At 48.5% G+C, this 57,671-nt stretch carries 48 protein-coding genes, 2 tRNA genes, 1 other RNA gene and 4 pseudogenes (1 of these 55 cut by a window edge); 6 read left to right on the top strand and 49 right to left on the bottom strand.

All coding sequences use genetic code 11. The annotated features are described in order from the left end of the window. The 4 genes and pseudogenes from IE082_RS02770 to IE082_RS02740 form a co-directional block, all read right to left on the bottom strand. On the bottom strand, positions 1–1,298 hold the 5' portion of the coding sequence (locus tag IE082_RS02770) for an acetolactate synthase 3 catalytic subunit (RefSeq protein ID WP_189491180.1). 448 nt of this gene lie to the left of the window's left edge; only the first 1,298 of its 1,746 coding nucleotides appear in the window; its start codon is at positions 1,296–1,298; its stop codon lies beyond the left edge, outside the window. 328 nt (positions 1,299–1,626) lie between these two features. Beyond that, a complete protein-coding gene (locus IE082_RS11420) occupies positions 1,627–1,782 on the bottom strand; it encodes a DUF2827 family protein (protein WP_189491178.1) in 156 nt (51 codons plus the stop codon). Further along, positions 1,731–2,610: pseudogene (locus IE082_RS11190) on the bottom strand (DUF2827 family protein). Before IE082_RS11190 ends, IE082_RS11420 begins: the two are co-directional and overlap by 52 nt. 24 nt (positions 2,611–2,634) lie before the next feature. Next, complete coding sequence (locus tag IE082_RS02740; RefSeq protein ID WP_229809679.1) at positions 2,635–4,248, bottom strand: peptide chain release factor 3; 1,614 nt, start codon at positions 4,246–4,248, stop codon at positions 2,635–2,637. Between the two features lie 286 nt (positions 4,249–4,534). Here IE082_RS02740 and IE082_RS02735 point away from each other — a divergent pair, with 286 nt between their 5' ends. Next, on the top strand, positions 4,535–5,287 hold the full coding sequence (locus IE082_RS02735) for a M48 family metallopeptidase (protein ID WP_189491163.1): 753 nt from the start codon (positions 4,535–4,537) through the stop codon (positions 5,285–5,287). Between the two features lie 126 nt (positions 5,288–5,413). Here IE082_RS02735 and IE082_RS02730 read toward each other — a convergent pair whose 3' ends face one another. The 11 genes and pseudogenes from IE082_RS02730 to IE082_RS02680 all read right to left on the bottom strand — a co-directional run. Continuing rightward, the gene (locus tag IE082_RS02730; protein ID WP_189491160.1) at positions 5,414–6,604 is read right to left on the bottom strand and encodes an acyl-CoA dehydrogenase; all 1,191 of its coding nucleotides are present in this window, start codon (positions 6,602–6,604) and stop codon (positions 5,414–5,416) included. 240 nt (positions 6,605–6,844) lie between these two features. After that, positions 6,845–8,155: a citrate synthase gene (gene gltA / locus IE082_RS02725; RefSeq protein WP_189491157.1), complete on the bottom strand. Its 1,311-nt coding sequence runs from the start codon at positions 8,153–8,155 to the stop codon at positions 6,845–6,847. Between the two features lie 69 nt (positions 8,156–8,224). Next, a complete protein-coding gene (locus IE082_RS02720; protein ID WP_189491154.1) occupies positions 8,225–8,527 on the bottom strand; it encodes an FAD assembly factor SdhE in 303 nt (100 codons plus the stop codon). 423 nt (positions 8,528–8,950) lie between these two features. Next, positions 8,951–9,424 (bottom strand): hypothetical protein, encoded by a 474-nt coding sequence (locus IE082_RS02715; RefSeq protein WP_189491152.1) that lies wholly within the window; start codon positions 9,422–9,424, stop codon positions 8,951–8,953. A gap of 114 nt (positions 9,425–9,538) precedes the next feature. Then, entirely contained in the window at positions 9,539–10,384 is an 846-nt protein-coding gene (locus tag IE082_RS02710) for a hypothetical protein (protein WP_189491149.1), read from the bottom strand. A gap of 171 nt (positions 10,385–10,555) precedes the next feature. Further along, positions 10,556–11,260, bottom strand: a complete 705-nt coding sequence (locus IE082_RS02705; protein ID WP_189491146.1) for a succinate dehydrogenase iron-sulfur subunit — start codon at positions 11,258–11,260, stop codon at positions 10,556–10,558. A 67-nt stretch (positions 11,261–11,327) separates the two neighbouring features. After that, complete coding sequence (gene sdhA / locus IE082_RS02700; RefSeq protein ID WP_189491143.1) at positions 11,328–13,136, bottom strand: succinate dehydrogenase flavoprotein subunit; 1,809 nt, start codon at positions 13,134–13,136, stop codon at positions 11,328–11,330. Beyond that, positions 13,137–13,499 (bottom strand): succinate dehydrogenase, hydrophobic membrane anchor protein, encoded by a 363-nt coding sequence (sdhD, locus tag IE082_RS02695; RefSeq protein ID WP_189491246.1) that lies wholly within the window; start codon positions 13,497–13,499, stop codon positions 13,137–13,139. Between the two features lie 9 nt (positions 13,500–13,508). After that, positions 13,509–13,922 carry a succinate dehydrogenase, cytochrome b556 subunit gene (sdhC, locus tag IE082_RS02690; RefSeq protein ID WP_189491141.1) on the bottom strand — a complete coding sequence of 138 codons (414 nt, stop codon included), beginning with the start codon at positions 13,920–13,922 and terminating at the stop codon, positions 13,509–13,511. 55 nt (positions 13,923–13,977) lie between these two features. Beyond that, on the bottom strand, positions 13,978–14,382 hold the full coding sequence (locus IE082_RS02685) for a VOC family protein (protein WP_229809678.1): 405 nt from the start codon (positions 14,380–14,382) through the stop codon (positions 13,978–13,980). A 96-nt stretch (positions 14,383–14,478) separates the two neighbouring features. Next, a pseudogene (locus IE082_RS02680) lies at positions 14,479–15,195 on the bottom strand (GntR family transcriptional regulator); the annotation flags it as partial. 318 nt (positions 15,196–15,513) lie between these two features. Between IE082_RS02680 and IE082_RS02675 the strand changes: the two are divergent. After that, positions 15,514–16,497, top strand: a complete 984-nt coding sequence (locus tag IE082_RS02675) for a malate dehydrogenase (RefSeq protein WP_189491133.1) — start codon at positions 15,514–15,516, stop codon at positions 16,495–16,497. Between the two features lie 220 nt (positions 16,498–16,717). On the opposite strand, the gene IE082_RS02670 is transcribed toward IE082_RS02675, so the two are convergent. Together IE082_RS02670 and IE082_RS02665 are read right to left on the bottom strand one after the other, a co-directional pair. Then, positions 16,718–17,050 (bottom strand): YegP family protein, encoded by a 333-nt coding sequence (locus tag IE082_RS02670; RefSeq protein ID WP_189491128.1) that lies wholly within the window; start codon positions 17,048–17,050, stop codon positions 16,718–16,720. 307 nt (positions 17,051–17,357) lie between these two features. Beyond that, positions 17,358–17,604 (bottom strand): annotated as a pseudogene (locus IE082_RS02665) (metal-dependent hydrolase); the annotation flags it as partial. Between the two features lie 240 nt (positions 17,605–17,844). On the opposite strand from IE082_RS02665, the gene IE082_RS02660 reads away from it, so the two are divergent. After that, positions 17,845–18,819, top strand: coding sequence for an HpcH/HpaI aldolase/citrate lyase family protein (locus IE082_RS02660; RefSeq protein ID WP_189491122.1), 975 nt, complete (start codon positions 17,845–17,847; stop codon positions 18,817–18,819). A gap of 56 nt (positions 18,820–18,875) precedes the next feature. On the opposite strand, the gene recR is transcribed toward IE082_RS02660, so the two are convergent. The 9 genes and pseudogenes from recR to IE082_RS02615 all read right to left on the bottom strand — a co-directional run bounded on the left by recR (position 18,876) and on the right by IE082_RS02615 (position 26,114). Further along, positions 18,876–19,469 (bottom strand): recombination mediator RecR, encoded by a 594-nt coding sequence (recR, locus tag IE082_RS02655; RefSeq protein ID WP_189491119.1) that lies wholly within the window; start codon positions 19,467–19,469, stop codon positions 18,876–18,878. A 92-nt stretch (positions 19,470–19,561) separates the two neighbouring features. Then, a complete protein-coding gene (locus IE082_RS02650) occupies positions 19,562–19,888 on the bottom strand; it encodes a YbaB/EbfC family nucleoid-associated protein (protein ID WP_189491116.1) in 327 nt (108 codons plus the stop codon). 54 nt (positions 19,889–19,942) lie between these two features. Next, positions 19,943–20,614, bottom strand: coding sequence for a DNA polymerase III subunit gamma/tau C-terminal domain-containing protein (locus tag IE082_RS11395; protein WP_189491113.1), 672 nt, complete (start codon positions 20,612–20,614; stop codon positions 19,943–19,945). Between the two features lie 86 nt (positions 20,615–20,700). Next, positions 20,701–21,846 (bottom strand): annotated as a pseudogene (gene dnaX / locus IE082_RS11390) (DNA polymerase III subunit gamma/tau); the annotation flags it as partial. A 224-nt stretch (positions 21,847–22,070) separates the two neighbouring features. Continuing rightward, positions 22,071–22,168, bottom strand: an RNA gene (gene ffs, locus IE082_RS02635) — signal recognition particle sRNA small type. 51 nt (positions 22,169–22,219) lie between these two features. Continuing rightward, positions 22,220–23,020 carry a BUD32 family EKC/KEOPS complex subunit gene (locus IE082_RS02630; protein ID WP_189491107.1) on the bottom strand — a complete coding sequence of 267 codons (801 nt, stop codon included), beginning with the start codon at positions 23,018–23,020 and terminating at the stop codon, positions 22,220–22,222. Then, positions 23,013–23,768, bottom strand: coding sequence for a phosphatase PAP2 family protein (locus IE082_RS02625; protein WP_189491105.1), 756 nt, complete (start codon positions 23,766–23,768; stop codon positions 23,013–23,015). Before IE082_RS02625 ends, IE082_RS02630 begins: the two co-directional genes overlap by 8 nt. After that, positions 23,768–25,249, bottom strand: coding sequence for a metalloprotease TldD (gene tldD / locus IE082_RS02620; RefSeq protein WP_189491102.1), 1,482 nt, complete (start codon positions 25,247–25,249; stop codon positions 23,768–23,770). Before tldD ends, IE082_RS02625 begins: the two co-directional genes overlap by 1 nt. Position 25,250: 1 nt before the next feature. Beyond that, positions 25,251–26,114 (bottom strand): carbon-nitrogen hydrolase family protein, encoded by an 864-nt coding sequence (locus IE082_RS02615; protein WP_189491099.1) that lies wholly within the window; start codon positions 26,112–26,114, stop codon positions 25,251–25,253. Positions 26,115–26,219: 105 nt separating this feature from the next. Between IE082_RS02615 and glnE the strand changes: the two genes are divergently transcribed. Continuing rightward, positions 26,220–28,886 carry a bifunctional [glutamate--ammonia ligase]-adenylyl-L-tyrosine phosphorylase/[glutamate--ammonia-ligase] adenylyltransferase gene (gene glnE, locus IE082_RS02610; RefSeq protein WP_189491097.1) on the top strand — a complete coding sequence of 889 codons (2,667 nt, stop codon included), beginning with the start codon at positions 26,220–26,222 and terminating at the stop codon, positions 28,884–28,886. Between the two features lie 43 nt (positions 28,887–28,929). On the opposite strand, the gene IE082_RS02605 is transcribed toward glnE, so the two are convergent. The 22 genes from IE082_RS02605 to IE082_RS02500 all read right to left on the bottom strand — a co-directional run bounded on the left by IE082_RS02605 (position 28,930) and on the right by IE082_RS02500 (position 53,591). Next, positions 28,930–30,168, bottom strand: a complete 1,239-nt coding sequence (locus IE082_RS02605; protein ID WP_189491094.1) for a cystathionine gamma-synthase family protein — start codon at positions 30,166–30,168, stop codon at positions 28,930–28,932. Positions 30,169–30,218: 50 nt separating this feature from the next. After that, entirely contained in the window at positions 30,219–31,742 is a 1,524-nt protein-coding gene (gene purF, locus IE082_RS02600) for an amidophosphoribosyltransferase (protein ID WP_189491091.1), read from the bottom strand. A gap of 117 nt (positions 31,743–31,859) precedes the next feature. Continuing rightward, a complete protein-coding gene (locus IE082_RS02595) occupies positions 31,860–32,615 on the bottom strand; it encodes an SPOR domain-containing protein (RefSeq protein WP_189491089.1) in 756 nt (251 codons plus the stop codon). Between the two features lie 24 nt (positions 32,616–32,639). Then, positions 32,640–33,950 carry a bifunctional folylpolyglutamate synthase/dihydrofolate synthase gene (locus IE082_RS02590; RefSeq protein ID WP_189491086.1) on the bottom strand — a complete coding sequence of 437 codons (1,311 nt, stop codon included), beginning with the start codon at positions 33,948–33,950 and terminating at the stop codon, positions 32,640–32,642. A gap of 220 nt (positions 33,951–34,170) precedes the next feature. Beyond that, on the bottom strand, positions 34,171–34,551 hold the full coding sequence (locus IE082_RS02585; RefSeq protein WP_189491083.1) for a hypothetical protein: 381 nt from the start codon (positions 34,549–34,551) through the stop codon (positions 34,171–34,173). A gap of 61 nt (positions 34,552–34,612) precedes the next feature. Continuing rightward, positions 34,613–35,479: an acetyl-CoA carboxylase, carboxyltransferase subunit beta gene (accD, locus tag IE082_RS02580; RefSeq protein ID WP_189491080.1), complete on the bottom strand. Its 867-nt coding sequence runs from the start codon at positions 35,477–35,479 to the stop codon at positions 34,613–34,615. A gap of 213 nt (positions 35,480–35,692) precedes the next feature. Then, a complete protein-coding gene (trpA, locus tag IE082_RS02575; RefSeq protein ID WP_189491077.1) occupies positions 35,693–36,499 on the bottom strand; it encodes a tryptophan synthase subunit alpha in 807 nt (268 codons plus the stop codon). A gap of 45 nt (positions 36,500–36,544) precedes the next feature. Further along, positions 36,545–36,823, bottom strand: coding sequence for a GNAT family N-acetyltransferase (locus IE082_RS02570; RefSeq protein WP_189491074.1), 279 nt, complete (start codon positions 36,821–36,823; stop codon positions 36,545–36,547). Between the two features lie 203 nt (positions 36,824–37,026). Next, positions 37,027–38,853, bottom strand: a complete 1,827-nt coding sequence (typA, locus tag IE082_RS02565; RefSeq protein ID WP_189491071.1) for a translational GTPase TypA — start codon at positions 38,851–38,853, stop codon at positions 37,027–37,029. 98 nt (positions 38,854–38,951) lie between these two features. Further along, positions 38,952–39,857: a tRNA pseudouridine(55) synthase TruB gene (truB, locus tag IE082_RS02560; RefSeq protein ID WP_229809676.1), complete on the bottom strand. Its 906-nt coding sequence runs from the start codon at positions 39,855–39,857 to the stop codon at positions 38,952–38,954. Positions 39,858–39,866: 9 nt separating this feature from the next. Next, on the bottom strand, positions 39,867–40,268 hold the full coding sequence (gene rbfA / locus IE082_RS02555; RefSeq protein ID WP_189491066.1) for a 30S ribosome-binding factor RbfA: 402 nt from the start codon (positions 40,266–40,268) through the stop codon (positions 39,867–39,869). A 51-nt stretch (positions 40,269–40,319) separates the two neighbouring features. Next, a complete protein-coding gene (gene infB, locus IE082_RS02550) occupies positions 40,320–43,202 on the bottom strand; it encodes a translation initiation factor IF-2 (RefSeq protein ID WP_189491064.1) in 2,883 nt (960 codons plus the stop codon). 30 nt (positions 43,203–43,232) lie between these two features. Then, complete coding sequence (gene nusA, locus IE082_RS02545; RefSeq protein WP_189491062.1) at positions 43,233–44,714, bottom strand: transcription termination factor NusA; 1,482 nt, start codon at positions 44,712–44,714, stop codon at positions 43,233–43,235. Positions 44,715–44,717: 3 nt separating this feature from the next. Beyond that, positions 44,718–45,206, bottom strand: coding sequence for a ribosome maturation factor RimP (rimP, locus tag IE082_RS02540; protein WP_189491060.1), 489 nt, complete (start codon positions 45,204–45,206; stop codon positions 44,718–44,720). Positions 45,207–45,464: 258 nt separating this feature from the next. Next, a complete protein-coding gene (locus tag IE082_RS02535; protein WP_229809675.1) occupies positions 45,465–46,967 on the bottom strand; it encodes a pseudouridine synthase in 1,503 nt (500 codons plus the stop codon). Beyond that, positions 46,954–47,781: an SMC-Scp complex subunit ScpB gene (gene scpB, locus IE082_RS02530; protein ID WP_189491054.1), complete on the bottom strand. Its 828-nt coding sequence runs from the start codon at positions 47,779–47,781 to the stop codon at positions 46,954–46,956. The genes IE082_RS02535 and scpB overlap by 14 nt, the downstream gene beginning before the upstream one ends. 185 nt (positions 47,782–47,966) lie before the next feature. Continuing rightward, positions 47,967–48,043, bottom strand: a tRNA-Met gene (locus IE082_RS02525). 35 nt (positions 48,044–48,078) lie between these two features. Next, positions 48,079–48,168 (bottom strand) — tRNA-Ser (locus tag IE082_RS02520). Between the two features lie 53 nt (positions 48,169–48,221). Further along, entirely contained in the window at positions 48,222–50,744 is a 2,523-nt protein-coding gene (locus IE082_RS02515) for a DNA internalization-related competence protein ComEC/Rec2 (protein WP_189491051.1), read from the bottom strand. Positions 50,745–50,754: 10 nt separating this feature from the next. Next, positions 50,755–51,549 carry a TatD family hydrolase gene (locus tag IE082_RS02510; protein WP_189491243.1) on the bottom strand — a complete coding sequence of 265 codons (795 nt, stop codon included), beginning with the start codon at positions 51,547–51,549 and terminating at the stop codon, positions 50,755–50,757. 45 nt (positions 51,550–51,594) lie between these two features. Then, complete coding sequence (locus IE082_RS02505; RefSeq protein WP_189491048.1) at positions 51,595–52,311, bottom strand: ABC transporter ATP-binding protein; 717 nt, start codon at positions 52,309–52,311, stop codon at positions 51,595–51,597. 11 nt (positions 52,312–52,322) lie between these two features. Continuing rightward, on the bottom strand, positions 52,323–53,591 hold the full coding sequence (locus tag IE082_RS02500; protein WP_189491045.1) for a lipoprotein-releasing ABC transporter permease subunit: 1,269 nt from the start codon (positions 53,589–53,591) through the stop codon (positions 52,323–52,325). Between the two features lie 285 nt (positions 53,592–53,876). Between IE082_RS02500 and IE082_RS02495 the strand changes: the two genes are divergently transcribed. Both IE082_RS02495 and recJ read left to right on the top strand, forming a co-directional pair. Beyond that, entirely contained in the window at positions 53,877–54,890 is a 1,014-nt protein-coding gene (locus IE082_RS02495) for a hypothetical protein (RefSeq protein WP_189491041.1), read from the top strand. 20 nt (positions 54,891–54,910) lie between these two features. Next, positions 54,911–56,629, top strand: coding sequence for a single-stranded-DNA-specific exonuclease RecJ (recJ, locus tag IE082_RS02490; RefSeq protein ID WP_189491038.1), 1,719 nt, complete (start codon positions 54,911–54,913; stop codon positions 56,627–56,629). A gap of 70 nt (positions 56,630–56,699) precedes the next feature. Here the strand turns inward: recJ and IE082_RS02485 are convergent, their stop codons facing one another. Next, complete coding sequence (locus IE082_RS02485; protein WP_189491036.1) at positions 56,700–57,662, bottom strand: hypothetical protein; 963 nt, start codon at positions 57,660–57,662, stop codon at positions 56,700–56,702. Positions 57,663–57,671: the final 9 nt, after the last annotated feature.

Below are 57,671 nucleotides of genomic sequence, written 5' to 3'. Positions count from 1 at the left end.
ACACCCATCGCATAAGGAATGCCAACGCCCATGGTACCCAAACCACCTGAATTCACCCATTTGCGTGGGTCATTGAACGGGTAAAATTGAGCAGCAAACATTTGATGCTGACCAACGTCAGAGGTGATAAACGCGTCGCCTTTGGTCAAACGATGCAACGTTTCGATCACGTACTGAGGCTTCACCAGCTCGCTCTCACGATCGTAAGAAAGGCTGTCCACCGCTTTCCATTCGTCGATTTGTTTCCACCATTTGGCAATTTTCACCGCGTCAGGACGCTCTTTGATTTCAGCCATTTGCGCGAGCATGTCTTTGAGCACTTCTTTAACATCACCGACAATCGGCACATCTGCCCTCACACGTTTAGAAATCGATGAGGGGTCAATGTCAATGTGAATGATTTTTCGGCTGACCGATGCGAAATGCTTCGGGTTACCAATCACGCGGTCATCAAAACGCGCGCCGACGGCGATAATCACGTCTGAGTTTTGCATCGCCATGTTCGCTTCGTATTTGCCGTGCATACCAGGCATACCAAGGTAATATGGGTTATCCGCACGGCAACCACCCAAACCCATAAGGGTGTTGATGCATGGATAACCGAGCGCATTAACGAATTCATTGAGTTCAGGCGCAGCATTGCTCAAAATCACACCGCCGCCCGTGTAAATCATCGGGCGTTCAGCGTTGATTAAGTACTGCAATGCTTTACGAATCTGCCCAGAGTGACCTTTGGTCACTGGGTTGTACGAGCGCATTTCAACGGTTTCGGGGTATTCAAATTTGCATTTCAGATTTGAGACATCTTTTGGGATGTCAATCAGCACGGGGCCGGGACGGCCGGTGCGGGCAATGTGAAATGCTTTTTTGATGATTGAGGCGAGTTGACGCACGTCTTTCACGAGGAAGTTGTGCTTCACGCACGGACGTGTGATGCCGACTGCGTCGGATTCTTGAAACGCGTCTTGACCAATCATGCTGGTCGGTACTTGACCAGAGATAATCACCATCGGAATCGAGTCGTAGTACGCTGTCGCGATGCCTGTGACCGCATTGGTCAGGCCGGGACCGCTTGTGACCAAGGCCACGCCGACTTCATTGCTCGTTCGTGAGTACGCATCCGCCGCATGGACAGCCGCCTGCTCGTGACGTACCAGTACGTGTTCGATGGTGTTTTGTTGGTATATCGCGTCGTAGATATAGAGTACAGAGCCTCCTGGGTAACCAAAAATGTGTTTGACACCTTCGGCTTGTAAGCTCTTTACGAGTATTTCTGAACCAGTCAGTTCATTTGACATAAGAATTGTCCTTTCAAGGTCAAATAAAAGTCTCCGCCCTGAGCCGCGTCGCTTCGTCGTTTGTCGTCAGGAAAACTCCCAACCACCCAAAACCACAGCCGTCACACCACTCTTCATTACGAAGGTTCTTTGAGATTGATTGGATGCGAACGCTTGCGATTGTGTCGCAGGCCGCAAACAAGAAATGCGCCACCACCAATCGGATAAATCAATAGCGGTCACATTAACTCGCTAAGATATAGGTTTTGCCCTTATGCGTCAAGGGATTAGTGACTTTTCGGTGCTACTTTAGGGACTTATGTGATGAATAAACAAAGTTTTTGATTTTTTAGTCAAATAACGCATCGAGATCACGCTCAGAACCCGTGATATTGTCCGCATGATGGATAGACAGTCGCTCAAACAAATGCTGATTTCGTTGTCGATAATCGTCTAATTGCCCATCATGATGAAGTAAAGCCTGCTGCAGCGCCGCAGCTCCCACCTTCGCGTCAAAGCCCTCATAATAGTAACCACACAGTCACGCCAAGCTGAAGCATTATGAATCAATGGGTAACCACCGTACAAAACGTCCAAATACAGGTAATTAAATTCATTTTCAAACTGATGTGAAACCACCACATCGGCATGATGACTCATGAAACTGGCTGTGTCATAACGTGCATCATAAGAAGCCCCCCCTGCTGCGTCATGGTCAGACTTTGTGCGAAATTGATAAAGGCGGGCTGCTGGTGAAATCATTCTGTGTTGGTCACATGAATGCCTGCAATCAGCTCTGGACTGTCTCGCCACGCTTCCTCGGCAATCAACATCGGAATGATGCTGTTTTTGACCACATTGAGATTCGGTTCAAAAATCGCGATTTTCTTTTGCGGTTTGCTCGATTGATAGCCATAGTTTAGTTGACGACTTCTGACCACGTCATCAATAAACATCGAACCCCACAGATACGGCATAACCGAAACAGGTGCTTGTGTGGTGATTTCAAACAGTTAGCGATGACCGCCTTGCCACCCTTGGCACGAAAAGCCGTGCACACCTCATGCGGCAGTTCAATGCCTACCATCACCACAACGTCCAACGCATGTACGGCTTCACTAAATGGAATGAGTGGAATATTTAACGCTGGAGAAACAACGTAGTAAGGCGCAGGTTGGTTTGCGTGATTCACCAACACCACCTAAACGGATGACTGGCGCAGCAATTGATACAAAAACACGATGTTCTGAAACGCACCATTTGACCAAGCCTGCGACTCACTACCCTGTTCAATACTAATGGTCAAACCGACTCGAATACCTGCATTTTTCATATCAGTCCTTGTGATTCAGAAAGCTCACACATACGTCACATTAGCTGAGTGCTCTCGAATCTTATGAAAAGTCACTTCAGGGAAACGCTTCTCAGATAACTCCAACGAGACACGGTGTCCCGCCAAATAAGTCAGGTTACCCGCCGCATCGGTGGCGAGATTATTCATCTCAGTTTTTTCAAACTCAGCCAACTTGGGACGATTGTCTGAGCTAATCCATCGCGCGGTGTAAATACTCGCGGTTTCAAAAACCGCATCCACCCCATATTCGCTCATCAAGCGATGTGCCACCACCTCAAACTGCAGCACACCAACCGCACCGAGAATTGCGTCTGAACCATTGAGTGGTTTAAACACTTGCACAGCGCCCTCTTCGCCGAGTTGCTGCAAGCCTTTTTGTAATTGCTTGATTTTTAATGGATTTTTAATCCGCGCCACACGAAACAACTCAGGGGCAAAAAATGGAATGCCCGTGAATGCGAGTTTTTCCCCTTCAGAAAACGTGTCGCCAATCTGAATATTGCCGTGATTCGGAATCCCGATAATGTCGCCTGCGAACGCTTCTTCGATGATTTCGCGATCATGCGACATGAACGTCACCACCGAGTTCGCCGCCACATCACGGTTTAAGCGAATGTGGCGCATTTTCATCCCACGTTCAAACTGCCCTGAACACACACGCAAAAAGGCAATGCGGTCACGGTGCTTCGGATCCATATTCGCTTGAATCTTGAACACAAACCCAGAGAATTTTTCTTCCGCAGGCTCAACCACCCGAACCGTCGCATCGCGCGGTTGCGGCGCTGGCGCCCAATCAATCAACGCATCGAGAATCTCGCGCACACCAAAGTTATTAATCGCCGAACCAAAGAACACAGGCGTTAACGTCCCCGCTAAAAACCCTTCTAAATCAAATGGTTGCAACGCCCCTTGCACCAACTCAATTTCTGAACGCAACTGCGCCATCTCAGAAGGAAATAACTCATTCAAACGTGGATTGTCTATGCCTTTAATCACCTCAACATCCAAAGTCAGTTTCTCACCACCCGCTTCAAACAATAATACTTCGTCGCGCAGCAGATGATAAACCCCACGAAAATGTTTGCCCATGCCAATCGGCCAAGTAATCGGCGCACATTGGATATTGAGCACACGTTCCACTTCATCGAGCAAATCAAGCGACTCGCGCACTTCGCGGTCGTACTTGTTCATAAACGTCACAATCGGCGTGTGGCGTAAGCGACAGACATCCAATAATTTAATCGTCTGCGCTTCCACACCTTTGGCCGCATCAATCACCATCAAACCTGAGTCTACGGCGGTCAACACGCGATAAGTATCTTCTGAGAAGTCTTGGTGACCGGGCGTATCAAGTAAATTAACGGTGTGATCGCGATAGTCAAATTGCATGACAGAAGACGCCACCGAAATCCCACGCTGCTTCTCGATGTCCATCCAGTCGGATGTGGCAAATTTGCCTGTTTTTTTGCCCTTAACCGTTCCCGCTTGTTGAATCGCGCCAGAGAACAACAATAGTTTTTCGGTCAACGTGGTTTTACCCGCATCGGGGTGAGAAATAATCGCAAACGTGCGGCGATGCGCCACTTCGTGCGCGAGTTCGAGCTGAGTCATGGACATAACGACAATCAATAAGATGAAAACCTGCCATTATAGAGTAGAACAATGCACCGATAGCCAACAAAATCAGCTTGACTAAAAAGCGTGCGGCAAACAAGCAAGCACAGAAATTGGTGTTAAAATCCCAGCCGAGTGAGAAATGAAATCTTCCTCACTCGACATCTATTAGGTATCCGTACCACGTCTTAATAACCACACTCATAATGGCACAAAGATTCGAGCTCAAAAAACAGAGATTCAAATCGACGTGCTTTAATATTTAGATAAAAATACCCAAGGAGTCATTATGAAATTTTTAAAGCAATCAGTTATCGCGCTATCGCTATCTTTGGCCAGCATCGGTTCAGCACAAGCATTCGATTTAAACAGTGCCATTAGCGCACTCGGCGGCGCAATTAACGCAGTCACATTAAGTGACGCACAAGTGGCTTCGTACGCTCGCCAGTGGAGTGCACAATCAGATGGCGAAAACAAAGTCGCCCCTGCAGGCAACAAATACGCCAAGCGTCTGGCCAGCATCACAAAAGGCTTAACCAACTACGATGGTCTGAAACTCAATTACAAAGTGTATCTGAGCCCAGAAGTAAACGCGTTTGCCATGGCAGACGGCACAGTGCGTGTTTACAGCGGTTTGATGGATTTGATGACCGATGATGAGCTACTCAGTGTGATGGGGCATGAAATCGGCCACGTCAAAAATGGCCACACAGCTGGCCAAATGCGCAAAGCATTATTGACGGGTGCTGCTCGCGATGCGGTTTCTGCTGCTGGCGGTACGGCAGCGACGCTATCACAATCACAACTGGGGGAATTAGGAGAAGCCGTCCTGAACGCCTCTTTTTCACGAAGTGATGAGACGCAATCAGATGAATATGGTTTGAACTTACTCAGAGCACTCAAACGCAACCCTATGGCCAGCGTGACTGCTTTAGAGAAGCTGGCCAAGCTGGACAGTGGCAGCAGTAGCCTGCTGTCTTCTCACCCAGCCTCAACCAAGCGTGCCAAGCACATCAGCGATTTGATTGCCAAAAACAAATAAATGAGCCACTTGAACTGAGTCAGTGTCGGGTGCATGCCTGACTCTGACTCAGTTCTTACTTGCTCACTATAAACACTTTTTTATACCAAAAGCAGACTTTCACTGCCCGCGTTTTTTCGGCAATCTTCAGAAAAACGCCTGAATTCCCGTCTGCGCCCGTCCCAATATCAACGCATGAATATCATGAGTGCCCTCATAAGTATTCACCACCTCCAGATTCACCAAGTGACGCGCCACGCCAAACTCATCTGAAATACCATTCCCACCCAGCATATCACGCGCCATCCGCGCCACATCCAGTGCCTTGCCACAGGAGTTTCGTTTCATCATGGAGGTGATTTCAACGGCTGCCTTGCCCTCTTCCTTGAGCCGCCCCAAACGCAAACAACCTTGCAGAGCCAAGGTTATCTCGGTTTGCATATCAGCTAATTTTTTTTGAATCAATTGATTGGCTGCCAGAGGGCGACCAAACTGTTCTCGGTCAAGGACATATTGACGCGCCGTATGCCAGCAATCCGTCGCCGCACCCAAAGCGCCCCAACTGATGCCATAACGCGCTGAATTTAAGCAAGTAAACGGCCCTTTCAGACCACGAACCTCAGGAAAAATATTCTCCTCGGGGACAAACACCTCATCCATGACAATCTCGCCCGTGATTGAAGCACGCAAACCAACTTTGCCGTGAATCGCTGGGGCAGATAAACCTTTCCAACCTTTTTCTAATACAAAACCACGAATCTCACCCTCATCATCCTTCGCCCACACCACAAATACATCGGCAATCGGTGAGTTGGTAATCCACATTTTATAGCCCGAAATCGAGTAACCACCCGCCACTTTGCGCGCACGGGTTTGCATACCAGCGGGATCTGAGCCATGGTTTGGTTCAGTCAAACCAAAGCATCCAATCGCTTCACCTGCGGCCAGTTTAGGTAGGTATTTTTGTTTTTGCGCCGCAGTACCAAATGTGGCAATCGGCACCATCACCAACGAGCTTTGCACACTCATCATTGAGCGATAGCCCGAATCGACCTGCTCAACCGCATAAGCAATCAAGCCATAACACACGTCGTTTAACCCAGAACCACCATACTCAGTGGCAATCGTCGCCCCCAATAACCCAAGCTCACCCATTTCTCTAAAAATCGCAGGATCCGTGGACTCATGGCGAAAGGCTTGAGTCACACGCGGCTTAAGTTTATCCTGCGCATAGGCTGTCGCAGCATCCCAAACCATGCGTTCCTCATCGGTGAGCTGCTCTCGCAGCAATAAAACATCATCCCAAACAAAACGTGCTTTTTTTGAACTGACTGCCATGAGCTTCTCCGAATCAAGGGGTTATGCGCAAGCGACGCAACATCGCAATGTGAATGGTTTGATTTTGTAACAAATGTTCATAGCAAACAAGAACCACTTGCCGTTTACCACCAATACAATGACAAACGCACAAGCAGATACTTAGTTTTTCAAACACCCGTCCTCAGCATTGATGACTTTTTTGTTTTTGCATAGAGAAAACCCCCTCATCGAGAGGGGGTTTTAAACGTAAGCGTTGTATTATCGTTTGCTCACATCAGGCACATCGCGTTTGACCGAACCGACAAACAACTGGCGTGGACGACCGATTTTTTGGTCAGGATCGGCAATCATTTCGTTCCACTGAGCAATCCAGCCGACCGTGCGAGCCAAAGCAAAAATACCTGTGAACAAATCCGTTGGAATACCCAAAGCACGTTGAACAATACCGGAGTAGAAATCAACATTTGGATAAAGTTTGCGGCTAATGAAATACTCATCCGACAAAGCAATGCGTTCTAACTCCATGGCCAGCTTGAACAATGGATCTTCTTGCAAGCCCAACTCATTAAGCACTTCGTAGCAAGTTTCACGCATGAGTTTGGCACGTGGATCATAGTTTTTATAAACACGATGACCAAAGCCCATCAAACGAACTTCAGAGTTTTTATCTTTGACTTTTTCGATAAAGCCTGGGACATTGTCCACATGACCGATTTCTTCGAGCATTTTGAGTGCCGCTTCATTCGCACCACCATGCGCAGGACCCCACAAACAAGCCACGCCCGCAGCAATCGCCGCAAACGGATTCGTGCCTGATGAACCAGCCAAACGCACCGTAGAGGTAGAGGCATTTTGCTCATGGTCAGCGTGCAAGATAAAGATGCGGTCAAGTGCACGCTCTAATACAGGATTGACTTTGTATTCTTCAGCTGGTACAGCAAACATCATGCGCAAAAAGTTGCCCGTGTAGGACAAATCATTTTTGGGATACATAAACGGCTGACCGATAGAATATTTATACGCCATCGCCACCAAAGTCGGGAGCTTCGCAATCAAACGAATCGCCGAGATTTCGCGTGATTGCGCATTGGTGATGTCAGTCGAGTCATGGTAAAACGCGCTCATCGCACCAACAGCCGCAGTCAAAACGGCCATCGGATGCGCATCACGGCGGAAGCTATTAAAAAACTGCTTCATTTGCTCGTGAACCATGGTGTGTCGCAACACTTTCTCGTTCACAAACGCTTCTTTTTCATCAGCCGTGGGTAACTCGCCATTCATCAGCAAATAAGCGACTTCCAAAAAGTCACACTTCTCAGCCAACTGCTCAATCGGATAACCACGATAAAGCAACTCACCTTTGTCACCATCAATGTATGTGATGGTCGAGTTACACGCTGCGGTTGACATAAAACCAGGGTCAAACGTGAACTTACCTGTTTGCGCATAAAGCTTGCGAATATCAATCACATCAGGGCCAATCGAACCCTCATAAATCGGCAAATCAACCGATGGCGTACCATCCGAAAATGTCAGCGTCGCAGTCGCAGTTTGTTGTGGTGTGGTCATGAGATGATGCTCCTATTATCTAAATAAAATAATTAAAATCAAAAGGTTAAGCGACATTCCTAAGGTAAATCAAACGCTTTTCAGAAAATCCAACACATGTTCAGCCAACCGCATATCATCCGATGTCATGGTGTGTTCACTCGGGTCTACTTCAGCCAAAGCTTTTCGATTCATCAGCAACGCAAACAGCTCATCATCGGGCAAGTCCAACAATAAATCCAACCCGTAGACTTCATCATCTGTCAACCGCGCTTCATGCTGCTCAAAAAAGCGGGTCATGATGATGTCATTCTCAAGCAAGCCACGCTTGGCACGCCAGCGCAGTCGGACACGACGTTTTTCATCAGAAATAATTTCGGTATTGACAGACATTGTATTTCTTTTCTCAAGACTTGAACAGTCTTATATATGACATAAAAGTAATTTTGAATCAATTTTTCAAAAAAACCGCCGCAATGTGGTGCATATTAACGAGATTGTTTGCAGTGCACAAGTGATTTTCTGATGTTTGCATCACCGTTTAAGAGACATCTAAGTAAATCGAGTCAATTACACCGTTGACACAAGCGCCCTACTCTTTGGCCATTACTTTAGCTGCAACCGAAAGGAGTGAGATTGAGCATCGCCACCGATAGGAAAAAACCTCTCGAAACCAGATGTGCAGCACGTAGGTGCGATTAGCACAGCGTAATCGCATGAATGTGAACTTTTCTGAACTTCATGCGTATGATTACGCTTGCGCTAATCGTACCTACCGCGCTACACACTAACGCCGAGTTCAGTGGCAACGACTTGTTAGGAAACAAACGGAATCCACTTCTTTCTCAGGCATTTGGTTAGTGCTTTTTCGATCATGGTTCTATTGAGTTTTTCAGTTTCACGCGTCAGGGCTACTTTTAGGGGGGCAATAGCTTTTTTAATAGGCACTTCATTAAATGCGTATGCAGCCCAGAAACGTGTATGCCCATGATTGCTCTTGAGCACCTCAGCAACTTGAAGCGGGAAGCGCGGTATTAGCTGTACCAATAATTTGCCATAGCGTACCTGTGCACGCCACAAATCATCGCTCGTGTCTCCGTCCCAGGAGTCTTCTCCAGCATCATGTTCTTCTCTAGCTTTACTTAAATCATTGAGTGCAAGTAAGACATCGATAACCTCATCCTCGCCGCATTGCTCCGCAATATTGGGAGGAAAAGTATCGGAATAGTTAAACTCTAAAGCTGAAATACCTTTTGAAGCATTTAAAATTAAATTCTTGAGATTTCCCATATTTTCCTGACGTAGAGCTAAGGGGCAGTTACAGACGGCGCATAAAATGCGAAGCATGTGCTGTTTGTAACTGTCCAATGACGAGCGAAGCGAGGAACGACCTTGAGCGACTTGTTAGGCCTCATGCTTTGCGGCTAGCTCCTTCATTAGTAAAAATCCTCTCTCAAACGAGCCTCGTGTTAGCTTCTTTCCATCGCTCGCCAAGATATGTCCCCACTTGTATGCACCCGAATTAGGTAGCCTTGTTGTGTCTGCTGGCACTCGCAGCATGCCACAAAACTCACCTAAACAGCTGACTGAAAATACAATGTGACCTTCTGAAGGCACCACAATTACTGAGGAAAGACCAAATGCCTTACCCATTTCACGAATTTGCTCTTGCCGATGTGTAAGTTCACAAACCATTGGGTCTATGACTTTTAGATCATCAGACATGTTTTCTTTATCAAGCTTCATAAGCGCCCGAAGCTGCTCAACTTTAGCGAACCTGGCAAACAGCGAACCGTAAATAAAATACCCTGCACCAATTGCGACTTTAGCTGTAAAACGAATTTTTGTGGTTAGATCTATTTCGGTGTTGAACTCAATAGTTAAGCCTGCTGATTCGGCGTTCTCTAAAAAGCGATTATGGCGAGGGCTATATAGCCTCATTTCCTTATTCCTCTTATCTAGCTGCACTTGAACAGAAAGATCTAGCTCTTTTATTCTGCCGGATTTATATGTTGGAACAGGCCTTTTTCCGCTATGCCCACGAACATCAAATTCATTACGTCGCAAAAACATGCTGAGTTCGTTTCCAAGCTTTCCTTCAATTTCACCCGCGACAGAATTAATTGATTTTGAAGCAAGGATTACAAGATCGTTTGTGCCCCCTAGAGATAGTGGAATTATGTGTTCTTCACTTATCTCCGTATTTGGGATGTTCCTTCCCTCATATATGCAAAAAGTAGTTTCGCTCAAGTTACTCGTACCTTTCAATTTGAGGCCTAACGTAGGTTATACGGCAAAACGCACTGATATTCTGTTTTCATTTCGCCGCACATCTTGTTTATTTAAAATTTTCTTTATTAAAAATCAATACGTGACATAAAATTTCAGCCTCATACGAGGCCGAAATTTAATTGAAACACATCATACTGCTCGACGCACCAGCATTTCTTTGATTTTACCGATCGCTTTCGTCGGGTTAAGCTCTTTCGGACATACATCGACACAGTTCATAATGGTGTGGCAACGGAACAGACGATATGGATCATCTAGATTGTCTAAACGCGCAGCGGTGTCATTATCGCGAGTATCAGCAATGAAACGATACGCAGCCAGCAAACCAGCAGGGCCGACAAATTTGTCAGGATTCCACCAGAACGATGGGCATGACGTTGAGCAGCAGGCACAGAGAATACATTCGTACAAGCCATTCAACTCGTCGCGCTGTTCTGGGGTTTGGAGACGCTCTTTCTCTGGCGCTGCAGTATCATTAACGAGGTATGGTTTAATCGAGTGGTATTGATTAAAGAAGTCCGTCATGTCAACGATGAGGTCGCGCACGACAGGCAAACCTGGCAACGGACGCAATACGACTTTTTCAGGCAAATCGTTGAGGTTGGTTAAACAGGCCAAGCCATTTTTTCCGTTAATGTTCATCGCGTCAGAACCACAAACGCCTTCGCGGCATGAACGACGGAAAGAGATGGTTTCATCAACTTTTTTCAGTTTCACCAACGCATCAAGCAACATGCGATCACCATCTTCGAGGTCAATCTTGATGGTTTGCATGTACGGTTTAGCGTCTTTGTCTGGATCGTAGCGATAGATTTCAAAAATTTTGGTTTTCATAGTAAAGGCTCTAATCTGTGTGATTTATTCAGCGGGCAAGCTATGCCCGCTCCGCGGTTGTGTATCTTTAGAAAGTGCGTGGCTTCAATGGCACAGAATCAACAGTCAATGGCTTGAGCACCACAGGCTTATAGTCCAAGCGATTGGCTTCTGAGTACCATAAAGTGTGTTTGAGCCATTCTTTGTCATTACGCCCCATGTACGGGTCGTCCTCTGGTTTTTTCTCGTAGTCATAAACCGTGTGTGCACCACGACATTCGTGACGTGCAGCCGCTGAAACCATCGTCGCCTTAGCCGCTTCGATGAGGTTATCCACTTCAAGCGCTTCGATGCGAGCCGTGTTAAAGACTTTTGATTTGTCTTTGACATGGATATTGGCTACTTGCTCGGCGACTTTCATAATCTCAACCACGCCTTTGTCCATGGTCTCTTGCGTACGGAACACCGCTGCGTGCGCTTGCATGGTGGCACGAATGGTGTCAGCGACGTCTTGGGCATTTTCACCCGAAGTTGAGCCGTCTAAACGCGCCAAACGGGCGAGGGTTTTGTCCGCAGCGTCTTTTGGCAATTCTTTGTGCGCACGCGCACCTGATTTAATCGACTCGACAATGTGGTTACCCGCAGCGCGACCAAAAACCACCAAGTCAAGCAATGAATTCGTACCGAGACGATTAGCGCCGTGCACCGAGACACATGAACATTCGCCGACAGCATAAAAGCCATTAACGACTTTGTTGCCGCTGCTCATACCTGCGCCAAGCTCATGCGGCACCACGACTTGACCGTGGATATTGGTCGGAATACCGCCCATTTGGTAGTGAATGGTTGGAACTACTGGGATTGGCTCTTTGGTGGCATCAACGTTCGCGAATTTCTTCGCAATTTCAAAAATCGATGGCAAACGCTTCATGATGGTTTCTTTACCGATGTGCGTCACGTCGAGCAATACGTGGTCTTTGTTTGGACCAACGCCGCGACCTTCTTTGATTTCCTGATCCATTGAACGAGAAACGAAATCACGCGGCGCCAAATCTTTCAGCGTTGGTGCATAACGTTCCATGAATCGCTCACCGTTCGCATTGCGCAAAATACCACCTTCACCGCGCACGCCCTCGGTAATCAACACACCCGCGCCAGCAACGCCAGTTGGGTGAAATTGCCAAAACTCCATGTCTTGCAATGGAATACCCGCACGCGCAGCCATGCCGAGGCCGTCGCCTGTGTTGATGAACGCATTGGTAGACGCGGCGAAAATACGACCTGCGCCGCCTGTCGCAAACAGGGTGATTTTTGCTTGCAAATTCATCACTTCGCCAGTTTCCATCTCAAGCGCAGTCACGCCGAGCACGTCGCCTTCAGAATCACGAATCAAATCGAGCGCCATCCACTCGACGAAAAACTGGGTGTTTGCGCGGACATTACGCTGGTACAGCGTGTGGAGCAATGCATGACCTGTACGATCAGCGGCAGCACAGGCACGTGGCACAGCCTTTTCGCCGTAATTCGCGGAGTGACCGCCGAAAGGACGCTGATAAATCGTACCATCGGGATTACGGTCAAAAGGCATGCCAAAATGCTCTAATTCATAGACAACATTCGGTGCTTCGCGGCACATAAACTCAATCGCGTCTTGGTCACCGAGCCAGTCAGAGCCTTTAACCGTGTCATAAAAATGGTAATGCCAGTTGTCCTCTGCCATATTGCCCAAAGACGCGCCGATACCGCCCTGCGCTGCCACGGTGTGCGAACGGGTCGGAAATACTTTAGAGAGCACGGCCACCGACAAACCAGCTTCGGACAACTGCAACGCCGCACGCAGACCAGAACCACCTGCACCGACGACGACCACATCAAATTTTTTCGTCAAAACTGCCATTTATATTCTCCACAAAGCCGACACGCCATAAGCGGCGCAGCCCAACAACCACAAAATCGTAAAAATGTGCAAAGCCAAACGCACACCAGCGTTTTTCACATAATCCATCCAAATATCACGCACACCAATCCATGCGTGGTAGCACGCAGCGAGGATGGTAAAAAACGTCAATAATTTCATCGGTACGCACGACATAAAGCTATGCCACACCTCATAAGAGTTGTCCGAGGTTAGGAAGCGCGCCAATACCGCAACCACAAACACCAGCACAATCGCACCTGTGATGCGCTGAGCCAACCAATCTTTCCAGCCATAATGTGCGCCTGTCGTGACGCGCGCTGTGCCTACTTTGACCTGATTCATCATGCCACCTTAAAATAAATTAAATAATTTCGCTGCGACAACCGCCGTCAACGTCAGACTCACTGCCAACACAGTAAATGCGGTTTGACGACCACCTTCTTTGGACACTTTCACATGCACATCCATCACGAGGTAGCGCACGCCCGCGCACGCATGGTGTAACGTCGCCCAAATTAAACCGAGCAAAACGATTTTGACCAATGGATGTGCTAAACAGCTTGATAATGCCGCGAATGACTCTGCCGTGCCAAAACCCGCTGTGACAATGCACAACAACAAAGGCAAGGCCAAAAACAACGCCGCACCACTGATGCGATGCAGAATCGAGACAATACCTGCGGGTGGCAGGCGGTAGTTCTTAATGTCCATGACATTGATGTTGCGAAACTCAGGACGTTTCGCTTTTTGTGGTGTTTCCGACATAACAACCTCTTGATTTAAAATAAACAGTTTAAAACAACAATCTTTCACGACGCTTTCACGACGCGCTCACTGGCGGCTTCATCTGCAACAAATCCCAGCGATTACCATACAAGTCTTCAAAGACCACCACCATGCCGTAAGCCTCGTCACGTGGCGCCTCAACGAATCGAACACCTGCAACTTTCATAGCGGCATAATCTGCCCAAAAATCATCAGTGTGCAAAAACAAAAACACACGGCCACCTGCTTGATTCCCCACAAACGCCGCCTGTGTGTCATCAGATGCGCGTGCCAGTAAAATCGAACAGCTCGCCTTACCACGTGGTTTCACCAACACCCAGCGTTTGTTGCCTTGATCAATGTCTTGCAGCAACTCAAACCCCAAAACATTGGTGTAATACGCAATCGCTTCATCGTAATCACGCACCACTACTGCAACGTGCATTAAATATTGGCTCATCATCACCTAACGCGAAAAAGAATCTTTATCATTCACAAAAACCCATTAAATAAAGGCGCTAATTTCAGCATTAGCGCCCCCTATATAATGTATTTTTTAGATTAATTCGTTCTGATAATGATGCGCCGCTGTCAAATACCAGCCATGTCGCACTTCCACAGGCTTATCCGCATAGGTATATGACAAACGCTCAACAAAAAGCAGCGGTTCAACCGCAGAAACCTCCAGCAATTGAGCCACTTGCGGTGTCGCCACAACAGCACGTAGATTCTCAACCGCACGAATCATGCGCACATTATATTCTGCTTCAAACCATCCGTACAGCGTTCCTTTGTAATTTGTCAGTTTATCCAATGTGACATCAGCAAAAATTTGACTCGGCAGCCAAATCTCCTCAACCACCGCAGGCGTGTTATCAAACGATAAAAGCCGTGAGATTTGAACAGCAGCGTCTTTTTTATTCAGTTCCAAATGCGCGCGCACCGCCTCAGGTGGCGTGGTGTGCTTCACATCCAGAATCGTTGAGCGCGTTTTAAAGTCTGTACCGTCATCCGCCTTCATGCTCAAAAAGCGAAAACGAATCTTTGACTCTTGATGCGTGGCGACAAAAGTGCCACGACCTTGGCGACGCACCAATAAGTTCTCTGCAGCCAGCTCATCGACGGCTTTACGGACTGTGCCCTGACTGACATTGTAACGTTTGGCCAGCTCAACCTCAGGTGGAATTAAATCACCCGCATTCCACTCCCCTTTTTCTAAACTTTGCAACAACAGGCTCTTAATCTGCTGATATAAAGGGCTAAACACTGGTGAGCTGTCTGTGTGTGTGTTTGAGTTAGGCATGGGGCTCTCTTTAGTCTCTTAATTTAATTGATATTGAAATTAGACAATGCTTAGGTCTCATTATGCCGCAAAAACACAAAACTGACTACACTCTTACATCTTGTATAAGATAACAGACCATTGACAAGCATCACACACCACACTAAACTCATGCTGCTGCGCAACACACATCGTCAGATGCAAAACCTTTGGCAAAAGCGATAGAGCCAAATCACAAGCTGCGCTACAATATCTTGTTCGTCAATTTTTTCACAACCCGTTTTCTCAACTTTAAAAAGGTAGTCCATCATGGTAAAAGCCCCTATGCGCGTCGCGGTTACTGGTGCCGCAGGTCAAATCTGTTACTCACTCCTATTCCGCATCGCCAACGGCGACATGCTCGGTAAAGACCAACCCGTGATTTTGCAACTGCTCGACATCACCCCAGCATTGCCTGCTGTACAAGGGGTCGTCATGGAGCTCGAAGACTGCGCATTCCCATTACTCGCAGGCGTCGTTGTCACCGATGATCCGAACGTCGCATTCAAAGACGCTGATATCGCAGTCCTCGTTGGTGCGCGCCCACGCTCAAAAGGCATGGAACGTAAAGACCTGCTCGAAGCCAACGGCGCGATTTTCACCGTTCAAGGTAAAGCACTCAACGACCACGCGAGCCGCAACGTTAAAGTTTTGGTTGTCGGCAATCCAGCCAATACCAATGCCTACATCGCCATGAAATCCGCACCAGATTTACCGCGCGAAAACTTCACCGCTATGCTGCGCCTTGACCACAACCGCGCCTTGTCACAAATCGCTGCCAAAACAGGCAAATCCATTGACGGTATCGAAAAACTCATCGTCTGGGGCAACCATAGCCCAACGATGTATCCAGACACTCGCTTTGCGACCATCGATGGTGAGTCAGTTGATGGCTTGATTAACGATCAAGCTTGGACGCGCGAAACATTCATCCCAACCGTCGGTAAACGCGGCGCAGCGATTATCGAAGCCCGTGGCCTCTCATCAGCTGCCTCAGCCGCTAACGCCGCCATCGACCACATCCACGACTGGGTGCTCGGCACGAACGGTCAATGGGTCACTATGGGCATTCCATCAAACGGCGAATACGACATTCCTGCCGATACGCTCTATGGCATGCCCGTCACCTGCGAAAACGGTAAATACACCGTCATCACAGGCCTCGAGATCGACGAGTTCTCACGTTCAAAAATGAACGCCACGCTCGCTGAGCTCGAAGAAGAAAAAGCGGGCATTGCACATTTGTTGGGTTAATTTCCAGAGTCCATCGAGTTAAAAAATCCCCGCCATTTTCGGCGGGGATTTTGTTTACAGCTTAGGACTCATCAAGTACTGTGTATTCGTTAAAACGAGCCGAAGTCATTGCAGGCTTGACTTTTACAATGACTTTATGGAGCTACAGTGCTAAACACAGCGTGACAAATTATTCATGAGCTTCAATAACTTAATGAGTCAATTCGGTACTGAACGCTGATTAAGCATTGTCCTTAACCACAGTGCTCGCACCATTGGTTTTAACAGACTCAATGCCCGCATCACGAGACTGCTCAGATGCATACATTTGGCTGCTGCCAATAATCTGCGAATTGCCCGCTTTGAGGTTGAAATAAAACTTACCATTGCTGGACGTTTTTTTCTCATAGCGCTCGTCAATTGCAGAATTCTGCTGCACTGACGCAATACCATTTTCCGCTGAGGCTTTGGCTTTATATAACTCACTTGTCAAAATCACCTCGCCATTGCCTGCTTTAAGAGAAAACTTGTATTGCCCATCTGAACTTTTACCTAACTCATACCATCCAGCCATATCAAATCTCCTTGAGTGAAGAGACGGAAGTGTCTCAACGAATTTTGTTAATAAAACGCCCTCAGTATAGCAACGCAATTTTACAAAAACAAGCGCATTAAGTAATCATTATTTTTATCATCACCTGCTTTTTGTGCGACAGCTCAGGTATCATAATGCAAAAGTTGGCAGGGTAAACATCGAGTAGGCGAGATTAGCGCAGCCCTAATCAAACGAAGTAAAATCCCATCAACTCACACGCACAATTACGCTGTGCTATCGGCTTTAGGGTATAAGCCTACCGCTTTTAAAAATCCTAAATGCCACTGCCCCTGAATCCGTGCAACCAAAGCCGCAAACGGCAATGAAAACAGCGTCAGCCAAAATAAAGAATGACTCTCTGCGCGGTGCAGCACCATATTGCGCACCGCATCGCCATGGTCAATCAGCACATCCAAATCAGGCAAAGTACCTGCCACTGCGCCCCACAGAGCCGCTTTACATACCGCTGTAAGTCGCCCCATCGTTGCCACGCTGATGGCTGAACCCAATGCTATTTGAGAAAGAGAATCCATAATGACCTGATAAATAATTGAATGAATGCGTCACGCAACCGCAAAATGCCCAAATTATAACGACAAAACCACCACATCATGAAAGCCGACGATACAATGAGTGAAAACATCAAAAACATTTCTGTCATTAACATTTGAACATTGACTAAACCCGTGTTAAATTCAGCCAACTATTGACACGAAGCTCATGCTTACATGCCCACAAAGACCATTCAAAGTCTTCCAACTTTATCAAACACCATGACACACCCCAATCAAATTCTATTCTCTGACGCCAAAGCCCCAACCATCCTCTCACCCGTTGACCACTATGCAGGCAATGAACGATTCATCCAAAAGGCTCTTGCGAAGCAAGTTTCACTAAACGGGGCATTCGACATCGCTCTGGATTTAGAAGACGGCGCAAGCGTTGGTCATGAGGCGGAACAAGCCAAACTCATGGGCGAGATTTTGGCTTCATCAGACAACCAATTTGACCGACTCGGCGTGAGAATTCATGATGCACAACACCACCACTGGCAGGACGATGTGCGACTGGTGCTACAAACCGCCAAACGCACGCCCGCATACTGGATGATACCCAAAGTAGGCACTATTTTAGACACCAAGGCGCAGATTCAAACACTTCAAAAACTGCATGACGATGTAGCTTTGGCATTACCGCCATTGCACGTGTTGATTGAGACACATGCGGCCTTGCATGACGCCTACGAAATTGCCGCGTTGCCTCAGGTGGAGAGCCTGTCTTTTGGCTTAATGGATTTTGTCTCAGCGCACCACGGTAGGATTCCAGCAGCAGCGATGACTTCGCCCATGCAGTTTGACCATCCCATGGTGGCTTTTGCAAAACTGGCCATTAGCCGCGCCTGCGCCGCACATGGTAAAGTTGCCAACCACAACGTCACCACCGATTACGCAACACCAAACGCCGCGTTTAATGATGCACGTCGCGCACGTGACGAATTCGGCTACTCACGGATGTGGAGCATCCACCCCAATCAGATTGATGAGATTTTGCGTGCATTTACCCCCGATACGTCAGAAGTGGATTTTGCAGCAGCGCTGCTCCTCGAAGCCGCCGCCGCAAACTGGGGGCCCATTTCATTTAACGGAAAATTGCATGACCGCGCGAGCTTTCGGCATTATTGGCTGACGTTGCAACGAGCGTCACTAATGAATCAAGGTTTACCGAGCAGCATTGAACATTGGTTCTAACTGATATTTGAATGATTTCAAACAAAATTGCCCAGCGTTTGCTGGGCAATTTGACGTCACGAGTTTTGCCGACCCATCATCGCTTGCGCCAACGTACCCAAATCAACCTGCTCTAACTCACTGCCAACAGGTACACCACGCGCCAGTCGAGTGGTTCGGATACCGTGCGCATGAAGCTGCTCACTAATGTAGTGAGCAGTCAATTCGCCTTCATTGGTAAAATGCGTGGCGATAATCGCCTCTGTCACGGTACCGTCATTAGCACGAGCGAGCAACGCATCCATGGCGATGTCGCGCGGACCTTTGCCTTCTAATGGATTGAGCTGCCCCATCAACACAAAGTACAAGCCGTTGTACGTCATGGTTTGTTCAATCAATAACTGATCCATCGGCGATTGAACAATACACAACAATGCGTCATTTCGTTTTGGATTGTTGCACGTATGACAGATGGATTGATCGGTGAATGTATGGCAACGTTGACAATGTTTCAGATGCGCGAGCGCATCCGTGATGGCATTCGCCAAATGCTCAGCCCCATCTCGCTCAGACTGAAGTAGGGTGAACGCGAGGCGTTGTGCGGATTTCGGCCCGACACCAGGAAGAACGCGCAAAGCGTCGATAAGGGTTTGTATGCGATCTTGGTTCACGGGCAGTTTTCGGTGGATTTATAAAGCACATTCCCACGCTGCTGCGTGGGAATCATGGGATGATGTGACGGACAACCCAAAGTCCAACGTCATTAAAACGGCATTTTAAAGCCAGCTGGCATATTCATCCCCGCAGTCAAGCCACCCATTTTTTCAGCAGTGGTCGACTCAACACGTCGCACAGCATCGTTCATGGCAGCAGCGACTAAATCCTCAAGCATGTCTTTGTCATCCGCCAGCAATGACGGATCAATGACAACACGTTTGACATCATGCTTGCAAGTCATGGTGACTTTGACAAGGCCTGCGCCCGCTTGGCCTTCAACTTCGATATTGGCCAATTCGTCTTGCGCTTTTTTCATATCGTCTTGCATTTTTTGCGCTTGTTTCATCAAGCCTGCGAGTTGATTTTTCATCATGATGTGGTTTCCTTTGCTAAAAATTTTGATTCAGTATTATACGACAGGTTTCATTCAAATCGGCTTAATCGAGCCTGGTAGAATCATGCCATCAAACTCACGCACGAGCGCCTGCACTGTAGCATCTTGCGCTATGATGGCTTGCGCACTTACTAACTCAGCCTCTTTGACCTGCGCTTGGACTTTTGCTGGTGTCGCAGCAACAGAACCAACGTGGATTTTGAGGGTTTTGTGCGCATCCTTATAATACGCCGCGAGTGCTTTTTCCAAACCGCTAACAGCAACAACATTGCTGGCAAGCGCACGGTTTTCGCAACGTAATTCAATGCGTTTTTCATCAAAAACAATTAGCTCGCTTTGCTGAGCCAATTGTTTGACCAAACCGCGCACATTGAGTTTCGTGATGAGCTCTGTCCAATCGGGCAGATGCTCGCTTTTGATGACCGTCTCTGAGCGTACTGCTGTTGCTGTTGTGTTGAGTGATTGTTTGGCGGATGACGTGGCCACATCTAATGGCTTAGGCCGCGTGACTGCTTGTGGCTTTGCCGCAAACACTGGTGAGGCAACCACCGGGCGTAACGATGCATCGCCGCTGGTCATGCTGGAGAAATACGAGTCATCGTACTCTGGCGGCGGTTCGCTGCCATATTCATCCGTGTACTCATATGCAGTTGACACAGCGGGCGAAGCCGATTTCAGCGCAACGGGGGTCGTTGGCGTTGCCACAATGAGCTTTGGTGTATCATGGGAGTCGACGGTACGCAGAACAACCGATTGAGGAATTGGTTCAGGCGAGCGCGGCGACTCCGTTACGACTTTTTTGCTGGGCTCACTCCATCTTTAGCAGGAGAAAAAGCCAACAAACGCAGCAACATCATGGTGAAGCCTGCCTGAGCATCTGGTGCGAGATGAAGCTGCTCACGGCTGGCTGTGACAATGCTGTAATACAACTGCACTTCATCCGCACCCATCTGGGGCGCAAGCTCTGTGACGAGCTGTGCGAGTTGATAATCATCTGGTTTGGCATCTGGCACGACTTGCGCGAGACTAATTCGATACAAAGCTTGCGCCAATTCAAGTGTCGCGTCATAAAAACTCGTGCTACGCTGAGTCATTTGCTCCGCCAACTCAACGAGTTTTGCACCGTCTTTTTGCACCAACGCGCGCAAAATTGCTTCGATTTGCGCACCATCAGTCGTTCCAAGCATATCTTGTATGGCCGTGAGTGAAACATTTGACGAACTAAAAGCAATGGCTTGGTCTGTCAAAGACAATGCATCGCGCATGCTGCCCTGCGCACCTTTGGCAATCATGTGCAACGCGGCTGGCTCGAACACAACCTTTTCTGCTTCTAAAATGTGGGTAAGGTGTGCAACGATATCGGCAGGCGGCATTTGCTTGAGGTTAAACTGCAAGCAGCGCGACAGAACGGTTGGCAGAATTTTTTGAGGATCGGTGGTGGCCAAGATGAACAGCACATGAGCCGGCGGTTCTTCTAACGTTTTGAGCAATGCATTAAACGCCGACTTCGAGAGCATATGCACCTCGTCAATCAGATAAACCTTGTAACGCCCTGCTGTTGGCATATATACCGCATTCTCAATGAGGCTGCGCATGTCATCAACACCGGTGTTACTTGCCGCATCAATTTCGAGCAAATCGACAAAACGCCCTGCATCAATTTCCATACAGGCTTGGCACTTATTGCACGGCGTCGGCGTGATACCCATTTCACAGTTCAGAGATTTAGCCAAAATTCGCGCGATGGTGGTTTTGCCCACGCCACGCGTGCCTGTGAATAAATACGCATGATGCAGTCGTTTTTCGGTCAACGCATGCGTGAGTGCTTTGACCACATGAGCCTGCCCAACAAGGCTGGCGAAATCGCGTGGTCGCCACTTGCGCGCCAAAACTTGTGAATGCGTCTGCGGTAAATCGTCTTCGTCAAAAAGGCTCATGTTTATGTTCCAAAAGAGACCTTTGTACCCCTGCAATAACAAAGCCCATTAATCATGCATCACACCGTGCTTGACACCGTGTCTCCAGAAAGCAGGAGATTTCGTGTCAAGCCCGAAATAACTTAGGATGATTTAATGAAACCACTGTAAAAAGCAGTTTTCCAAACGTCTCCAAAAATAAAAAAGCGACGGCTCAATGCCGCCGCTTTTTGCGAGAATTAGAGGTTGGCGAGCCTGACTTCGGCACTTGAGCAAAACGGCTGTGGCTGCTTCCTTCCGGACCTGACCCGATTCACCGCGACCCAATGCGAAGGGACCCGCCAGCCGAGATTGTAGCACAAAGCCACCCTTGCCCACCAGCGCCAACCAAAAATTACTGGAGTTTTTGCAACTCATGCAAAATCGCTCCTGCACCTTGCGCTGCAACCACATCACGCCCCCAAGGCTTACGTTTTGAGGGCAAAAAGCGCAACCATGCCAATGTGCCGCAGGATTTTTTCACCGTCGCTTGTACCGCTAAGTCGTCTTGTTTTAGATAAGTCATCATGATTGCGGCTGCTTGCGAGGGCGAGACCTCCAGCAACCACATGGACGAGAATACATAAAACAACCAGTCGCGTGCCTGAGCATGAACCACCCCTAACGTCAAAGCAGGGTCATCTTCAAAGTCAATAAACACAATATCATCATCATGCCACATCATATTTCGAGCAAACACCTGGCTGAGATTTTGCCCTTTTTGATGCACATCAAGAATCGCCGCCAAACCTTTTTCCCAATACGTCAATGCATCATCAGACTTGCGTAATTGGGCATCAATTGATGAATGCCCCACAGAGCTCATGGCAAACCAACCATTGGCGACGTGCAAGACTTCAGGCACAGACACACCCGCCGCACGTAGCTGTGTGAGCCGACGCACCTCAACAGCCTGCGCATCTGCACCTCCATGAAACGCTACAGGATTCAGCACAGGCAAGCGCAAAACACCTGCGAGCCAACGCAACATTAGATAACCGTATTGCTTGCGCTGAGGCTGCTCGCACTTAACCACGACTGACCGACCATCAAGATTGAGAACCGAAACACGTGATTGATTTTGTTCTATAATGCGATGAATGTGAGCAATCTGCTCATCAGACAATGGCATTTTTTGTTTCACATTGCTATTCATTGACCAACCATTGTTTTTTAAATAATTTCACTTGATACAAAATCATGTGTAAAAATACAACCCACCACAAAGCCCAAAGCTGATGACTCAAAAAATGCCCACCTTGCAAAATACGCACGGTGCCAAACAAAGTGCCAGCAATCAACGCATACCAAACAAATGACTTGCGACTCAAATAAGATGGTTGTGGCCGCTGGAGACGCCACAAACTCGGCGGCCAACCACCCACAAAAGCAAAACTGAGTAATGTAAAACCAGAAGCACCAAAACCTGCAGGCCAACAAGCCATTTTATGCACACCCCATGGTTTTGCATCAAACAGACCCGCGTAAAGCCATGAACCACCAAACTGCGACAAATTCCAAGGACACGCAATGTTTGTTGATTTTTTTATTTGCTGAATCAACAACGAAATCAGAACACAGGCAACAAATAACGCCAGCCAGCGTCGAAACGCATCCACATGATTTGTATCAAAACGATTCGATATCTTTAGATAACCTGCATACACCAGCTGAATCAGTGCGAAGACCAAAATCAGCCTCAGCAACTGCTGCATCCAATCATGCCCTATCCGCTCCACCCATCCAGAATGAGGCAGCGCAAATGTCTGCGTGCTTTGATTGAACAAAAGATTAGAAAAAGCCACATCAAAAGCATGACCCATCGGCGATGTTTCTGTGAACCACAATAAAAATGAGCCAGTCACCAATAAGCCCAGCCATATTCGCTTGGATGAGAAAACCATCACAAAGCCGCACCACCAATGGTCAACCCATCAATGCGTAGCGTCGGCTGACCCACACCGACAGGGACACTTTGCCCCTCTTTGCCACACACTCCGACACCTGAGTCAAGCGACATATCGTTACCCATCATTTTGACTTTGGTCAAAGCATCTGGGCCATTGCCGATGAGGGTCGCGCCTTTGATGGGGGCAGTGATTTTGCCTTTTTCGATGAGGTAGGCTTCTGTTGTTGAGAACACGAATTTACCGTTAGTGATATCGACTTGTCCACCGCCAAAATTCGGGGCGTAGATGCCGTATTCTACGGAAGCAATAATGTCTTCAGGGGCATGGTTGCCACCAAGCATATAAGTGTTGGTCATACGGGGCATCGGTAGATGCGCGTAGGACTCACGGCGGCCATTGCCTGTTTGCTTGACCTTCATGAGGCGGGCATTCATGGCGTCTTGCATGTAGCCTTTGAGGATGCCGTCTTCGATGAGGACGTTGCGTTGTGTGGTGTGGCCTTCGTCGTCGATGTTGAGCGAACCACGGCGGCCTTGCAGTGTGCCGTCATCAACGACGGTGACACCTTTGGCGGCAACGCGTTGACCGATTTTTCCTGCGAATGCGGACGAGCCTTTGCGGTTAAAATCGCCTTCTAAACCATGACCAATCGCTTCATGCAACAACACGCCAGGCCAGCCTGGGCCGAGCACGACAGGCAATACACCTGCGGGTGCGGCGATGGCCTCAAGATTCACAAGGGCTTGGCGCACGGATTCTTGTGCGTATTCTGCGAGCAGTGTATCAGAGAAATAGTTGAAGTCATTTCGTGCACCACCACCCGAAAACCCCTGCTCGCGGCGACCATTTTGCTCAACCACAACACTACAGTTCACTCGAACCAGTGGCCGCACATCAGCGGCGAGCGAGCCATCGGCACGTGCAACGAGCACCACGTCGTATTCGGCTGTCATGCTGGCCATGACTTGGGTAACACGGTTGTCCACGGCTCTTGCCATTTTTTCGAGTTTTTCTAATAGAGAAACTTTCTCAGCCGATGTCAGACTATTAATCGGGTCTCGTGGCGCATACAGATCTGCCGTATAGGAGTAGACATTATCGAGTGAGATTGGTTTGGTTTTGACTTTCACACCTTTGCCATTGGCAACAGGTGCAATATCACGCGTAACGCGTGCTGCATCCAGTAATGCATCGATGTGAATATTGTCGGAGTAGGCGAATGCGGTTTTATCGCCAAATACGGTGCGAATACCAACGCCTTGATCAATTGAAAAGCTGCCAGACTTGACAATTCCCTCTTCTAAACTCCAACCTTCTGAGCGAGTGTATTGAAAATACAAATCAGCATCATCGGCTTTGTGCACGCGAATCTCATCAAACACGCGATTGAGATCATTCGTTGTCAAACCATAGGGGTGCAGCAGCAGGCTTCTGGCAATGCTTAAATTATCGTGGTGTAAGCTCATTGTGTTCATTTCATCTGTTCAATACTCGGTGCTTCAGTGCTGGCAAACTTGCCCGCACGCGCTCAATCCGTGAGTTTAACAGATTAGCCACCACCACGCCCTCACCTTCAGCACGCAAATCTTGAATCACACCCCACGGATCAATCACCATTGAATGACCAAACGTGCGACGACCATTGTCATGCAAGCCGCCTTGCCCACAAGCGACCAGATAGCATTGGTTCTCTATTGCACGCGCCCGCAGAAGGATTTCCCAATGCGCTTGTCCCGTTGTGTGCGTGAATGCCGCGACGCAAATCCATGCGAATACCGAACCCGCTGCACGATACAACTCAGGGAAACGCACGTCATAGCAAATACTTAAGCCAATCGCGCCCCATGGACTGTGCCAGAGAGCAGGCGCATTGTCACCATTCGTCACGCCTGCACAAATGGCGTCGCCCTCACTGTATCGCTCCTGCCCATTTTGAAAGCCAAACAGATGGATTTTGTCGTAACGCGCCTCTATCACCCCCGTCGGCGAGTAGACCAATAAGGTGTTGTACACTTTATTCGGTAAAGGGCTCACCAGCGGAATCGTGCCACCGATCAGATAAATCCCATGCGTCATCGCCTGTTCGCGCAAAAAAGACTGAAGTGGAGTGGCTTGTGAAACCTGCTCTCCAACAAAATCTTCTGCGACCTTTAACTTATCCGTCTCATTTTGCCCCATCAGGCAAAAATACTCAGGTAACACGACCACTTGCGCGCCTTGTGCGACCGCAACGGCAATGCCTTTGGCCGCTTCGATTAAATTTTGTGCCACAGAGGTGGTTGAGACCATTTGCACGCAGGCAAATTTGGGGGCAGTTTCTGGTGTGATTTGTTCCGACATAAAAATACCTTTTTCATGACAATCTTGTGCTGAATCAGCGCTGTTTCTTCACATTCATTTAAAGGCTACAATACCACAAACCGATTATTTTCTCGATTGAAAAACATGTCATCAGCCCAAAATTACTCAAACTACGCAGCCCGCCAATTCGCCAGCGGTCGCGTTCATCCTGACACCATCGAATCACTCGCCGTGCAATTGCCACTTTTAAAAAATGACATAGAACAACTCATCGCCCAACATGCTCCGAGCCACCACGACGCCGAACACATTGCCGGCGTCGCACTGCGTATAGCACGAAGCCATCTGATGATGGCGCTGATAGAGTACGATTTAACTCATGCGCCCACTTCTGAGACACTCAAGGTCGTTACACAAACCATTAGCCGATTCGCTGATGCCGCTGTGATGCACGCCATGGCGGTCGCAAGAGCTTCACTGATCGAAAATCACGGTGAACCACTCCGCGAAGATGGCTCGCCCATGCCACTGTGGGTCATGGGGATGGGCAAATTAGCGGGTTCTGAGTTAAACGTGTCATCAGATATTGATTTAATTTTTGTCTTTGAACATGAGGGTGAAACGACTGGGCGGCGCAAGCTGTCTCACGGCGAGTTTTTTGACAAACTTGGGCGAAAAATCATCAAACTGCTTGATGATGTGACGGAATTTGGCTTTGTGTTTCGCGTTGATATGCGACTTCGACCACACGGCTCAAGTGGCCCGCTGTGCGTGAGTTTGGCCATGCTGGAAAAATACTTTTTGGGGCAGGCGCGCACGTGGGAGCGGTTTGCTTGGCTGAAAAGCCGCCTGATCAATCCTAGCCAAGCGTCTGATTCACTCGAGCAACTCATTACACCTTTTGTGTTTCGCCGTTATCTTGATTACGATGCCATTGATGCGCTGCGCGACGTTCACCAAAAAATCCGCACCAAAGCCGATGCCAAACAAGGTCATGACATCAAAGTCGGTACAGGCGGCATCCGCGAGATTGAGTTCATCGTCCAGTTGTTTCAAATCATCAAAGGCGCACGCCAACCCAGTTTGCAACAAAAAGCTACATTGGCTGTGTTGCCAGAGTTGGGGCACTTGAGCTTACTCACCGCCGAAAAAGTCGCAGAACTCAGCACCCACTATACTTTTTTGCGACATTTAGAACACCGCATCCAATACTTCGAAGACGCACAAACCCAAACACTACCCACCCAAGCCGAAGTACAGGAAAAGCTCGCTCACGCGATGCAATTACCAAATTTCGCGGCACTGAGCGAACACCTTCATCAATTAAAGAGCAGTGTCGCCGAACAATTCAACCAACTGTTTGAACCCGTCAGCGACACCGCCCTCGCCCACAGCAGCGAACCACAAAATGATGACGATGCCGCCGTACTGGCTGCTTTCGACACACCGAACACACTGCAAGAGTTTCTCGCACGCCTATCCACAGACAGCCGCATCACGCAGTTACCAGAACGCAGCCAAATGCGCTATCGCCAGCTCGTCATGCACACTTTACAGATTTTATCGGCACAACAACCCAGTCCGATACCTGTCGAATACGCCATGCGGGTGTTTAACTTCCTTGATGCGATTGCCAAGCGTTCAAGCTATTTAGCCCTGCTCGTCGAGTATCCGAAAGCCCTTGAATACCTCATCACTTTGTTCATCCGTTCGCGCTGGGCAGGAGATTATTTGACAGTACACCCGATTTTACTTGATGAGTTACTAAGCCCTGCGACCTTGCACACACCACCTGATTGGACTCAGGTCTCATCGCAGCTACACGATTTATTACTCAATGCGACAGGTGACGTTGAACGACAAATGGACATCCTACGCGAAACCCACCACGCTCAGATATTTCGCCTACTCGCCCAAGAATTAGATGACATATGGACTGTCGAACAACTCGCTGACCACCTATCCGACTTAACCGACTTGTTACTCAAACAAGCCCTACATTTTTGCTGGCAAGCATTCGCCAAACGCCATCAAGACACCCCAAACTTCGCCATCATCGCCTACGGCAAACTTGGCGGCAAAGAAATGGGCTATGCCTCTGACTTAGACCTCGTGTTTTTGTACGATGACGAGGCACAGGATGCCGCCGACATCTACAGTCGATTTGCCCAACGTTTAAACAACTGGCTCACCGCACCAACGGCTGCTGGCGTGTTGTTTGAAACCGACTACCGACTACGCCCGAACGGTGCGAGTGGTTTACTGGTCACCAGTTTAAAAATGTTCAAACAATATCAGGCAGAATCCGCATGGTTTTGGGAACACCTAGCCATCACTCGCGCGCGTTTTTGCGTCGGTTTTGAGCCCATAGGCGATTGGTTTGAATCAGAACGCCGCGCCATCCTCACCCAACCGCGCGAGCGCGACACTGTCATCAGCGAAATACTTGCTATGAAGCAAAAAATCAAAGATGGCCACCCCAACCCAACAGAATTATTTGATGTCAAATACGACATAGGCGGCATGGTGGATATTGAGTTTTGTGTCCAAGCCTTGGTCTTGCTCAACAGCCAAAACCATCCCGAACTCATCGAGAACAAAGGCAACATCGCGCTGCTTGGTCGCGCTGCCGAAGCAGGACTCATTAACACACAGACTGCCGAAGCCGCAGCCAACGCCTACCGTCACTATCGCGCCATCCAACACGCCTCACGCTTACAAAACATCAACGCAACAAGAGTACAACCAGATCAGGAGAAAACTCATATTGATGCCGTCAAACAACTGATGAACGAAGTGCTTAAACAATAAAAAACAGCTGCAGCAGCTGTTTTTTTATGCAGTCGATACAATCTCAGGCCAGCGCCTGCTCCCAATCGGCAATTAAGTCATCAATCTGCTCAATCCCCACCGCCACACGAATCAAGCCATCCTCAATGCCCCACTCTGCGCGACGTTCAGCACTCATTTCTGCATAAATCGTCTGGGCAACGGGCAGCGTCATCGTGCGATTGTCACCTAAACCCGTGGACATCATGACAAATTTTAATGAATCGAGCACCTCAAATGGGTGTTTTGCATCATTTTTTACGGTAAACGACAGTAACGTGCCAAAACCATTAGCACCAAACATCTGCTGCGCACGTAAATGCTGCGGATGATTCGGCAGCCCTGGGTAATCGACGTGCTCCACTGCGGGATGTTGCGCCAACCATTGCGCGAGTTTTAGTGCATTTGCCGACGCACGCTCAACCCGCAAGAAGAATGTTTCTAAACCCAGCGCAATCTGCTGCGCCGAGTCTGCAGATAATGCGCCGCCAATATCACGCAAACCCTTTTTGCGCAATTGCAACAAGCCCCAATTTTTCGGCTCGCCTTTGCGATAACCTTCAAAAACATTCGGATAATTTGACCAATCAAACAAACCCGTATCCGTCAATGAACCACCCAAGGCAGCACCATGTCCAGAAAGCGACTTCGACAACGAATTCATCACAAACGATGCGCCATAATCACGTGCTTTAAGCAGTGCTGGCGTTGCCATCGTGTTATCCACCACATACACAATGCCACGCTCACGACATAAATCGCCAATGCCTTTTAAATCCGACACCTGTGTGCGCGGATTGGCAATCGTCTCGACAAATACCATGCGTGTATTCGACTGAATCGCGGCTGCTACCGACGCCGCATCCGTCGAATCGACATAACTAATCGACACACCATGCGCCGAAAACGTGTTAAACAAACTTGTCGTATTACCAAATAAATACTGACTCGCCACTAAATGATCGCCCGACTTCAACAACGACAACACCACCGTCGCAATCGCCGCCATCCCTGTCGCAAACGTCACAGTCCCTATGCCCCCTTCAAGCATGTTGAGCTGCGCATCGAGTGCCGCCGTGGTCGGATTCCCACCACGTGCATACGTATAACCAGAACGTTTATTTTGAAATGTATCTGCGATGTCCTGCGCCGACTGATACGCCCACTGAATACTTTTGTGAATCGGCTTGTGACTCGCAGCATGCTCTGTGCCAAACTGACGGTCAGAGTGGAGAAGTTGGGTTTGGGGATGGAGATTTTTCATATATTAATTAGCTGTTTGCAATTGACAAATTTTACACTGACATTCGATTCTTACTGCTCATCATCCCCACCGACTTTAAGTAAGTCTGCCGCTGCTTTGGCTTCATTTTTACCGCACTCAAGCGCATCCAAGTAGGCCAAGTCAATGTCACCTGTGATGTATTGGCCATTAAAACATGATGCATCAAACTGTCTCAAATGCCCTTCGTTGACACTGCGCACGGCATTTTCTAAAGCCTCTAAGTCTTGGTAAATCACCTTGTCCGCTGTAATCATCTGCCCGACTTGATCTGGGGTTTTGTCGTGCGCGATGAGCTCGGTGCGGGTGGGCATGTCGATACCATAGACATTCGGATATTTAACTGCGGGGGCTGCTGAAGCGAAATAGACTTTATTAGCACCTGATTCGCGGGCGAGCGCGACGATTTCTTGACTGGTGGTACCGCGCACGATGGAGTCATCGACGAGTAAAACATTTTTACCTTTGAACTCGCTCGGCATAGGCGTGAGTTTTTGGCGAACGGACTTCTTACGAGTTTCTTGACCAGGCATGATGAATGTGCGACCAACGTAGCGATTTTTGATAAAGCCTTCACGGTATGGCAACCCGAGTTTCATAGCGAGTTGCATAGCACACGGACGCGATGTATCGGGAATGGGCATAACAACATCAATGTCAGCAATGTCCATCTCGCTGAGGATTTTATCCGCCAACGTTTCACCCATAGCCAAACGCGCCGTATAAACAGACGTACCATCCATCGTCGAGTCTGGACGCGCGAAATACACGTATTCAAATAAGCAAGGAATCAAACGCGCTTGCATCCCGTCTGGCACGCAAATACGGCTTTTGATTTGTCCATCAAAACCAATCCAAATCGCTTCACCGGGCGCGATATCACGCACAGTTTTAAACCCAACACCTTCGAGTGCGACAGACTCCGAAGCGAGCATATATTGTTTTGCACCGCTCTCATCGGTTTTCTCACCCAATACCAACGGACGAATACCATTTAAATCGCGAAAGCCAAACAAACCACGCCGCGCAATCATGCCGACGCAGGCATATGCCCCTTTGACGCGCTTGTTCACTTGCGTCATCGCGTCAAAAAACACATCGGGTGTGAGATCATCCGTGTTTTTAATCGCATGGTCTAACTCATGTGCCAATACGTTGAGCAGTGCTTCCGAGTCTGAACCAGTATTGATGTGACGTTTATCGAGGCGAAATAAAATATCGCGCACATCATCCGTATTGGTCAAATTGCCATTGTGGGCGAGCACAATGCCATAAGGCGCATTCACGTAAAACGGCTGGGCTTCCTCAAGTGAATCGACATTACCCGCCGTCGGATAACGCACATGACCAATACCCGCATTGCCGAGCAAATCGCGCATGTTGCGTGTACGAAAGACCTCACGCACCATGCCTTTGTTCTTATGCATGAAAAACCGTTTGCCATTCGCCGTCGCCATGCCTGCGGCATCTTGGCCACGGTGCTGCAAAAGAAGCAATGCGTCATAAATAAGCTGATTAACTGGAGATGTGGCAACCACGCCGATGACACCGCACATATAAACCTCATTGATAATTTAAAATCGTTTGGACGCACATAAAACACACTGCGAGCATGTGTATAAGCGTATATTAACTTGCAAAATACTTCAGGCGGGCTTCGCGCCCGCCTGAGTTTATTTGATTTCGACCACGATTGGATTTTTCGCCGCGCCTTTGATTTTATCTGCTGCTGTCTGTGCAGCAGTAATCGAATCAAAGGGGCCAAGTCGTACACGGGTTTTGCTCACACCGCCATCGGTAATCGACTCTGTGACAGGCTTCGCACCTTTGGCAATGAGACGCTTATTGAGCTCATCCAATTCGGCTTTGGTTGAAACGATGCCGATGTGCACCACAAATTTCCCCTTGGCCATGTCTGTGGTGTTCGTTTCAGCTGATTTAGGAGGCGTGGTAGCAGCGGCTGTGGCGGCTTCTGTTGTTTTCGGCTCAATTTTAGCATTAACAGGTTTGAGATTGTCCGCACTGCCGCTCGCTTCATTGGCAACCCGAGGATTTTGAACCTCAAATTGCACCTGATTTTCCGGCACAGAAACATTTACCACCGCCGCCGTCTGCTTACGACTGTCATCAAACACCCACGGCAAAATCACAAATGCAGCAGCAAGTAAGACCAATGCACCAATCAAACGACGACGCGCACGCACCTTTAAATCATTGAGCAAAACATCTTCATTATACGTATGCCCAGCAGCATCCTGAGTCACAGACTTACTCACACCCAATCGCCGAGTGGCCCGCGACGGCGCATTAGACTGAGCGTAATCACTTCCACCAAGACCTAGCTCACTGCGCATGTCACCGCCACGAGCACGCGCATTTGGGCGCTTTGCTGGTTGTTCTGAGTCTTCTTTTTTATCAAACCACATCATAAGCCTTTGAATAAACGAGAGATTTTATTGCATCCCTTTAAATGCTTGCTCGATAGTTACGAACGAGCCGAACACCACTATTCTATCATTGGCAGCGACACTCGTGGCCAAATGCGTAAGCGCAGCGGCCACTGTCGCGTGCTCAGTCACGCTATGGTCATCATCTGGCACAAAACCAGTGCTTAACAAAATTTCATGCAATTTAACGGCAGAGGCTGCCCGCTCAATGGGTAAATCACACAAATGCCAATGATCAATCTGTGATGACATGATACGCATCACTTCTGCAATATCCTTGTCTGCCATTGCCCCAAACACCGCATGCGTGTAAGGGGCATAACCCATTTGGTTTAAATTTTTCGCCAGAACTCGTGCAGCGTGTGGATTGTGCGCCACATCAAGTACCGTCACTGGCGTACCAGGCAACACCTGAAAACGTGCTCGAACAACGGCATTGGCCAGCCCCAAACGTACAGCTTGCTGTGGCACAGGCAACACATCGTACAAAGCATCAAGCGCCGCCAATGCCGCACTCGCATTGGTCAATTGATAATCACCACGCATTGCTGGCATCGCCAGACTATTGCGCGTTGTGTATTCACCCTTAAATCGCCATTGCTTGCGCTGCTCATCCTGCACCACCGAATAAGAAAAATCGCGATTAATCAGCTTTAAATCTGCCCCAATCGCTTGCGCATGAGCCAATAATGAGGCAGGCGGCTCTGCATCCGCACAAATCGCAGGCCGCCCAGCCCGAAAAATCCCCGCCTTCTCAAAGCCAATTGCCTCGCGGGTATCACCCAAAAATCCCACATGGTCAATGTCCACATTCGTCACAACAGACACCGCCGCATCAAACGCATTCACCGCATCGAGCCGCCCACCCAAACCAACCTCTAAAACCACCACATCAGGTTGCTGTGCATCAAACCAGCACACAATCGCCAATAAAGTAAATTCAAAATACGACAACGACACGGCGGGTGCTTGCTGACAGGCTTGCTCAACCAGTTCAAAAAAAGGCAAAAGCTGCACCTCAGTGGCTTCAACGCCACCAAAACGCGCCCGCTCAGTAAAATCCATGATGTGTGGTGACGTGTGACAGGCTGTTTTATAGCCCGCTGCAATTAATATTTGCTCAAGAAATGCGCAGGTCGAACCTTTACCGTTCGTACCACCGACGGTGATGATGGGATAATTCAATGTCAGCGACTGATTCGCCACCAAACGGTTTTTTACCGTCAACACACGGTCTAAACCGAGGTCGATAGGTTTGGTGTGAGCTGATTCTAAGTGAGCGAGCCAGTCAGAGAGCTGATTGTATGAATATGACATAAATTTAAAAATGTTAAGAAGTGGACACTAACCACCAAAAACAACCGCATAATTTGTTTGAGGTTCAGAAAAAATGACGAAAAACCCAACAACTTCAATATAAAACTGCACCAACAACTTCAATATAAAATTGATTGAAATAGCCATTATCACAAGATAGCTAAGTGAAAATAGAGGCACGTAAAACAGAAAATAGCACGCCCAGTCAATTGGATCCATTCTATAAGCGACCATAAGGCCCTAATATCACACTGTATTTAATCGGAGTAACCAAGAATAAATAAGAAAGGGCGATGAATAAAATAACCCATAAGCCCTCCCAATCGCCATCTTTGATAAAAAAAGCAGTGCCAAGCAATCCCTGCCCCAACAAAAACCATTGATTGACTGGTATAAAAGGCGCACGATCTATTAGAGGTTCGCCGACACTATTTATGAGAGACTTTTCAACCCAATTTAACTTGCTCTTTTTCGTAATGATACGATTACTTGAGCGCGTTGAATAAGAGGCTGTTTGAGCCTCTTGCTTGTCCCTGTATACTGCATCGCGCACAACCTCTTTGGTTTTTTTCTTATGCCGCGCTTTACGATTTTTAGACATATTGAAACTTACGTTTAACTTTCAATGTAAATTGCCGTGAAAATCACGGCAATTTCTTGACTCAACTAAACCCCAAATCCGACTGTCGTCTGAGCAAGGCGATCACCCGCGCGATTTCCTCACGCATCTCCAAGCGATTGACAATCATGTCCAAAGCGCCCTTTTCGAGCAAAAATTCAGAGCGTTGAAACCCTTCAGGTAATTTCTCACGCACAGTCTGCTCAATCACGCGTGGTCCAGCGAAGCCAATCAGAGCCTTAGGCTCAGCCATGACCACATCACCAATGAATGCAAAACTCGCCGATACCCCGCCCATGGTTGGGTCGGTCAAAACGCTGATGAATGGCAAACGCTTGTCCGCGAGCAGCGTCAACGCCGCAGTGGTTTTCGCCATTTGCATGAGCGACATCAGGGCTTCTTGCATCCGCGCACCACCTGAAGCGGTAAAGCAAACGAACGCCGATTTGGTTTCAATCGCATGACGCACACCGCGCACAAATCGCTCCCCCACCACAGAGCCCATAGAACCGCCCATGAACTCGAACTCAAACGCGGCAACCACCACATCTTGCCCCATAATCGTCCCTGCTTGCACCACCAACGCGTCTGACTCATTGGTTTGTTTGGTCGCTTCTGACAGGCGGTCAGTGTATTTACGGCTGTCTTTGAACTTTAAGGTGTCAATCGGTTTGACCTCTTGCCCAATTTCGACGCGCCCTTCGGCATCAAGCAGTTTATCCAAGCGCGCACGCGCCTTGATACGCAGATGATGACCACATTTAGGGCAAACATGCTGATTTGTTTCTAAATCCGCACTGTACAGAACCTCTTCACACGAAGGGCATTTAACCCACAAACCTTCGGGCATTGATTTTTTTGACTCCGTCGTCTGAATACGCGGTGGTAAAATTTTTTCTAACCAACTCATCTCGAACTCCTTGTTTTACGCTTTTCATAGCTAAAACTGTTTTTTATGAAGGCGTATTTTATCGTAATTTAGGCGGGTGAACGTCTGCTTTTGATAATGAACACCGAACTTTTACCCATTCCTAAAACGGGGAGAACGTTTTTTGCTCCACCCAAGGTGATTCCCAAAAGTAAGGGGAATCGCTTTCTTGGGAAGAAAAATCGCCCCCTCAACTTACTGTGTGTCCAATGCCACACGAATGCCACTCAACCAAGCTTTGATGATTGCATTAGCATCCGTGCCATCGCGCACAGCATCCTCAACCAAGGTAATCAACTTACTGCCAATCACCACGCCATCGGCCACACTCGCCACGGCTTTCGCACTGGTGGCATCGGATATGCCGAAGCCAACATTGATGGGCAAGTCCGTGTACTCGCGCAGTTTCGCCACTTTTTGCGCCACATCAGAGACATCGAGCGTTCCAGCGCCCGTGACACCTTTGAGCGACACATAATAAATAAAACCACTGGCAACCGCTGCGGTGTCGCGCATGCGTTCATCAGTTGAGGTTGGCGCCACCAGATAAATGACGTTTAACCCCGCAGCACTGGCTTTCGCCGAAAAGTCAGTGGACTCCTCAGGCGGATAATCCACCACCAACGCCCCATCAACCCCCGCAGCCACGGCGTTTTGGATGAAGGTCTCTTGCCCCATACACTCCACAGGATTGGCGTATCCCATCAGCACCACAGGTGTGTTGGGGTTCGTCACACGAAATTCACGCACGAGCTGCAGCACGTCAGTTAGTCCAACGCCATTGGCCACCGCACGCTCACTCGCCCGCTGAATCACAGGGCCATCGGCCATCGGGTCAGAAAATGGCACACCCAACTCAATCACATCTACACCAGACTCGACGAGTGTGTGCATGAGTTGCAGTGTGACGCTTAAATTAGGGTCGCCTGCGGTGATAAAAGTCACAAGGTTTTTGCGATTTGCAGCTTTGTTTGCTGCTAAAACAGGGGATAAACGGGCCATAGATGCTTAGATAAAAAATAAAGGGAAAATAAGAGTATAAATAATTTAACCAATGATTATCCGCCATTTTGCACTGTGCTGAGCCACAAGTTTAATGTAACTGCACACAGCAATGGCATTGATGTGGTTCGCCTCAATATACTCAAACGTCAGTTCAACCAACTGCTTACCAATACTCTGACCACGCAACTCATATGGCACTTCCGAATGCGTCAAATACCAACGATCATCTCGAATGACATAATCAACTAAGGCAAACTGCTCACCAACTTTTAAACGAAACTGCTGTTTATCAGCGTTGTGTGTGAAGTTTACGTTGCTCATATTTTTCCCCATGACTGATTCATCGCATTGATATTGAGTTTTTGATACAGTTTGTGCGGTAAGGCAGCGTGGATATTATTGGCGCCGTGCATTCATGTCGCTCAAATCATTTCTCATGAGTACGCCAAAAGCAAAACGCATTGCCCGTGCGAGCACAGTGCAATGCGTTTACTCATAGACATTTGTCAAATGATAAAGACCATCTACTCTTCGCGTGATGCACGTTTACGTTCGTGCTCTTTCAAGTAGCGTTTGCGCAAGCGAATAGATTTCGGGGTCACCTCAACCAATTCATCATCATCAATGAACTCAACCGCGTATTCAAGTGACATCAAAATCGGTGGAACAAGGCGCACAGCTTCGTCTGTACCTGATGAGCGCACGTTGGTGAGTTGTTTGCCTTTAATCGGATTAACAACCAAATCATTGTCACGTGAGTGAATACCGATAATCATACCTTCGTACAATGGATCGTTGTGGCTGACAAACATACGACCGCGGTCTTGCAGTTTCCACAAGGCGTAAGCAACTGCTGCACCATCGTCTTGTGAAATCAATACGCCGTTGCGACGACCTGCGAATTCGATTTTCGGGTCATACACTTCATACGCGTCAAATACGTGGCTCATCAAGCCAGTGCCGCGTGTGAGGGTCATGAATTCGCCCTGCAAACCAATCAAACCACGCGCAGGCACGCGATACTCAAGACGCACACGGCCTTTACCATCTGGTTGCATGTCTTGCAAATCACCACGGCGGCGGCCGAGTTCTTCCATCACTGAGCCTTGATTGCCTTCTTCGATATCGACAGTCAACATTTCATACGGCTCGTATTTTACGCCATCAATCTCTTTGAGCACCACACGCGGACGTGAAACACCCATTTCAAAACCTTCACGACGCATATTTTCAATCAGAATCGTCAAGTGCAACTCACCACGACCCGAAACTTCAAACACGGTGTCATCGTCGGTTTGCTTAACACGCAAAGCCACGTTTGATTTGAGTTCTTTTTCAAGGCGATCACGCAATTGGCGGCTGGTGACGAACTTGCCTTCACGTCCAGCGAGCGGCGAAGTGTTGACCATAAAGTTCATCGTCAAAGTTGGCTCATCAACCGTCAACATTGGTAAAGCATCAGGTGTATCAACTGCGCACAGCGTGGTACCAATATTTAAATCTTCAATACCGTTAATGATGACAATATCACCCGCTTCAGCTTCATTTACAGTGATGCGGTCAAGCCCTTTGAATTTTTGTACTTGATTAATGCGGCCTTTTTTCGGTTTATCATCTGGGCCATCCATAAACACCACGTCTTGACCTGCTTTCACGCGACCGCGTGCAACACGACCAATGGCGATTTTACCGACGAAGGTTGAGTAGTCCAAAGACGTGACCTGCATTTGCAACGGCAAAGTCGCATCGGCTTCGCGCACAGGTACATTGGCAATAATCGAATCAAACAAGGGATCCATATTACCTTCGCGTACGGTGTCATCCAAAGATGCATAACCATTCAACGCAGAAGCGTAAACCACGGGGAAGTCAAGCTGCTCATCTGACGCGCCGAGTTTATCGAACAATTCAAATGTCTCGTTAATCACCCAATCAGGGCGTGAACCAGGACGGTCGATTTTGTTAATCACAACAATCGGTTTCAAACCGAGTGCGAGTGCCTTGCGCGTCACGAAGCGCGTTTGTGGCATCGGACCTTCGACCGCATCCACCAACAACAAGACACCATCAACCATCGACAGCACACGCTCCACTTCACCCCCAAAGTCGGCGTGACCTGGTGTGTCAACGATGTTGATGTGCGTGTCTTTATACTCAACCGCACAGTTTTTCGACAAAATCGTGATGCCACGTTCTTTTTCAATGTCGTTTGAATCCATCACGCGTTCGTCAACTTTTTCGTTGTCACGGAATGTGCCCGACTGGCGGAGTAATTGGTCAACCAAAGTGGTTTTACCATGGTCAACGTGGGCGATAATCGCGACGTTACGCAGTGCGCGTTGTTGTGTCATAACATTACTTTCTGTTTAAAAAAATTTAAAGCTTTTGCCGCCAACATCAGCGACGAAACCAGCAACTGCAAAATAGGCACACGACCTACCCTACAAAATCATTTGAGCGGCAACGCCGTCATCAAAACCTTGCTCGGCGACAGTGTGTTTTGTGTCACACTCGCTAAGCCAATCAATACCTGCTGCCAATACACCCGAACCGATTCAGCATCCGCCACGCTCAGTTTCAGTCTCTGCCCCTGCACAAATCGTGCCGCTGTAGCATCATCGAGATGCACCACAGGCGTATTTTGCATCAGCGCATCAAGTGGCATTAAAACCGCAGCTCGCTCCGACTCAGGCAATGCTTCCAACGCTTCAAGTGTCATCGCGTCATCCAACTTTAACGTTCCGACCGCCGTACGCGTCAAACCACGCAGATGCGCCCCGACACCAAGTGCCTTGCCAATGTCTTCGGCCAACGTACGGATGTACGTGCCTTTGCTACACGTCACACTCAATGTCACAAAGGGATAGTCAAACGAGCGAGTTTGCATATCCAAAATCGACACTTGCCGCGCTTCGCGCTCAATCTCGACACCAACTCTCGCATACTCATATAGCGGCTTACCATCTTTTTTGAGTGCCGAGTACATCGGCGGCACTTGCGAAATCTCGCCCATGAACTGTGGCAGTATCGCATCCCATTGTTCACGATTAATGACATCGCTTGACGAAAAATTCACTTCGCCTTCAGCGTCGCCCGTGGTCGTTGATTGACCGAGTACGATGAATGCATCATAAGTCTTGTCCGCATCCAACAAATCATGCGCGAGCTTGGTTGCATGACCAAAACACAGCGGTAATAAGCCATCAGCAAGCGGGTCAAGTGTACCCGTATGACCGCCTTTAACCGCACCGAGTAACCATTTGGCACGTCCCAATGCTTGTGTAGACGAACACCCAAGTGGCTTGTGCAGCAGCAAAACACCATCAATGACACGGCGTTGCTTTTTTTCAGTCACCACGCTCAATCAATCCGCCTTCTGCGCATCAGCACCAGACTCGTCCTCATCCGACGAATGTGTTTGATTCGCTTCAGAGATGAGTATCGACAAATCCATCGCACGCTCTAAAGTCTCATCAAACACAAAATGCAGAGCCGGTACGGTGTGCACACGCAATATTTTAAACAAATGATTACGCAAAAAACCTGCAGAATCATTCAATACTTTTTCGGTGACAGCCGCAGACTCACTGCCCAGCACAGTGAAGTACAACTTCGCGTGTGCATAGTCTGGCGTGAGTTTCACATCCTGTATCGTCACCAAGCCAACGCGCGGATCACGCAGTTCGCGGGCAATCAAAATCGAGACATCTTTTTTGATTTGCTCAGCAATGCGGATGGTGCGATCAGTAGGGGCTTTTTTAGCCATAATCCAAATTCCAGTTTAGACGCAGGGCGGGCACTTCCCACCCTACCTTTTTTAAAGTGTACGAGCCACTTCTTTGACCTCAAACACTTCGATTTGGTCGCCCTCTTCAATTTCGGTGAAATTCTTTATCGCCAAACCGCACTCAAATCCTTCTTTAACTTCTTTCACGTCATCTTTGAAGCGTTTTAAGGTGTCAAGCTCACCTGTGTGAATAACCACGTTGTTGCGCAACAATCGAACCATCGCACCACGTTTGACCGTGCCTTCAAGCACCATACAGCCCGCAATTGTACCAATTTTGGTGGCTTTAAATACTTGACGAATCTCAACCAACCCAAGCATTTCTTCTTTCTTCTCAGGCGCGAGCATGCCGGTCATGGCTGATTTGACCTCATCAACCGCGTCATAAATCACGTTGTAGTAACGAATATCAATAGCGTTGTTCTCGGCCAGTTTACGTGCCAAAGCATCCGCACGCGTGTTAAAGCCAATCACCACCGCACCCGATGCCACAGCAAGGTTGATGTCCGACTCAGAAATACCGCCGACACCTGCATGCACAACCTGTACGCGAACTTCATCAGTCGAGAGTTTGAGCAATGACTGTGTGAGCGCTTCTTGTGAGCCTTGTACATCTGCTTTGATGACGAGTGTGAGGTTTTGCACTTCACCTTCGAGCATGTTTTCAAACATATTTTCAAGCTTCGCGGCTTGTTGTTTGGCCAACTTCACATCACGGAACTTACCTTGGCGGAACAATGCGATTTCGCGTGCTTTACGCTCATCGGCCATCACCATGACTTCTTCACCAGCCGCAGGTACATCCGACAGGCCTTGAATTTCAACAGGGATTGATGGGCCAGCTTCGTTGATTGGTTTGCCATTTTCATCGAGCATCGCACGAACACGACCGTATACAGAGCCAACCAGTACCGTGTCACCTTTTTTCAACGTGCCACTTTGAACCAAAATCGTCGCGACCGCGCCTTTGCCCTTGTCGAGCTTGGCTTCAATCACAAGGCCTTTGGCAGGCGCATCAATAGGCGCTTTAAGCTCAAGAACTTCAGCCTGCAATAACACCTGCTCAAGCAATTCATCCAAGCCTGTGCCTTTTTTCGCCGAAACTTCGACAAAGGGTGAATCACCCCCATACTCTTCTGGCACGACTTCTTCCGTCACGAGCTCATTTTTCACGCGTTCAGAGTTCGCTTCTGGTTTATCAATTTTATTCACTGCGACCACAATAGGCACACCCGCTGCTTTCGCATGGGCAATCGCTTCTTTGGTCTGCGGCATCACACCGTCATCAGCTGCAACCACCAAAATCACAATATCCGTTGCTTTCGCACCACGTGCACGCATCGCGGTAAACGCTTCGTGACCTGGTGTATCCAAGAAGGTAATCATGCCGCGGTCAGTCTCAACGTGGTATGCACCAATGTGCTGCGTGATACCACCTGCTTCACCGTGTGCCACACGAGCACGACGAATCGCATCAAGTAATGAGGTTTTACCATGATCAACGTGCCCCATAACTGTGACCACGGGCGCACGCGTGAACGACTCATACTCATGGTGCTCTGCTTCACCTTCATCAAGGAAAGCATCTGGGTCATCAAGTTTCGCAGCAAAGGCTTTATGACCGAGCTCCTCGACCACAATCATTGCCGTATCTTGGTCAAGCACTTGATTAATCGTCACCATTTGACCAAGCTTCATCAACACCTTGATGATTTCAGAGGCTTTAATTGCCATTTTGTGCGCCAAATCAGCCACAGAAATGGTTTCAGGAACGTGCACGTCTTTGACAATTGGTTCTGTTGGGGCGTTAAAGCCACCTGTCTCATCGCTTTGTTTGTTTTTGTGTTTGCCACCACGACGATTACGGTCATCTGATGCACCACCACGGGTTTTCATACCACCACGACCACGGCCACCATCGCCAAGACCTTTACCATGTGTACCTTTACGGCCACGTGTATCATCAACCACCGTTGTCGTTGTGGCTGCAGGTTTGGCTTTGATCACTTCGCCCTCTGGACGAGCTGGCTTATGCAATGTACCTTCAATCGGTTTGGCTTTGAGTGTTTTAGTCGGTTGCGCCATCATTTGCTTGAGGTTTTCCACCTCAGCTTGCGCTGCACTACGGCGACGCTCGCGATCGTCATCGACAGAGTTGGCTTGAACAACTCGTTCCGCACGAGCCTGCTCTAAAGCAGCGCGCGCTTGTTCTGCATCTGCACGTGCTTTTTCCAACTCTTTGGCTGCACGCAATTCAGCATTTGATTTTTTGTCAGCAGCAGCGTCAGCCTTGACCACGACTTTTTTAGGTTCAGCTTTAATAGGTGCTACGACCGCGGCTTCCGCAACCACTGCATTTTTTAATTCCACTGCTTTTGCGGGCTCGGCAGCCAGTGTCGGAGCCTCTGGCACAGACTCCACTTTACTCGCTTGTTCAGCACGGGCTTTTGCATCGGCTTCTTGACGAGCCAACAGTTCTTGAGCACGCGCAAACTCTGCTTCACGTTTTTTGATTTCAGCATCGTCAAGAACAGAGCTTCTGACATCGGCAATGGGCTCAACCACTTGTGCCTCTACAACGGCAGTCGCATCACCAGCTTCTAATTGCGTTACATCACGCGCAACAAACGTGCGTTTTTTACGAACCTCAACCTGAACGGTACGCGTTTTGCCAGTCGCATCCGCTTGGCGAATTTCTGTAGTTTGTTTTTTGGTGAGGGTGATTTTTTTCTTACCCTCGTCAGCGGCACCGTGCGCTTTGCGCAAAGAGGCCAGCAAAGATGATTTGTCTGACTCGGTCAGTTCATCATCACCTGATGATTTGTTCACGCCCGCATCACGCAATTGCTCAAGCAGCACATCAACGGGCACTTTGAGCTCTTGTGCAAACAGGTTGACTGTTAAATTATTCATGTATTATTTTCCTTTGTTGTTCCTGTTTGCTCAATTGAACCAATGCTCACGGGCGTTCATAATGAGCACTTTTGCCTGATCGGGGCTGAGTGAAGGGGCGATGTCGATGAGCTCATCAACCGCCAAATCGGCCAAGTCATCACGAGTTTCAATGTCGTTATCCGCCAATTGTGCAGCAAGTGCGCTGGTCATACCTTCTAAGCTAAGCAAGTCTTGTACTGTATCAGCCTTTTCTTCTTGCACAATCGCTTGAGTCAAAATCGCAGCACGAGCACGGGTGCGCAGCTCCTCGACGATATCTTCATCGAATGCTTCAATTTCGAGCATTTCAGCGACAGGCACATAGGCAACTTCCTCTAAACTGGTAAAACCTTCTTCAATCAGAATCACAGCGACTTCCTCATCCACATCCAGTTTTGATGTAAACAAACTCATCAATGCTTGGCTTTCTTTCTCGTGTTTTTGTTCTGAGTCAGCCTGTGTGATGATGTTTAATTGCCATCCAGTCAACTGACTCGCCAAACGCACATTCTGACCCGAACGACCAATCGCCAAGGCTAAGTTATCTTCATCGACCACAACTTCCATTGAGTGCTGCTCTTCGTCCACCACAATCGAACTAACAACAGCGGGAGACAAGGCATTGATCACGAACTGAGCAGGTTGTTCATCCCAAATCACGATATCAATCGACTCACCGCCCAACTCGTTGCGCACTGCGGTCACACGAGAGCCGCGGACACCAACGCATGTACCTACAGGGTCAATGCGCTGATCCAAGGCTTGTACCGCCACTTTGGCACGAATGCCCGCATCACGCGCAGCGCCTTTAAGTGCGAGAACACCTTGGTCAATTTCTGGCACTTCTTGGCGAAACAATTCCATCAAGAATTCTGGTGCTGTGCGAGAGAGCTGAATCTGACGCGCACCACGTGCTGTTTGATCCACCGACATCATGTAGGCACGCACACGGTCACCTGCACGCATGGTTTCACGCGGTAACATTTGGTCACGCGGCAACACCGCTTCAACTTTACCCGACTCGATGATGGCCTGCACTTTGTCCACGCGTTTAACGGTTCCCATCATGACGGTTTCGCCACGCGCTAAAAAGTCTTGCAACAATTGCTCACGCTCCGCATCGCGAATGCGTTGTAAAATCACTTGCTTGGCTGTCTGTGCGCCAATGCGGCCAATTTCAACCGACTCAACTTCTTCCTCAATGAAATCACCGACTTCAACATCAGGCATATCCTCTTGTGCTTCAAACAACAAAATCTCACGATCAGGCTCTTGCAAACCAGCCTCATTGGGGACAACCAACCAGCGACGATAAGTCTCATAGCTGCCTGTATCGCGATCAATCGACACGCGCAAGTCAACGCCCTCTTCATCGTAGCGACGTTTTGCAGCAGAAGCCAAAGCAGCCTCAAGCGCGCCGAACACCACGTCATTGCTCACATTTTTCTCACGCGCCAAAACATCAACCAACATTAAGACTTCACGGTTCATTTTTTATTTTCCTTTAAAATTATAAACAGGCACGAGTCGCGCCTTGTCCACATCTGCTAATCCAAATTCTAAAATCTGCTCTTCACCTTCGTGTTCAAACAATATCGCCAGCTGAGCTTGAGCCTCTGCAGACTCGTTCACCTCTTGCAAACGCCCCGTGAAATTTTTACGGCCAGAGCCAGCAATGTCCATGGGTAGCTTTAATTTAATATTCGCCATCTCTCCAGCGAAGCGCTGATAATCAGCCAGTTTTTTTAGGGGCCTATCAATCCCAGGCGATGACACTTCGAGCCGCTCGTATTTGATGTGGTCCACCTCAAATAAGTATGTGAGCTGACGACTAACTGCCTCACAGTCATCAATCATGATTTGGGTCACTTGATCTTTGTGGTCAATAAAAACTCGCATAAGGCCATTGGCTGCACGCTCCAAATCAACCAACTCATAGCCCATACCATCAAGCGTTTGTTCTATTAACTGTTCTAAATTCATGTTCTTAAATAACCATAGAAAAAGGGCCCACATGTGGCGCCCTTTTTGACTTGCGCGATTCAGCTATACATGAAACCATAACTTGTGGCGAATCGCGCCCTAAATTTTTCGCTATTATACGGATTTTTCTGTGATTTTACAAGCCAAATTCCGCTCTCACACCAAATATTAATGTTTTAAAACCATAAATTACAATAATTTCAGCCAGAAAGCAGTTTTTCACCAACCCCTCAAACAAATCCAGTGAAGCTTTAAAAGTTACTTGTGCCGAGTCGAGCGGCGCACACCAGTAAAGCCATTGCTCCGCCCACCTGAAAACTTACCAGGAGCCGCCTGATTTGTGCGCGGCGCCCCAGTAAAGCGTGCACCTGAACGATTACGATTGGCAGGAGCAGCATGATGCCCCGTAAGTCCAACATCACGGGCTTGATAAACGCCAAAAGCACTCATGAGATGAGCATTTTCCGCAGGCTGCGCATCATCACCATTTTGAAAAGCATTGCGCTTATCCGCGAGTTGTTTTTTTGTCTTTAGTCCAAGCTGAGTCATTAATTGCTGAACCTGAGCTTTTTCCCACTCTTGCCAGCGACCGCGCTTGAGTTGGCTTGATAAAACAATCGCACCAAAACGCACGCGAATAAGGCGACTAACCGTCAGGCCAATAGCGTCAAACATACGGCGAACCTCACGATTTCGCCCCTCTCCAATAATCACGCGCAACCAACGATTCGCACCTTCGCCGCCAATGCGTTCAATGGTAGAGAACTGCGCCATACCATCGTCCAGTTTAATACCAGACTTGAGCAAAGACATTTGCTCCTCAGTCACATCACCCAGCACCCGCACGGCGTATTCGCGCTCGTGTCCATAGCGGGGATGCATCAAACGGTTCGCCAAGTCACCAGAAGTGGTTAAAATCAGCAAACCTTCCGTATTAAAATCGAGTCGCCCAATCGCCAACCACTTACCTTTGCGAGTGAACGGCAGTTTATCAAACACAGTTGGGCGGCCTTCTGGATCGTCATGACTGACAATTTCACCTGCAGGCTTGTGGTAAATAACCACACGCGGCACAGCGGGGGTTAAACGCTTTCTTTGAAGAATTTTGCCATTGACACGCACCATATCACCGTCATTAATGCGCTGACCAATATGAGCAGGCATTCCATTAACAGAAACACGTCCAGAGATAATCAGTTCTTCCATATCACGGCGGGAACCAACGCCCGCATCAGATAACACTTTTTGTAGCTTAATGGAGTCGTCATCAACATCCACCATGCGCTTACCCGAATGCGATTCTTCTACCTGAGGGAAAAACGCTCCATCGTCATCAAAAAACTCTGGTAAATCTGAGGTTTGCTGATTGTTACGATTATTTCGTGGGTTTGAACCACGCGCTGAAGAAGCATTTTGCCCTGAAGTCTGCTGAGAGGCATTTTTGTTGCTGTCTTTGTTTTTTGCTCGAACACCTGCACGAAACAAACGTTGACCCAGCCGTTGACGAGACTCTTTGCTGTCACCAGCACCCTGACGCGATGCTGTCGGTGCTTCTGGTGCCACAGCATTGGGGCGATGTTCTGAGTGAGTTTTTGGTACTGCGCCCTCATTCGACTCCGAACGCTTGTCCTTATGAACACGTTCATCACGGCGCTTTCGCAAACCGTGCGGCCCGCGCAACAAGGTGCTTTTTTTCTTGGGCTTTTGACCGTTTTGACCATCATTCATGTCAGAGGGTGCGGGGAAATCATTTTTGCTCATGGTTGGGCATTGTCCGTAAATCGTGGTTATCATCTGACGAGGTTAGCTGCTGGTTTGTATCGGCACTCTTCTGGCTTTTTATGGCTTGGTCACTGTCGGAATAAGGGATAGATAAAGACTCAACACCATCTAACTCAGCAAGCTGGGTCAGCTCATTGGTGTCGCCGAGCATCGCAGACTCATCATCCAACAACGCCACTGACTCATCTGATTGAGCGACATCAGCTTGTGCAACAACAGGCATTGCTAAAGTAGGTATATTCAACAAAGGCAACTGAGCAGTGTCCGCTTCGCTATTTTGATCTTGTTCCACCAAAGGAGGCAATTGGCGCAAATTGGTTAAGCCCAAATCGTCCAGAAACTGCTTGGTTGTGGCAAATAATGCAGGGCGACCAACGGTTTCGCGATGACCAACCACATCAATCCAGCCCCGCTCTTCAAGGGTTTTGATAATATTGGATGAAACCGTAACACCGCGAATGTCCTCTATATCACCGCGCGTCACTGGCTGACGGTAAGCAATAATCGCCAATGTCTCCATCACTGCACGTGAGTACTGAGTGGGCTTTTCAGCGCGCAACCTGTCCAAAAACAGCAGCACATCAGGCGCACTTTGAAAACGCCAACCCGAGGCCAACTGCACAAGCTGAACCGCACGCTCAGACCAGTCCGATTTAATCTCTTCGAGAATGGCACGCAGCGCATCATTGTCCAAATCAGAATCCAACGCCATCTTGATTTGAGACAAAGGCATGGGTGCATCATGGCACAGAATCAAAGCTTCGATTATTCGTTTGTAATTGGGAGCGGTCATAAAATCATCGCATCAGCTCAGTTGTTGAACAAAAACCAGAAGTAACAACATTTCGAGTGAATATGAAAAATCGACAGGTTAGAAAACACTGTCTATTAGGATGCAAAAATAGAAACTTTAGAAAACAGAGAGTTGGTTTATTATTGTACGACCAAAACTCGATACCAGACTGGCAATATTTATGGTGGTTGCGGGGGCAGGATTTGAACCTACGACCTTCGGGTTATGAGCCCGACGAGCTACCATGCTGCTCCACCCCGCGTCCGACTAAGCTGCTGTTGCAACAAAGTATTTGGCTGGCGGAAGCGGTGAGATTCGAACTCACGGTGGACGTAAATCCACGACAGTTTTCAAGACTGTAGCATTAAACCGCTCTGCCACGCTTCCCCTTACCAAGAACGACATTGTAGCCGACTTTAACGCCTTTGCCAAGTTCTTTATCAATTATTTTTTCGCAAAACCTGCTGAGCATTGCTCATGTCTCGCCAAAGGTACGGCTGAGTCTGTCGATATTGCCTCAGGCCTGCGCTTGGGCAACCCAAACAAAATCGAATCTCGCCACCTTGCGCTGTATTAATCACTTGCGCACCCATGTCGTGATAACGAGCCACAACCCACGGATGCGGATGAACAAACTGACTCATGAAACCAGCCTGCGCGATGGCTATTTTTGGCTGTATCGCCTCCAGCCACGGAGCGCTTGAGCTGTGATTACTGCCATGGTGTGACATCAACGCCACATCTGTCGGCCAACGGCGCACGCCGCCTGTGGGCAACACAACTAATCGCGCCTCTTGCAAGGCATCAATGTCGCCCGCCAAAACAAAACTGCGCCACTGTCCCTGCGCCGCCGCCTCAACTCGTAGCACGCAGCTTTTCTGATTATCAGACGCCAATGCAGACTCTCTCAAACGTTCCTCTGGGTTAAGCATGATTAAATCAACCCCACTGACATGCCAGTTTTGCTTGACTTGGCAAAAGACATAACCATCCGCAAGCACACCAAGCGTCTGTAAGCGATCTCGCCCGATTGAGCTAACCACCTCACGCACCCGCATGGCTTTCGTCAAACTCGATGCGCCGCCCGTATGGTCAGCATCATCGTGAGACAAAATCAGCTTATCAATCACATCAATTCGAGCATCACGCAAAAATGGCAACAAAACCCGCAAACCCGCATCTGAGTCAGAACCATAGCGTGGTCCCGCATCATACACCCACACCTCATCATTCATCCGCAACACCACAGCGCTGCCCTGCCCAACATCTAGCACGTGCACAAAAACCTGTCCATACGGCACGCGCTCTTTTGGCATCATCGATAAACCAAACACGATAACAGCCATTGCTGCAGCGGCAACAACTCGCCAACCACGTCGCCACACATTGACCAGCAATACGCCAAATCCGACCAACAATAAAGCCTGCCACCAATTTAAATCTGCTTTCCACATCGCCTCAGGGAGTCTGTCGTTGAGCCAAGTCAAAGCACTCAAACACCACCTTAAAAAATCATTTGCCCACAGCAAAGATGAAGCCCAGCCGAATAACATCAAGCTCAACACTGATAACAACAGCAACGGTGTCACAACCGCACTGACCAACGGTATGGCTACCAAATTAATCAATACCCCAAACAATGGTGCTTGCTGAAAGAAATACACGCTCATCGGCAGCAGCGCCATCCCTGTCGCCACTTGCCCACCGACCACACGACGCCAACGCATGCGCCAAGACACATTCGTCATTCGTTCAAAATCTTCAGACCACATTGAGAAAGCCAGCACCAGCCAAGCCACCGCCCCAAAGGACAACCAAAAACTCAAAGTCAACACACAAAACGGATCAGACACCACCGCAACCAACAAAGCCAAACACAAAACACGCACCGCTGAAACCGCAATACCGAGCCGAGTCAACACCAACCACAAAAACAGCATCAGCACCGTCCGTTGAGCAGGCAAAGCCCATCCTGCCACCAGCGAATACAGCAACGCGACCAATACACCTAGCCACTGTCCTGCATAAATACTGGGCATCCATGCACACAGCCACACACTTCGCCGCCACAGTCGCTGCACCAGCCACATGACCAAAGCGGCGAGCATAGTGATATGTACACCAGAAATACTGACCAAGTGTGTCACGCCCGTTCGCTGAAATAATTGCCATGATGAGGCACTGATGTCACTTTGATCGCCAAGCGTTAAAGCCTTAAACACCGCAACCGAATCCATTTCATCATGGGGCAGCATCCCATCAATTTTAGCCAACGCACCCGCACGCCAATTCTGTAAGCCATACCAAACGCCGTTTTTTTGTTCGATCAATTGAGGACGTTGAATCAACTCTGTACGTTCATTCACGCGCACGGTCGCTATGGCTCGCACGCCTTGCGCCCACCAGCTTTTTTCTTGGTCAAAACCACCTGAATTGAGCGAGGCATGCGGCACACGCATCGAGATGGGTACCCGCCAAACCTGCCCTAAACGTAGTTTCTCTGAAGGCAAATCATCGTCGTACCACGACAGACTGACCAGCCGCGGCAAGCTACCTGATTGGGCGACTGACTGTAATCGCTCATCTGCTTGCTGCTCTGAGGGTCGAAATAAAAAACGCACACCAAACGGCGTGCGCACAGGCAAGTCAACAATTTCACCCTGAACAACAAATGTTTCATGTAACCATGCTTGAGGCACAGTTTGAGTCAGCCGCTCCTGTACCATTATTTGACTATAGAACAATAAAGAGGTCAGTCCAAATAGCCCAAAAATCAAACGGGTCAGTCGCGGATTTGCCAGTCGCCAGCGTTTAGCCAGAACCAACGCCAAACTCAAACCACAGCAAACCATCAAACCTTCTCGCACGTATGGCAACACAAATGTCCAATGATGTAACCACGTCAAACAACCAATACCCAATATCGTCCAAAGCAACAAACCATACTGACCACGTGGCTGCATCGCCCTTCTCCTAAGCATGCAAAAGTGCCGCCAGACGCGGCAATGCTGCGATGGAGTTTCGTTTGATTTGCTCTGACAAGCTCGCAGCATCCATTTCGCGCAACTCTTGTAATGACAGCGCAATACGCGGCAAATAATACGAGTAGTTGTTTTGCTTATACGCCCAAGCGGGTGGGATGTCCGGCGCATCCGTTTCTAAAACTAATGATTCAATCGGTAACTCACGTGCCAATCGGCGAATCTGATTGGCCTTATCGAAAGTCATCATGCCACCAAAGCCAAGCTTCATGCCTTGCTTGATATATGCCTGTGCTTGCGAAAAACTGCCGTTGAACGCATGCGCAATGCCATTGGCGATTTGATACTTACGCAGATATTTAATCACGGTGTCCTGCGCGTGGCGCACATGCAACAGCACGGGCAAATCAAACTCATTCGCTAACTTCAGCTGAGCCTCATAAATAGCCACCTGTTTGTCCATGTCCAGGTTTTTCACAAAACCATCCAAACCGATTTCACCAATCGCCACCAGACAACTGTCATGGATATTTGCCTCAATACTCACCCGCAAAGCCGCCAAAGCCTCATCCACATTTAGAGGGTTCACATACATCGGGTGAATGCCCAATGCATACGTCGTGCCCTCAAACTCATGCGCCATGCCGCGCACTGTCGAAAAATTAAATGGCGCGACGCTCGGCACGACTTGAGCCACCACGCCTTCTGCACGCGCACGCGTCCAATCATCCGAGCGTGTCCCGTCAAATTTAGGTGCATCAAAATGAACATGTGTGTCTATCCACATCATCGTTTCTCAAAAAATTGACAGCGCAGGTTTGACAAAGCTAATTTATGACGCATGGCTTAAGCTCGTTTCTTTAAGCATCCCATTGTCCAAGCTAAGCACTCGGTCACATTCAGCAGCTAAATTCAAATCATGCGACACCAGCACAAAGGCAATGCCCAAGTCTCGAGCCAATTGGCGCACCAGCGCAAAGACATTGGCTGCGGTTTCGCGGTCAAGGTTACCAGTCGGCTCGTCCGCCAATACACAAGTCGGTTCTGTGACCAATGCCCGAGCAATGGCCACACGCTGCCGCTCACCACCTGAGAGTTGGTTTGGATAATGACTGGTGCGCTGCGTCAAACCGACTTTTTCTAAAATCGCTTGTGCCCGCGCACGTGCCTGCGTTTTATCCATGCGACGAATCAAAAGTGGCATGGCGACATTGTCCAGAGCTGTCAGCTCACCAAGCAAATGATGAAACTGATACACAAAGCCTAAGTGCAAATTACGCACGCCGTTGCGCTCATTGTCAGACAAGCTCGAGTACGCCTGTCCAAGCAAAGACACCGTGCCCACATCAGGTAAATCCAAACCACCCAAAACATGAAGAAGCGTTGATTTACCCGACCCTGACGCACCGATAATGGCGACACACTCGCCGCGTGCGACGCTGATATTCACATCGCGCAAAACATGAATCTCAACATCGTTATCTTTAAATACTTTGGCCACATGACTGGCATGCAAAACATTGTTCTCTGATTTTTCTAACACACTCATAGTCGCTTTCGTTATTCGTAGCGCAGCGCACGGGCTGGCTCGACATTCGCCGCTTTACGGCTTGGGTAAATAGTGGCCAGCAAACTCAAGCAGAAGCTGGCAATCGCAATCGTCACCACTTCGTTTGGTCGTACTTGCGAAGGCATCGTGCTGATAAAGTACACACCTTTAGGCAACACCTCAATCTGGAACAATAACTCGACACCATGTACAATCGAGCCAATATTCAAAGCCACCAACACGCCCAGCCCCACCCCCAGCGAAGTCCCCATACCACCAATCAATGCGCCCTGAGTCATAAAAACCTTCATGATACTCATGCGTGATGCGCCCTGTGTACGAAGTATGGCAATATCAGCCTTTTTTTCATTGACAGTCATGACCAGCATAGACACCAGATTAAATGCTGCGACGATGACAATGCAGAGCAAAATAATCGCCATCATAGTTTTCTCTGTTTTCACAGCAGAGAACCACGCAGGATTGATTGATGACCAATCTTGAGCGAACACGCGCATCGGTGCAGTTTCCTCAATCTCGCGCGCCACCACAGTGGCCTCCTCCATGTCCTTGAGCTTGACGCGCAAACCACGGTTGCCATCACGATAAAGCGCTTTGGCATCGCTGACATTCAAATAAACGTAAGCATTATCAATCTCAAAATGACCCGCAGAAATAATACCCACGACATTAAACTGTCTCATGCGCGGCAATGTTCCAGCAATAGTGCTTTCTACCTCAGGTGCAAGCAATGTGATTTGCTCACCCAAAACAAATTGATCAGGCGCTATCTCTAAACCCAGCCGCCGCGCCAACTCAACGCCGACCACGATATTGAACTCGCCCGCACGTAAATCATTAAGATCACCTTGCCCCGCAATGATTTTTTTCGGCACATCCGACACCGAGGCTTCAAGTGTAGGGTCAATCCCCTCAACCTTGACCCCAATCATTTCACTGTCATGCAAAATAATTGACTGGCTGGTCATGTAGGGCGCCACTCCGACCACTTCTGGATTTTTTTTAATCGACTCGGTTAATGTTTTTTCCCAGCCATCGGCAGCATTAGGTTGCGGATACACTTGTACATGAGGAATCACGGACAGCATGCGCTCGCGCACTTCACGCTGAAAACCATTCATCACAGACAAGACAATAATCAAAAGCGCCACCCCCGCCATCACACCCAGCATTGACATAATCGAGATAAACGAGATAAACCCGTCTTTGTGTGAACCACGTGTGTAACGCCAAGCCAACAACCATTCAAAACTTTTCATTTTTACTTTCTGTTACGGTCTAATATTTTCTGACACAAACAACGCACTGCCCCTTTGGTTCAAATGGGTCATATTTTAGTCGTTTGCAAGCGTGCAGCGATGCAATAAAATCAATAGCAACAAATACAGCAACCTTTTTGCCCTAACTCATGACCACATAAAATCCAATAAGCAAATCCCAAGCCTCAAATTCTACCTGAAAAAACACCCACTTTAGGTGTTTGACCATGACCATGATGGTCATATTGGTTTATCATCTGTTTATTATCACTTAAGCGGTTCATTATGAGCATGTCAACCACCGTTATTCACCACGCCACATTGCCGGCGAATACACTGGCTTATGCATTGACCCACACATCTGACGGGGCACCCAAAGACAGTTTAGCCGATTATCCTGCCTTAGCTGCGCTTGATGAGGCACATATCTCGCGCAACGCCATAATGTTTCCAGACAATTGCCCAAATCATGCCCGTAGTGTATTTATTTTTTCTGAGCTGAACTTACCCATCGACACAGGTGCATCACTGTTAGAAGCCGCCACACTTGGCATTCCACAAGCAAAAGCAGACATCACCGACAAAATCCCTGCTCGCTGGTTCAGTCTAAACCCAGTTCATTGGCGTGCCGAGCGTGATCATGTCAATCTCATTGCTCTGTCGCCCACACAAATCAGTGAGGATGAAATGCGCACCTTGGTCGAATCCATTGCGCCGTGGTTCGCGCAATGGGATTGGCATATTTATGTGGCAAAAACCAATCAATGGTTCATTCGCACCGAAGCTGAGTTTGACTATCACGCGCCCGACTTGGTGTTGGCGCAAAGCGGTCAGCTCGAATCGTATCTGCCGCATGGATTAGACTTAAAACGCTGGCAAACCTTACTGACAGAAATTCAAATGCTGTGGTTCAATCACCCCCTTAATCAGCTTCGTCATGAGCGCGGTGAGCTGCCCATTAACAGCCTTTGGCTACACAGCACCGTTCACACACGCCAAATCACCGAAAAAACCCTGTCTTTGTGGCCGACCATCCTTAAGTCAATCATCAAAGCGCCCGATGGTTCAGATATTGAGCCACACAATCACTTAATATGGTTAAACAAAACCCTCACGCCGTTGGCTTTGGCTTATCACCAATACGGCCATGCCACCATGACCTTTCTCGGTGACACGTGGCAGCAAAACCTTGTTTTAACCAAGCCCGCGCTGAGTGAACGACTCAAGCGGACATTCAAACGCACACGAAAAAAACCACTGGTTTGGCTAGAGCAACCACAGTTTAACTTGTTGCCCTAACCATCTCAAAAACACACTCTATGACCACCTTCGCCCAACGCCAACCATCAGCAGGCAGCACACAAACGTTGATTAATAGTGGTTTATCTCCCCTCATCGCACGCCTACTCGCCTCACGCGGCATTGATAAAATCGAAGACTCCTATTTAGAGATTGGCACGCTGCTCTCACCCGAAGGTTTACTCGGCATTGATAGCGCAGCCGAACACCTCGCCGACGCCATCATGGCCAACAAACACATGGTCATCATCGCTGACTACGACTGTGATGGCGCAACGGCTTGCGCGGTCGGACTAAAGGGTTTGCGCAGCTTCGGAGCGCATGTGGATTTTCTCGTACCAAATCGCTTTGAATACGGCTACGGACTGTCGCCAGAGATTGTCCAACTTGCCGCCAACCACCCAGATTTTAGCAAACCTGACCTGCTCATCACGGTGGATAATGGCATGGCCAGCATCGCAGGCGTGGCCTTGGCAAACCAGCTCGGCATGCCTGTCATCATCACAGACCACCACTTACCTGCTGACGAAACGCCCGATGCCCTAGCAATCGTCAACCCGAACCAGCATGGCTGCACGTTTTCAAGTAAAAATTTAGCAGGTGTTGGGGTCATGTTTTATGTGTTGATTAACACACGCGCTGTCCTGAAAACTCGTGGCTATTTTGATGACAAGCCCATCCCTAATTTGAGTGAGCTACTCGACTTGGTTGCGCTGGGCACGGTCGCTGACGTGGTAAAACTTGACCACAACAATCGCGTACTCGTCGCCAACGGCCTCAAGCGCATGAGAGCGGGTAAAATGTCCGCTGGTATAGGAGCACTTCTTAAAATCGCAGGGCGAGACTACACCAAAACATCGACTTTTGACTTGGGCTTCGCTGTCGGACCACGCTTAAATGCCGCTGGTCGAATTGATGACATGAGTTTAGGTATTCGTTGTTTGATTAGTGACAACCATGACGAAGCCATGCGATTGGCACAGCAGCTCGATGAAATGAACCGAGAACGAAAAGCCATCGAGCAACAAATGCGCGAAGACGCCGAAGTCAACCTATCGGCACTCTCCGTAAAGGTTCAGCACAGCATTTGCCTAACCCACGAAGACTTCCACCAAGGCGTCATCGGCATCGTCGCAGGCCGCCTGAAAGAAAAATACCACCGCCCCACCATCGTCTTCGCCCCTGATGGCAAAGAATTCCTAAAAGGTTCAGGTCGCTCGATTAACGGCATTCACCTGCGTGATGTCCTCGACAGGGTGGACAAAAATGCGCCCGACACCATCGTCAAGTTCGGCGGACACGCCATGGCAGCAGGCTTGACCATTGTCCGTGAGTCTTTTGAGACATTCAAGCAAACATTCGAGCAAGCCGTGCTTGCCATGTCAGAACCCGAAGTATTCACCAAACAAATCATGACCGACGGCGAACCACAACAAGATGACCTCACCATCGTCAATGTCGATGCCATCAATCAACAAGTCTGGGGACAAGGCTTTCCTGCACCGTTGTTTGAAGGTCAATTCACCGTTCTCGAGCAACGCATTCTCAAAGATGCTCATCTCAAGTTAAAGCTACAAAATGCCCACGGCATTTTCAACGCGATTTGGTTTTTTCATGCACAAGAGCTTCCGCGCCAAATCCACTGCGCTTATCAGTTACAACGCAACGATTGGAACGGCAACACGGAGCTACAATTCCTCATTGAACACGCCTATCCTTTAGAAGAACACTTGACTTAAATCACTCGCCTTATAACGCATAAAAAATCCCGCTGACATTCACCTGCGGGATTTTTTAACGCTTCAACCATCAAGCTTTTGGCGGCTCATCGTCTTTTGATGCTTCTGGAACCTTAGAGATACTGTCCTTGGCTAACTCATGCAACTCATCAGCATCCTTGAGCACAACGGTATCCGAAGGTGCCTGCTCTTTCTTGACCTCATGACTTTGTTCAAAAACAGACGATGGTTCAGCCTCCAAATCGGTCGCGCTCTCAGCAGCCACAGGTGGCGTGAATGACGTCGTCGGCTTATTTGGCGATTTTTTTTGGCGATTGAACAAATACAGAACCGCCGCCACAATCAGCAACAAACCCAATCCAATGAACAGCCAACGCCCCCATGCAACACTTTTCTCTTGTTTGCTGACAATCAGGTATTCGGGTTTGCCTGCGATATCCACAAAGTTGACCGCCACCACATTGTTCTTCACATTGCTCGCTTCTTGACCATCAATACTGACCACCTGTGCGGGCATAGTCAGAGTCAGGGTCAGGCTCGCGCCTTCATTTTTATATTGTTCTGCTTTTTCTTTGGCCACGGGCAACCAAGCAGGCGGCTCACCAATATTGATTTGATCGCTGTTGAGTTTCGGTGGTTTAATGTCTGTGACCGTGCGGAACAAACGAACAGCGTCTACACGAACCTCTTTGCTATTTTCATCGATTTGGATGCCATTGGTCAGCTCACCTTTGAACGAACCTGATATAACCACCACGCCTTTGGCCACATCCTTGCATTTAAAATCATCAAACTTATCTTTCAAACCGTCCGGGTCTAAACCATCACAATTAAGACGGTCTAATATTTTGTCCGCATCTTTCAAACTGGCCAAAACAGGCTGCATTCTTTGCAAAACCAACGACAAATCATAAGTCGTTGTGAAACTCACCTTTGCATCAGAATCAACAGAAGCATTGCTCTCAATCTTACACGCAGACAACCCCAAAACCACCGCGCTTGCTACCACAGCCCATTTTAGTACCGCTTTCATGTGAACCCC

Source organism: Formosimonas limnophila, from assembly GCF_014652675.1.
In the GTDB taxonomy this organism is placed as follows: Bacteria; Pseudomonadota; Gammaproteobacteria; order Burkholderiales; family Burkholderiaceae; genus Hydromonas; species Hydromonas limnophila.
This window is presented reverse-complemented; position numbering and strand designations above follow the sequence as displayed.

Coding starts and splice junctions, on each gene's coding strand:
- IE082_RS02740 (WP_229809679.1), bottom strand. CDS start 4,248: ATGTCCATGACTCAGCTCGAACTCGCGCACGAAGTGGCGCATCGCCGC.
- IE082_RS02735 (WP_189491163.1), top strand. CDS start 4,535: ATGAAATTTTTAAAGCAATCAGTTATCGCGCTATCGCTATCTTTGGCC.
- IE082_RS02730 (WP_189491160.1), bottom strand. CDS start 6,604: ATGGCAGTCAGTTCAAAAAAAGCACGTTTTGTTTGGGATGATGTTTTA.
- gltA (WP_189491157.1), bottom strand. CDS start 8,155: ATGACCACACCACAACAAACTGCGACTGCGACGCTGACATTTTCGGAT.
- IE082_RS02720 (WP_189491154.1), bottom strand. CDS start 8,527: ATGTCTGTCAATACCGAAATTATTTCTGATGAAAAACGTCGTGTCCGA.
- IE082_RS02715 (WP_189491152.1), bottom strand. CDS start 9,424: ATGGGAAATCTCAAGAATTTAATTTTAAATGCTTCAAAAGGTATTTCA.
- IE082_RS02705 (WP_189491146.1), bottom strand. CDS start 11,260: ATGAAAACCAAAATTTTTGAAATCTATCGCTACGATCCAGACAAAGAC.
- sdhA (WP_189491143.1), bottom strand. CDS start 13,136: ATGGCAGTTTTGACGAAAAAATTTGATGTGGTCGTCGTCGGTGCAGGT.
- sdhD (WP_189491246.1), bottom strand. CDS start 13,499: ATGAATCAGGTCAAAGTAGGCACAGCGCGCGTCACGACAGGCGCACAT.
- sdhC (WP_189491141.1), bottom strand. CDS start 13,922: ATGTCGGAAACACCACAAAAAGCGAAACGTCCTGAGTTTCGCAACATC.
- IE082_RS02685 (WP_229809678.1), bottom strand. CDS start 14,382: ATGAGCCAATATTTAATGCACGTTGCAGTAGTGGTGCGTGATTACGAT.
- IE082_RS02675 (WP_189491133.1), top strand. CDS start 15,514: ATGGTAAAAGCCCCTATGCGCGTCGCGGTTACTGGTGCCGCAGGTCAA.
- IE082_RS02670 (WP_189491128.1), bottom strand. CDS start 17,050: ATGGCTGGATGGTATGAGTTAGGTAAAAGTTCAGATGGGCAATACAAG.
- IE082_RS02660 (WP_189491122.1), top strand. CDS start 17,845: ATGACACACCCCAATCAAATTCTATTCTCTGACGCCAAAGCCCCAACC.
- IE082_RS02650 (WP_189491116.1), bottom strand. CDS start 19,888: ATGATGAAAAATCAACTCGCAGGCTTGATGAAACAAGCGCAAAAAATG.
- IE082_RS02630 (WP_189491107.1), bottom strand. CDS start 23,020: ATGAATAGCAATGTGAAACAAAAAATGCCATTGTCTGATGAGCAGATT.
- IE082_RS02625 (WP_189491105.1), bottom strand. CDS start 23,768: ATGGTTTTCTCATCCAAGCGAATATGGCTGGGCTTATTGGTGACTGGC.
- tldD (WP_189491102.1), bottom strand. CDS start 25,249: ATGAACACAATGAGCTTACACCACGATAATTTAAGCATTGCCAGAAGC.
- IE082_RS02615 (WP_189491099.1), bottom strand. CDS start 26,114: ATGTCGGAACAAATCACACCAGAAACTGCCCCCAAATTTGCCTGCGTG.
- glnE (WP_189491097.1), top strand. CDS start 26,220: ATGTCATCAGCCCAAAATTACTCAAACTACGCAGCCCGCCAATTCGCC.
- IE082_RS02605 (WP_189491094.1), bottom strand. CDS start 30,168: ATGAAAAATCTCCATCCCCAAACCCAACTTCTCCACTCTGACCGTCAG.
- purF (WP_189491091.1), bottom strand. CDS start 31,742: ATGTGCGGTGTCATCGGCGTGGTTGCCACATCTCCAGTTAATCAGCTT.
- IE082_RS02595 (WP_189491089.1), bottom strand. CDS start 32,615: ATGATGTGGTTTGATAAAAAAGAAGACTCAGAACAACCAGCAAAGCGC.
- IE082_RS02590 (WP_189491086.1), bottom strand. CDS start 33,950: ATGTCATATTCATACAATCAGCTCTCTGACTGGCTCGCTCACTTAGAA.
- IE082_RS02585 (WP_189491083.1), bottom strand. CDS start 34,551: ATGTCTAAAAATCGTAAAGCGCGGCATAAGAAAAAAACCAAAGAGGTT.
- accD (WP_189491080.1), bottom strand. CDS start 35,479: ATGAGTTGGTTAGAAAAAATTTTACCACCGCGTATTCAGACGACGGAG.
- trpA (WP_189491077.1), bottom strand. CDS start 36,499: ATGGCCCGTTTATCCCCTGTTTTAGCAGCAAACAAAGCTGCAAATCGC.
- IE082_RS02570 (WP_189491074.1), bottom strand. CDS start 36,823: ATGAGCAACGTAAACTTCACACACAACGCTGATAAACAGCAGTTTCGT.
- typA (WP_189491071.1), bottom strand. CDS start 38,853: ATGACACAACAACGCGCACTGCGTAACGTCGCGATTATCGCCCACGTT.
- rbfA (WP_189491066.1), bottom strand. CDS start 40,268: ATGGCTAAAAAAGCCCCTACTGATCGCACCATCCGCATTGCTGAGCAA.
- infB (WP_189491064.1), bottom strand. CDS start 43,202: ATGAATAATTTAACAGTCAACCTGTTTGCACAAGAGCTCAAAGTGCCC.
- nusA (WP_189491062.1), bottom strand. CDS start 44,714: ATGAACCGTGAAGTCTTAATGTTGGTTGATGTTTTGGCGCGTGAGAAA.
- rimP (WP_189491060.1), bottom strand. CDS start 45,206: ATGAATTTAGAACAGTTAATAGAACAAACGCTTGATGGTATGGGCTAT.
- IE082_RS02535 (WP_229809675.1), bottom strand. CDS start 46,967: ATGAGCAAAAATGATTTCCCCGCACCCTCTGACATGAATGATGGTCAA.
- scpB (WP_189491054.1), bottom strand. CDS start 47,781: ATGACCGCTCCCAATTACAAACGAATAATCGAAGCTTTGATTCTGTGC.
- IE082_RS02515 (WP_189491051.1), bottom strand. CDS start 50,744: ATGCAGCCACGTGGTCAGTATGGTTTGTTGCTTTGGACGATATTGGGT.
- IE082_RS02510 (WP_189491243.1), bottom strand. CDS start 51,549: ATGTGGATAGACACACATGTTCATTTTGATGCACCTAAATTTGACGGG.
- IE082_RS02505 (WP_189491048.1), bottom strand. CDS start 52,311: ATGAGTGTGTTAGAAAAATCAGAGAACAATGTTTTGCATGCCAGTCAT.
- IE082_RS02500 (WP_189491045.1), bottom strand. CDS start 53,591: ATGAAAAGTTTTGAATGGTTGTTGGCTTGGCGTTACACACGTGGTTCA.
- IE082_RS02495 (WP_189491041.1), top strand. CDS start 53,877: ATGAGCATGTCAACCACCGTTATTCACCACGCCACATTGCCGGCGAAT.
- recJ (WP_189491038.1), top strand. CDS start 54,911: ATGACCACCTTCGCCCAACGCCAACCATCAGCAGGCAGCACACAAACG.
- IE082_RS02485 (WP_189491036.1), bottom strand. CDS start 57,662: ATGAAAGCGGTACTAAAATGGGCTGTGGTAGCAAGCGCGGTGGTTTTG.